The organism is Paenibacillus sp. SYP-B3998 (assembly GCF_010820665.1).
Lineage (GTDB): Bacteria > Bacillota > Bacilli > Paenibacillales > NBRC-103111 > Paenibacillus_E.
This window is the reverse complement of record NZ_JAAIKC010000009.1, coordinates 57672-115342: the sequence shown is the minus strand read 5'-3', so window position 1 is coordinate 115342 and position 57671 is coordinate 57672. Positions and strand designations below refer to the sequence as shown.

The 57671-nt window shown below is 46.3% G+C and carries 57 protein-coding genes and 1 pseudogene (2 of these 58 cut by a window edge); 26 read left to right on the top strand and 32 right to left on the bottom strand.

Going from position 1 to position 57671, the window contains the following annotated elements; translation table 11 throughout:
• Positions 1-453, top strand: partial view of a methyl-accepting chemotaxis protein gene (locus GK047_RS20710; protein ID WP_346010367.1) — the 3' end only. 606 nt of this gene lie to the left of the window's left edge; only the last 453 of its 1059 coding nucleotides appear in the window; its start codon lies off the left edge, out of view; it ends in the stop codon at positions 451-453.
• 75 nt (positions 454-528) lie between these two features.
• Here the strand turns inward: GK047_RS20710 and GK047_RS20705 are convergent, their stop codons facing one another.
• Positions 529-2328: a M3 family oligoendopeptidase gene (locus tag GK047_RS20705; protein ID WP_163951542.1), complete on the bottom strand. Its 1800-nt coding sequence runs from the start codon at positions 2326-2328 to the stop codon at positions 529-531.
• Between the two features lie 157 nt (positions 2329-2485).
• Between GK047_RS20705 and GK047_RS20700 the strand changes: the two genes are divergently transcribed.
• Genes GK047_RS20700 through GK047_RS20690 form a run of 3 tightly spaced genes read left to right on the top strand, consistent with a single transcriptional unit; the run spans position 2486 to position 4027 of the window.
• Positions 2486-2650, top strand: a complete 165-nt coding sequence (locus GK047_RS20700) for a YycC family protein (RefSeq protein WP_163951204.1) — start codon at positions 2486-2488, stop codon at positions 2648-2650.
• 3 nt (positions 2651-2653) lie between these two features.
• On the top strand, positions 2654-2890 hold the full coding sequence (locus tag GK047_RS29800) for a hypothetical protein (RefSeq protein WP_163951202.1): 237 nt from the start codon (positions 2654-2656) through the stop codon (positions 2888-2890).
• A 36-nt stretch (positions 2891-2926) separates the two neighbouring features.
• Positions 2927-4027: a GGDEF domain-containing protein gene (locus tag GK047_RS20690; protein WP_163951197.1), complete on the top strand. Its 1101-nt coding sequence runs from the start codon at positions 2927-2929 to the stop codon at positions 4025-4027.
• A 59-nt stretch (positions 4028-4086) separates the two neighbouring features.
• Here the strand turns inward: GK047_RS20690 and GK047_RS20685 are convergent, their stop codons facing one another.
• Both GK047_RS20685 and GK047_RS20680 read right to left on the bottom strand, forming a co-directional pair.
• A complete protein-coding gene (locus tag GK047_RS20685) occupies positions 4087-4788 on the bottom strand; it encodes a DUF2225 domain-containing protein (protein ID WP_163951194.1) in 702 nt (233 codons plus the stop codon).
• A 48-nt stretch (positions 4789-4836) separates the two neighbouring features.
• The gene (locus GK047_RS20680; protein WP_163951191.1) at positions 4837-5229 is read right to left on the bottom strand and encodes a globin domain-containing protein; all 393 of its coding nucleotides are present in this window, start codon (positions 5227-5229) and stop codon (positions 4837-4839) included.
• A 281-nt stretch (positions 5230-5510) separates the two neighbouring features.
• Between GK047_RS20680 and ylbJ the strand changes: the two genes are divergently transcribed.
• From ylbJ to GK047_RS20660, 4 genes are all read left to right on the top strand, one after another.
• A complete protein-coding gene (gene ylbJ / locus GK047_RS20675) occupies positions 5511-6749 on the top strand; it encodes a sporulation integral membrane protein YlbJ (protein ID WP_163951188.1) in 1239 nt (412 codons plus the stop codon).
• 1 nt (position 6750) lies between these two features.
• Positions 6751-9351 carry an alpha-glucan family phosphorylase gene (gene glgP, locus GK047_RS20670; RefSeq protein WP_240344070.1) on the top strand — a complete coding sequence of 867 codons (2601 nt, stop codon included), beginning with the start codon at positions 6751-6753 and terminating at the stop codon, positions 9349-9351.
• Positions 9352-9450: 99 nt separating this feature from the next.
• Complete coding sequence (locus tag GK047_RS20665; protein WP_240344069.1) at positions 9451-10158, top strand: flagellar brake protein; 708 nt, start codon at positions 9451-9453, stop codon at positions 10156-10158.
• Between the two features lie 67 nt (positions 10159-10225).
• Entirely contained in the window at positions 10226-11038 is an 813-nt protein-coding gene (locus GK047_RS20660; RefSeq protein ID WP_163951184.1) for an NAD kinase, read from the top strand.
• A gap of 55 nt (positions 11039-11093) precedes the next feature.
• On the opposite strand, the gene GK047_RS20655 is transcribed toward GK047_RS20660, so the two are convergent.
• Positions 11094-11411 carry a YutD family protein gene (locus tag GK047_RS20655; protein ID WP_163951181.1) on the bottom strand — a complete coding sequence of 106 codons (318 nt, stop codon included), beginning with the start codon at positions 11409-11411 and terminating at the stop codon, positions 11094-11096.
• 40 nt (positions 11412-11451) lie between these two features.
• Positions 11452-12333, bottom strand: a complete 882-nt coding sequence (gene lipA / locus GK047_RS20650; protein WP_346010366.1) for a lipoyl synthase — start codon at positions 12331-12333, stop codon at positions 11452-11454.
• A gap of 154 nt (positions 12334-12487) precedes the next feature.
• Between lipA and larE the strand changes: the two genes are divergently transcribed.
• From larE to larC, 3 genes are read left to right on the top strand one after another with little or no spacing between them, the layout of a single operon-like run.
• On the top strand, positions 12488-13336 hold the full coding sequence (gene larE / locus GK047_RS20645; protein WP_163951175.1) for an ATP-dependent sacrificial sulfur transferase LarE: 849 nt from the start codon (positions 12488-12490) through the stop codon (positions 13334-13336).
• Positions 13333-14109: a nickel pincer cofactor biosynthesis protein LarB gene (gene larB / locus GK047_RS20640; RefSeq protein WP_163951172.1), complete on the top strand. Its 777-nt coding sequence runs from the start codon at positions 13333-13335 to the stop codon at positions 14107-14109. The genes larE and larB overlap by 4 nt, the downstream gene beginning before the upstream one ends.
• A gap of 10 nt (positions 14110-14119) precedes the next feature.
• Complete coding sequence (gene larC / locus GK047_RS20635) at positions 14120-15067, top strand: nickel pincer cofactor biosynthesis protein LarC (RefSeq protein WP_163951169.1); 948 nt, start codon at positions 14120-14122, stop codon at positions 15065-15067.
• Positions 15068-15095: 28 nt separating this feature from the next.
• Here the strand turns inward: larC and larC2 are convergent, their stop codons facing one another.
• Positions 15096-15581 (bottom strand): nickel pincer cofactor biosynthesis protein LarC2, encoded by a 486-nt coding sequence (gene larC2, locus GK047_RS20630; protein WP_163951166.1) that lies wholly within the window; start codon positions 15579-15581, stop codon positions 15096-15098.
• Between the two features lie 105 nt (positions 15582-15686).
• Here larC2 and GK047_RS20625 point away from each other — a divergent pair, with 105 nt between their 5' ends.
• A complete protein-coding gene (locus GK047_RS20625) occupies positions 15687-16742 on the top strand; it encodes a M23 family metallopeptidase (RefSeq protein ID WP_481856033.1) in 1056 nt (351 codons plus the stop codon).
• 8 nt (positions 16743-16750) lie between these two features.
• Here GK047_RS20625 and yunB read toward each other — a convergent pair whose 3' ends face one another.
• The 4 genes from yunB to rbsK form a co-directional block, all read right to left on the bottom strand.
• Positions 16751-17545 (bottom strand): sporulation protein YunB, encoded by a 795-nt coding sequence (gene yunB / locus GK047_RS20620; RefSeq protein WP_163951536.1) that lies wholly within the window; start codon positions 17543-17545, stop codon positions 16751-16753.
• A 260-nt stretch (positions 17546-17805) separates the two neighbouring features.
• Positions 17806-18681: an L-serine ammonia-lyase, iron-sulfur-dependent, subunit alpha gene (gene sdaAA, locus GK047_RS20615; protein WP_163951160.1), complete on the bottom strand. Its 876-nt coding sequence runs from the start codon at positions 18679-18681 to the stop codon at positions 17806-17808.
• On the bottom strand, positions 18678-19379 hold the full coding sequence (sdaAB, locus tag GK047_RS20610; RefSeq protein ID WP_163951157.1) for an L-serine ammonia-lyase, iron-sulfur-dependent subunit beta: 702 nt from the start codon (positions 19377-19379) through the stop codon (positions 18678-18680). Before sdaAB ends, sdaAA begins: the two co-directional genes overlap by 4 nt.
• Positions 19380-19657: 278 nt before the next feature.
• Positions 19658-20569 carry a ribokinase gene (rbsK, locus tag GK047_RS20605; RefSeq protein WP_163951153.1) on the bottom strand — a complete coding sequence of 304 codons (912 nt, stop codon included), beginning with the start codon at positions 20567-20569 and terminating at the stop codon, positions 19658-19660.
• 45 nt (positions 20570-20614) lie between these two features.
• On the opposite strand from rbsK, the gene GK047_RS20600 reads away from it, so the two are divergent.
• Complete coding sequence (locus GK047_RS20600) at positions 20615-20872, top strand: hypothetical protein (RefSeq protein WP_163951150.1); 258 nt, start codon at positions 20615-20617, stop codon at positions 20870-20872.
• Here GK047_RS20600 and GK047_RS20595 read toward each other — a convergent pair.
• From GK047_RS20595 to nagA, 5 genes are all read right to left on the bottom strand, one after another.
• Positions 20839-21639 carry a DeoR/GlpR family DNA-binding transcription regulator gene (locus tag GK047_RS20595; protein WP_163951147.1) on the bottom strand — a complete coding sequence of 267 codons (801 nt, stop codon included), beginning with the start codon at positions 21637-21639 and terminating at the stop codon, positions 20839-20841. The two genes, GK047_RS20600 and GK047_RS20595, sit on opposite strands and share 34 nt — an antisense overlap.
• A 299-nt stretch (positions 21640-21938) precedes the next feature.
• A complete protein-coding gene (gene pfkB, locus GK047_RS20585; RefSeq protein ID WP_163951141.1) occupies positions 21939-22868 on the bottom strand; it encodes a 1-phosphofructokinase in 930 nt (309 codons plus the stop codon).
• On the bottom strand, positions 22865-23731 hold the full coding sequence (gene fba / locus GK047_RS20580; RefSeq protein WP_205516897.1) for a class II fructose-1,6-bisphosphate aldolase: 867 nt from the start codon (positions 23729-23731) through the stop codon (positions 22865-22867). The genes pfkB and fba overlap by 4 nt, the downstream gene beginning before the upstream one ends.
• A 171-nt stretch (positions 23732-23902) precedes the next feature.
• Positions 23903-24865 carry an ROK family protein gene (locus GK047_RS20575; protein ID WP_163951138.1) on the bottom strand — a complete coding sequence of 321 codons (963 nt, stop codon included), beginning with the start codon at positions 24863-24865 and terminating at the stop codon, positions 23903-23905.
• A gap of 27 nt (positions 24866-24892) precedes the next feature.
• Entirely contained in the window at positions 24893-26095 is a 1203-nt protein-coding gene (nagA, locus tag GK047_RS20570) for an N-acetylglucosamine-6-phosphate deacetylase (protein WP_163951135.1), read from the bottom strand.
• Positions 26096-26354: 259 nt separating this feature from the next.
• Between nagA and GK047_RS20565 the strand changes: the two genes are divergently transcribed.
• Entirely contained in the window at positions 26355-27398 is a 1044-nt protein-coding gene (locus tag GK047_RS20565) for an SIS domain-containing protein (protein WP_163951132.1), read from the top strand.
• Between the two features lie 275 nt (positions 27399-27673).
• Here the strand turns inward: GK047_RS20565 and GK047_RS20560 are convergent, their stop codons facing one another.
• From GK047_RS20560 to GK047_RS20545, 4 genes are all read right to left on the bottom strand, one after another.
• The gene (locus GK047_RS20560; protein ID WP_163951128.1) at positions 27674-28399 is read right to left on the bottom strand and encodes a DsbA family oxidoreductase; all 726 of its coding nucleotides are present in this window, start codon (positions 28397-28399) and stop codon (positions 27674-27676) included.
• 185 nt (positions 28400-28584) lie between these two features.
• Complete coding sequence (locus GK047_RS20555) at positions 28585-29457, bottom strand: hypothetical protein (RefSeq protein ID WP_163951125.1); 873 nt, start codon at positions 29455-29457, stop codon at positions 28585-28587.
• Between the two features lie 39 nt (positions 29458-29496).
• Positions 29497-30363, bottom strand: coding sequence for a hypothetical protein (locus GK047_RS20550; protein WP_240344068.1), 867 nt, complete (start codon positions 30361-30363; stop codon positions 29497-29499).
• 104 nt (positions 30364-30467) lie between these two features.
• Positions 30468-31367, bottom strand: a complete 900-nt coding sequence (locus GK047_RS20545) for a LysR substrate-binding domain-containing protein (protein ID WP_163951531.1) — start codon at positions 31365-31367, stop codon at positions 30468-30470.
• Between the two features lie 172 nt (positions 31368-31539).
• On the opposite strand from GK047_RS20545, the gene GK047_RS20540 reads away from it, so the two are divergent.
• From GK047_RS20540 to GK047_RS20525, 4 genes are read left to right on the top strand one after another with little or no spacing between them, the layout of a single operon-like run.
• Entirely contained in the window at positions 31540-32538 is a 999-nt protein-coding gene (locus GK047_RS20540) for an ABC transporter ATP-binding protein (protein ID WP_163951122.1), read from the top strand.
• An 18-nt stretch (positions 32539-32556) separates the two neighbouring features.
• Positions 32557-33651: an ABC transporter substrate-binding protein gene (locus tag GK047_RS20535; RefSeq protein ID WP_163951120.1), complete on the top strand. Its 1095-nt coding sequence runs from the start codon at positions 32557-32559 to the stop codon at positions 33649-33651.
• 24 nt (positions 33652-33675) lie between these two features.
• On the top strand, positions 33676-35331 hold the full coding sequence (locus GK047_RS20530; protein ID WP_163951117.1) for an ABC transporter permease: 1656 nt from the start codon (positions 33676-33678) through the stop codon (positions 35329-35331).
• Complete coding sequence (locus GK047_RS20525) at positions 35331-36623, top strand: MBL fold metallo-hydrolase (protein WP_163951114.1); 1293 nt, start codon at positions 35331-35333, stop codon at positions 36621-36623. The genes GK047_RS20530 and GK047_RS20525 overlap by 1 nt, the downstream gene beginning before the upstream one ends.
• Before the next feature lie 133 nt (positions 36624-36756).
• On the opposite strand, the gene GK047_RS20520 is transcribed toward GK047_RS20525, so the two are convergent.
• Entirely contained in the window at positions 36757-38094 is a 1338-nt protein-coding gene (locus tag GK047_RS20520; RefSeq protein ID WP_163951112.1) for an MFS transporter, read from the bottom strand.
• 384 nt (positions 38095-38478) lie between these two features.
• Here GK047_RS20520 and GK047_RS20515 point away from each other — a divergent pair, with 384 nt between their 5' ends.
• The 3 genes from GK047_RS20515 to GK047_RS20505 are packed head-to-tail and all read left to right on the top strand — an operon-like array spanning position 38479 to position 40714.
• On the top strand, positions 38479-38670 hold the full coding sequence (locus GK047_RS20515) for a hypothetical protein (protein ID WP_163951109.1): 192 nt from the start codon (positions 38479-38481) through the stop codon (positions 38668-38670).
• Between the two features lie 7 nt (positions 38671-38677).
• On the top strand, positions 38678-40027 hold the full coding sequence (locus GK047_RS20510) for an arsenic transporter (protein ID WP_163951106.1): 1350 nt from the start codon (positions 38678-38680) through the stop codon (positions 40025-40027).
• A 27-nt stretch (positions 40028-40054) separates the two neighbouring features.
• On the top strand, positions 40055-40714 hold the full coding sequence (locus GK047_RS20505; protein WP_163951102.1) for a hypothetical protein: 660 nt from the start codon (positions 40055-40057) through the stop codon (positions 40712-40714).
• Between the two features lie 86 nt (positions 40715-40800).
• Here the strand turns inward: GK047_RS20505 and GK047_RS20500 are convergent, their stop codons facing one another.
• The 4 genes from GK047_RS20500 to GK047_RS20485 form a co-directional block, all read right to left on the bottom strand.
• On the bottom strand, positions 40801-41724 hold the full coding sequence (locus GK047_RS20500; protein WP_163951100.1) for an NAD(P)/FAD-dependent oxidoreductase: 924 nt from the start codon (positions 41722-41724) through the stop codon (positions 40801-40803).
• Between the two features lie 246 nt (positions 41725-41970).
• Complete coding sequence (locus GK047_RS20495; protein ID WP_163951097.1) at positions 41971-42534, bottom strand: 5' nucleotidase, NT5C type; 564 nt, start codon at positions 42532-42534, stop codon at positions 41971-41973.
• Complete coding sequence (locus GK047_RS20490; RefSeq protein WP_163951095.1) at positions 42497-42772, bottom strand: hypothetical protein; 276 nt, start codon at positions 42770-42772, stop codon at positions 42497-42499. Before GK047_RS20490 ends, GK047_RS20495 begins: the two co-directional genes overlap by 38 nt.
• 51 nt (positions 42773-42823) lie before the next feature.
• Positions 42824-43600: a GTP cyclohydrolase II gene (locus GK047_RS20485; RefSeq protein ID WP_163951093.1), complete on the bottom strand. Its 777-nt coding sequence runs from the start codon at positions 43598-43600 to the stop codon at positions 42824-42826.
• 147 nt (positions 43601-43747) lie between these two features.
• Here GK047_RS20485 and GK047_RS20480 point away from each other — a divergent pair, with 147 nt between their 5' ends.
• Both GK047_RS20480 and GK047_RS20475 read left to right on the top strand, forming a co-directional pair.
• The gene (locus GK047_RS20480; protein ID WP_163951090.1) at positions 43748-44614 is read left to right on the top strand and encodes a VOC family protein; all 867 of its coding nucleotides are present in this window, start codon (positions 43748-43750) and stop codon (positions 44612-44614) included.
• 17 nt (positions 44615-44631) lie between these two features.
• A complete protein-coding gene (locus GK047_RS20475) occupies positions 44632-45342 on the top strand; it encodes an SDR family oxidoreductase (protein WP_163951088.1) in 711 nt (236 codons plus the stop codon).
• A gap of 96 nt (positions 45343-45438) precedes the next feature.
• Here GK047_RS20475 and GK047_RS20470 read toward each other — a convergent pair whose 3' ends face one another.
• Both GK047_RS20470 and GK047_RS20465 read right to left on the bottom strand, forming a co-directional pair.
• A complete protein-coding gene (locus tag GK047_RS20470) occupies positions 45439-47349 on the bottom strand; it encodes a beta-N-acetylhexosaminidase (protein WP_163951086.1) in 1911 nt (636 codons plus the stop codon).
• A gap of 82 nt (positions 47350-47431) precedes the next feature.
• Positions 47432-48217, bottom strand: coding sequence for a stalk domain-containing protein (locus GK047_RS20465; RefSeq protein WP_163951084.1), 786 nt, complete (start codon positions 48215-48217; stop codon positions 47432-47434).
• Between the two features lie 318 nt (positions 48218-48535).
• On the opposite strand from GK047_RS20465, the gene GK047_RS20460 reads away from it, so the two are divergent.
• Positions 48536-48976 (top strand): hypothetical protein, encoded by a 441-nt coding sequence (locus GK047_RS20460; RefSeq protein ID WP_163951081.1) that lies wholly within the window; start codon positions 48536-48538, stop codon positions 48974-48976.
• A gap of 170 nt (positions 48977-49146) precedes the next feature.
• On the opposite strand, the pseudogene GK047_RS20455 reads toward GK047_RS20460, so the two are convergent.
• The 6 genes and pseudogenes from GK047_RS20455 to GK047_RS20430 all read right to left on the bottom strand — a co-directional run bounded on the left by GK047_RS20455 (position 49147) and on the right by GK047_RS20430 (position 55863).
• Positions 49147-50363, bottom strand: a pseudogene (locus GK047_RS20455) (M20 metallopeptidase family protein).
• Positions 50364-50375: 12 nt separating this feature from the next.
• Positions 50376-51704: an LLM class flavin-dependent oxidoreductase gene (locus GK047_RS20450; protein WP_163951079.1), complete on the bottom strand. Its 1329-nt coding sequence runs from the start codon at positions 51702-51704 to the stop codon at positions 50376-50378.
• Between the two features lie 134 nt (positions 51705-51838).
• Positions 51839-52516: a GNAT family N-acetyltransferase gene (locus tag GK047_RS20445; RefSeq protein ID WP_481856027.1), complete on the bottom strand. Its 678-nt coding sequence runs from the start codon at positions 52514-52516 to the stop codon at positions 51839-51841.
• A gap of 3 nt (positions 52517-52519) precedes the next feature.
• Complete coding sequence (locus GK047_RS20440) at positions 52520-53707, bottom strand: M20 peptidase aminoacylase family protein (RefSeq protein ID WP_163951076.1); 1188 nt, start codon at positions 53705-53707, stop codon at positions 52520-52522.
• 36 nt (positions 53708-53743) lie between these two features.
• Positions 53744-54754, bottom strand: a complete 1011-nt coding sequence (locus GK047_RS20435; RefSeq protein ID WP_163951073.1) for an LLM class flavin-dependent oxidoreductase — start codon at positions 54752-54754, stop codon at positions 53744-53746.
• Positions 54755-54972: 218 nt separating this feature from the next.
• Positions 54973-55863 carry a LysR family transcriptional regulator gene (locus GK047_RS20430; RefSeq protein WP_163951071.1) on the bottom strand — a complete coding sequence of 297 codons (891 nt, stop codon included), beginning with the start codon at positions 55861-55863 and terminating at the stop codon, positions 54973-54975.
• A gap of 315 nt (positions 55864-56178) precedes the next feature.
• Here GK047_RS20430 and GK047_RS20425 point away from each other — a divergent pair, with 315 nt between their 5' ends.
• Positions 56179-56976 carry a protein-glutamine gamma-glutamyltransferase gene (locus tag GK047_RS20425; RefSeq protein WP_163951068.1) on the top strand — a complete coding sequence of 266 codons (798 nt, stop codon included), beginning with the start codon at positions 56179-56181 and terminating at the stop codon, positions 56974-56976.
• A 380-nt stretch (positions 56977-57356) separates the two neighbouring features.
• Positions 57357-57671, top strand: the 5' portion of a protein-coding gene (locus GK047_RS29795; protein ID WP_240344066.1) for a hypothetical protein. 273 nt of this gene lie beyond the right edge of the window; 315 of the gene's 588 nt are visible here — the first part of the coding sequence; the start codon lies at positions 57357-57359; its stop codon lies beyond the right edge, outside the window.

Genomic DNA, 57671 nt, shown 5'->3' with positions numbered 1-57671 from the left:
TTTGCTGTAGTTGCTCAAGAGGTGCGCAAGCTTGCTGAAGAATCGACTTCGCTTACGCGTGAGGTATTCGGCTTCGTGAAGAGCATTGAGCAAGGCATCCGGGATGCGATTCATAGCATACAAGTGAATGAAGATGTTGTGAAAAAGCAAACACTCTTAATTGATCAAACCGAAATCGTGTTTGCCGAAATTGTTGGCAGTGTCGGTTTTATTTCCGAGGAAATTACCCGCTTCGCCGAAGAAAGCGAGCAAATGCTTACGAGTTCTGAGCAAATAGCTTCAGCGATGGAAAACATATCAGCAATCACAGAACAATCCGCTGCTGGCACGCAGGAAGTATCGGCATCAATGAACGAGCAGATCGCCACCGTTAAAGGCATCGTTATTCAAGCAGAAGAAATGACACGTGTCGTTACTCAGCTTCAACAAACGATTCAAATATTCAAGTTGTAAATCAATAGAAGGCTACCCCTTATGACAGGGATAGCCTTCTTTATGATTATACCGAGAAACGCCATTCTCGATGTGTTAAACCTTGTCTTCCGTGAGTGCCATGAATTGCTTAACATCTTCTATGGCCATGTCAACTGCACTTTGCCAGAAATCGGGCTGTGTCAGATCAACACCCAGATGCTTCTGTCCCAGTTCTTCGACAGTCATACTGCCAGTGTCGCGCAGCAGGGCCACATATTTATCTTCAAAGGCCGTACCTTCTTGAACCGCTCTTGCATAGATGCCTGCACTGAACAGATATCCGAACGTGTAGGGGAAATTGTAAAAGGGAACATCCGTCGCGTAGAAATGCAATTTTGCCGCCCAGAAATGAGGGTGGTAACTGCTCAGCGCATCTTTGTAAGCTATTTTCTGCGCTTCTACCATCAGCTCATTCAAACGCTCGACACTAACAAGACCTTGTCGACGTTCCTCATAGAAATTCGTTTCAAAGATAAACCGCGCATGAATGTTCATAAAAAACGCGATGGCGCGTTGGATTTTGTCCTCGAGCAAAACAATTCGCTCTTCATCGGAGGTCGCGCTCTTTACGACTGCATCAGCAACGATCATCTCCGCAAAAGTAGATGCCGTTTCTGCGACGTTCATCGCATACTCTTGTGCTAATGCAGGCATATCGTTCATCACATGTTGGTGATAGCCGTGACCAAGCTCATGAGCAAGCGTGGAAACATTGTTAAGCGTACCGCCATAGGTCATAAAAATACGAGTCTCGCCTTTTACCGGGAAGGACGTACAGAATCCTCCAGGTCGTTTGCCCGCTCGATCTTCGGCTTCAATCCATCGATTCTCAAAGGCTTGCGCCGAGAACGCCGCAAGCTTTGGACTAAATCGATCGAACTGATCCACAATGAGGCCAGCGCCCTCATCATAAGAGATTTTTTTCGAAGAATCGCCCAGTGGCGCATCCACATCGACCCAAGAAAGTTTTTCAACGCCCATCAGCTTCGCCTTACGGTTGAGATAATCAACGAAGATTGCTTTGTTCCGATCAATGACATCCCACATGACATTCAGCGTTTGCTCTTGCATACGATTAATGGCAAGCGGTTCTTTATGTATCGTTTTCCAGCCTCTATATTTATAAACTTGAAGACGAAACCCAGCTAAATGATTCAAAGCTTCTGCGCAGTAATCGGCTTTGTCTGCCCATGCTTGTTCCCATTTCCCGAATAGCTCGATACGCTCTTCACGGTTCTCTGTGTGAAGCTTATTGAAAGCTTGACCTGCGGATAATTCCACTGTCTCGCCATCAACTTCAACAGGCATCCGGAATTGGCTTACCGTCGTATTGTACAGATCGCCCCAACCATGGTAGCCATCAACGGCTAAATCATTGATTAAAGCTTCCTGCTCTGGGGATAGCTTCTCTTGAGCCAGCGCACGGCGCTCGCTCAGCGGGAACGCCAAAGCTTGAAAAGGCTCTTTTTCCAACAATACCTTCCATACAGCATCTGGGATACCAGCTAACACTTGATCAAAATTCGTTCGTGAAGATAGAAACTCAGCATATAAACTTTTGACCTGACCGCCAAGAGCTGCCGCTTTCTTATCTTTTTGATTATCAGCAAGTAAACATCCTACGAAAGAATCTGCCTCGCTAATATTTTTTAGAATTTGTTGAAGTAACTCAACTAGCTTCGTTAAGGAAGCAGTATCATCTGCATGTTGGGGTGATTGGGTACGTCCAATTTGTTCTTGAAATAAGGCAATAGAAGTTTGTAACTCCTTTAGAAATGAAGCGAACGCAGGAGATTCACTGCCACCTACGAAAAAAGAGTCCAAATTCCACGTTTGACTAAGAGGTAATTTCAACAAGTTTATCACCTATCCTTTCCTTCTATTATTAAATCATAAACAACCTATGATCGCCAATTATCCTCAATGTCAGCATTGCTTATAGGTAAAAAGTATGATATCAATTAAGTATAGTTCTATGAGGACAATCCGGAACAGGAAGGTGTATTTCATTATGAAACCGTTACAAATTTCTCCAGAGACAGCAATTAAGCTAGCCGAACAGCTCAAAGTGCCGCTAGAACATTTGATGCATATGCCACAACACATTTTACTGCAAAAACTAGCCGAGCTTGCCAAAGCTTCGTCATCTGATGTCAGTAACCCAGAAACGAAGTAACCGTTGATACCTTTCTCAAACACTTGGCCCTATGAGATTATAATGAAGGACGTCTATGTGGCGGAATGTCCCTTTTGCCATAGCTCCAATGTGCTGTTACCACTCAAAATCCGCGAACTGACATCCATTCACGAAGGCATGAAAAAACTGCTAGTGTTTCCTTGCTGTTACAATAAGCTAACACTCGTCGATACAGACCGCGATTATTTATTAGCGGACTGCCCTATACGAAAGAAATAATCGTAGCTTACGGGCTAAGGAGTAGAGAAAGCCCCTATGAATGAATATCTCATTCCTCTAACAAGCGCATGTACGTTAGTCACCCTAAACTACATCGCGATAAAGGTGCGCGGCAAGATGCTCATTGAGTCGTATGAGCACCTTCTCGCGCCTCTGCTTACGGGTTTGGCGAGCATCATTATGATGCTCGAACCACTTCCCCAAACACTTGGCTTGATTGATTTACGATCCTTGCCGATGTTTATGGCAGGCTTGCGTTACGGACTTCCTGTAGCATTACTATCCACTATACTCCCTGCTGGCTACAGTTTTATCCTCCATGAAAACCATGGCATCTTCATTGTTGCCCAAGATCTTATAGCGCCTGCATTACTTAGTTCTTTGTTTCATAATAAAGAATACCGGAATGGTTTCTTGGACATTCCTATTCGTCATGGCCTACAAATATGCACCCTTGTGTTCATCGTGCGATTGGTTACCCACGCCTACCAAGCCCATAGTCTCTCCTTGGAATACGCCGCGGACCAGTTGTTTATGCTTTTTATCATGATGGCTGCGTTCATCCTCATTGTTGCGATGGTCAATGATGAAAATAAGAACTGGCGGCTTCAACGACAACTAGAGCTTCAAGCGAATCAAGATGGATTAACTCACTTGCCTAACTTGCGTAGCTTTATCTCAATAGCCAGCAATGCGATGCGAAAGCGCAAGGTATCTATTATGATGATTGACATCGATAACTTCAAGCTATATAACGATTACTATGGACATTTGGAAGGCGACCAGCTGCTTCGGGATATTGCCAGTGTGCTGAGGCATCACATCAATGAACAGGATTACGTTGCTCGTTATGGTGGCGAAGAATTCGTACTTCTGAGCACAGAGATCGATCCTTTACAACTTGCTGTGTATGCTGAGCGACTTTGCACGTCTGTAGCCGACCGCTTTCTCGATAAGTCTAACCCCAACAATAAACCATCAATTACCATCTCAATAGGAATCTCTATCACACAAACGCCGCAGGCAGAGCTGCAGCATATCATCTCTGAAGCTGACTACGCACTGTATGAATCCAAACATAATGGTAAAAACCGTTTCACTTTTTACAACGGTGCTAACATGGATAATCAAAAATGAACGCTTATTAGTTCTGGGTACAAGCTCGCATCCCAAAATTGATAAGCGTTCATTTTCATTTATGTAGCCTTTTTCATTTCTTCAGGTAATTCCAATCGAGAGGCCAACATATCCTCTCTTGTGACCATCCACTGTTCACGACTTGCTCGTATCATACTCGCATCCATGATCTTACGATCATTAATTATACGAGAAAACCACTTTACCGCTTCCTGATAATTACTCAACCTACGATTCAACTCACCTATAAGATACATTAAGCGGGCGTTATTGATATCCGTTCCTTCGGTCTCATAGACACTCACATAAGCATCAAGCGCAAAATTCAGAAACCGCTTCTCCTGCTCCCAATTGTTGCAATCGCGATACAGCCACGCGATATGATGAAGGAGTCCAGCCACAAGCCTCGGCTTTTCCTCCTTAATCTGCGCACTGAGCAAAGCAAGCTTATAGCTTTGCAGCGCAACTTCCCACGTGCGGTCCTCGCAATAATTACGCATGCTCCAGTTCTTCGCCACTCTAGAACTGAACATTTCCTTCTGCGCAGGCTTCCATTTATCAGAGAAGTTCTCCGTGTGCGCGTATCCACAGAAGGGGCAAATTCGCACGATATAATAATCAGGATTGATATCCTTGTAATATAAGCAGAAGTCGGCGTCCGTTTTAAACGCTTTCTTGAAGCTGGGGCGAACTTTCTTCGTCTTATAAATGCCAGTACAATATGTGCAGGTCACCGATATATCGTATAAAGGTTCAAACATGATGAAACCCCACCTTATGTAAGAAGTAGTTAGTGTAGGTGTATAGAACTAGTCCGTTTCAGGCGTGTTCACAAAGTGATAAGCGGAACCTTTCAATCTTTCTAATAGAAAATCTCGAAGATCCTTAGGTAAGCCTACTTCCTCCATTGCCTCTGCCATGCAACTAAGCCATGCATCTGCGCGCTCCACTGTAATTGGAAACGGCATGTGCCTTGCCCTCATCATGGGATGCCCATAGTGATCGGAATATAAGGAAGGTCCGCCAAAAAATTGGCTTAGGAACAAGCTCTGCTTTTCAATAACAGGTGTAATATCTGAAGGAAACAATGGCGCCAGCAATGGGTTTTTCTGCACTTTCGGATAAAAGGCATCCACAACTCGGCGAACCGCCTCGGCTCCCCCCATTAATTCAAATAACGTAGTGCGAGCACTGTCTGTCATGCTGCATATCCCCTCTAACTGCGTTCACTTTTAGTAGTTTTCTAAATCCTCTTCAGCCGCGTTCATTAATGTTTCTCGAATGACAAACACAAAAGCACATACGAGGAAACCAGCAATCACACCAGTCATAAGAATCACTCCCGCTGCAAGGATATAAGAACTTAACTTAGTTCTATTTTACCATAAAAATAAATAGTGAACAGTACCAAAGACCAAGTTTTTCGGGACGGCATGTATGTCCACCCCTTTTCATATAGTGAAAGAAGGAGGTGTCCCCTGCTATGCCGAAACGAAACTTTACCACGGCTTTATTAAACGTTTTCGTTATTGTTGCGATCTTCATTTGTTTGTTTCTTTTCCCTGATGACGGTTTGAACGCTGCCTTGCGCGGTGTTTCTATTTGGTGGGATGTTTTGTTTCCCGCGTTATTCCCTTTTTTCGTTATCTCTGAAGTGCTGCTCGGCTTCGGGATCGTTCATTTCTTCGGAACGCTGCTCGATCCGATGATGCGCCCCGTTTTTCGCATCCCAGGCATCGGAGGCTTCGTCATGGCGATGGGATTTGCCGCTGGTTACCCCGTTGGCGCCAGATTAACTTCCCAGCTCTGGGATCAGAAGCTGGTGAATAGAGAAGAAGGTGAACGACTGGTCGCGTTCACTACAAGCTCCGATCCGATTTTCCTAATTGGAGCGGTCTCAATCGGTTTTTTCCATGATGCGTCGCTAGCCATTATCCTCGCTATTGCCCATTACGGCGGCTCTGTGCTCATTGGGTTAATCATGCGGTTCCACGGCAGGAAGAGCATCCCTACCCTGCATACGGCCCCCAGCAAGGGCTTGATCTGGAAGCGAGCCTTCCATGCGATGCACACAGCTAGGTTGAGCGATGGCCGAGCGATAGGCGCGCTGCTTAGCCAATCGATTCTTCAGTCCCTCAGCTTGATTTTCGTTGTTGGGGGATTGGTTGTTTTCTTTTCCGTTGTATTGGAAGTGTTAACCGCGGCGAAAGCCATGAATCTGATGTATGTCCTCATCCAGTCCATTCTGCAAGTAACAGGTCTCCCCAACGAACTATCGCAGGCAGTCATGAATGGATTGTTCGAAGTAACACTTGGTGTGAAGGCTGCCGGCTCATCTGCTGCCTCACTTGTTCTTTCCAACAAAGTTGCCATCGCTGCTTTTATCCTGTCTTGGGGCGGTCTTTCCGTACATGCTCAAGTCGTAAGCCTCTTAAGCCAGACGAATCTGCGATACTTCCCTTTTGTAACGGCACGTTTTGTACACGCTCTTCTCTCCGCTGCTATTGTGCTCGTATTTTGGCACCCTATGCAGCAATTGCGAGGACAAATGACCGTATTTCTGCCGGAATACAACGCCGCATCTCCCCTGTCAAGCTTTATACAACTCCTGCTACCTGTCAGTGGGATGATTATTCTGACCTCGGTTTCTGTCATTATGCTTCTCTTTTTCGCATACTCCTTTCTTAAACTTATGTATGAAAAGGCTGGTGGAACAAGATAATATGGGTATTCACGAAAATCCAGACAAAGGAAGAGGACACCAAGATATGCAAGCTGCCTTAACGAAAGAAACGAGACCCTTGCCGCAAGCGATCGAGCGTCTGACGGATCTTGCCCACAATCTATGGTTCAGCTGGAACCCAGATGCGTTGAAGCTGTTTGCTCGTATCGATGCATCGTTATGGGAACAATCCGGTCATAACCCTGTGCGATTGCTTCATGACTTAGATGACTCACAGGTAGAAACCCTCGGTAATGATGAATCGTTTCTAACTGCTTATGGTAAAGTAATTTCTCAATTTGACTCGTATATGAGTGAAAGCACATGGTTTCAAAAAAAACACGCTGATCGTAGTTACGTTCAAATTGCCTACTTTTCAGCGGAGTTTGGCTTCCATGAATCTTTGCCTATTTATTCAGGAGGACTCGGCATCCTTGCTGGTGATCACTGTAAATCAGCAAGCGATTTGGGTATTCCTTTAGTAGGCGTAGGTCTTTTATATAAAAAGGGATACTTCACACAGAAAATTGATGCTTCAGGAGGGCAACAAGCTGAATTATTTCAATATGACTTTGCAAAATTACCTATTCAGCCTGTTTGGAAAGATAATCACCCCCTCATTGTATCTATTGATATGCCTGGTCGAACAATTTCTTTACAAGTGTGGAGCGTTCAAGTAGGAAGAACTACCGTCTATTTGTTGGATGCTGACCATGCCGCTAACAATGAAACCGACCGCGAGCTCACTGCTCAGCTATATGGTGGAAATCATGATACACGAATTGCGCAAGAAATCGTGCTCGGTATCGGCGGTGTAAAAGCGCTTCGGGCCATCGGCTATTATCCGAATGTGTATCATATCAATGAAGGCCACGCTGCCTTCCTCACCTTGGAGCGGTTAAAAGAGCTGCTGCATCTTGGCCTTCCTTTCCATGCCGCTATCGAAACGATTCGATCTGCGACAGTGTTTACGACACATACACCTGTACCCGCAGGTCACGATACATTCTCAATCCGTACGCTTGAGCATTATTTAGGTCCATTGCTTCAGGATTTATCTCGCTATAAACAGCAAATTGTTGAGCTCGGTTTAGATCATCATACGGGCCAATTCAATATGACCCACCTTGCCATGCATACAGCAGGACTTCGCAATGGCGTTAGTAAGCTGCATGGGCAAGTTTCTCGTGAGATGTTTCGCGAATTCCATGGCAACATCGATGCTAGCGAGGTACCCATTGACTCGATTACGAATGGCGTACATTTGGACACATGGATAGCGCCCGAATGGAAAGCACTTCTCGATCGCTTTCTCCCTGGATCTTGGCGAGAAGAACAAGCAAATAAGCATCAGTGGCAAGCGGTCGATGTGATTCCTGACGAATCGATTTGGAAGGTTCATATGCAGTTGAAGGAGAAGATGATCGTCTTTGCAAGACGCAACCTGCTTGAGCAGCGCAGACGCAACGGAGAGCCCGAGGCGCGTTTAGAAGAAATCAGGCACTATCTCGATCCCAAAGCGCTGACGATTGGATTCGCTAGAAGATTTGCTACTTATAAGCGAGCTAATTTAATTTTTAACGATGTGTATCGACTTAAAAAGCTCATTAATGATACCGAACGACCCGTGCAATTTATTTTTGCTGGGAAGGCTCATCCCGCTGATCAGCCAGGGCAAGAGCTTATTCGTGAAATCTACCGCGTTTCGCAAAAGAAAGAGTTTCTCGGGAAGATCGTCATTTTAGAAAATTACGACATGAATATGGCTCGCTACTTAGTCCAAGGAGTTGATGTGTGGCTGAATAATCCGCGCAGACCTTTGGAAGCAAGTGGAACTAGCGGCCAAAAGGCCGCGTTGAATGGTATTCTGAATTTCAGTGTGCTGGATGGTTGGTGGGAGGAAGCCTACAATGGGAGCAATGGATGGGCAATCGGATCAGCGGCCGCTGCTGATTGGAATGCTCAGGAAAAAGAGAATACAGAAGCCATTTATCGTATTCTGGAGCAAGAAATCATTCCCCTTTACTACAATCAGGGCTCGCTTCCTCACCAATGGATTAATCGAATGAAGCGTTCAATGGAGTCACTAAGTCCTGTCTATAATACACATCGCATGGTTCAAGACTATACCGAGCTGACTTACCTGCCGACCGCCGATCGAGCTCGTCGTTTCGCGCAAAATGGATACGATGTCGCTACCAAGGTGGCCGATTACAAAAGGTTTATCAGCAGTAATTGGTATCATGTAAAAATAACTGGCATTGATGATCGTTCCGCCAAAACCTCAACCCAACTCCCTGCTGTTCAGGATCAGCAAACTACAAAAGAAATTACAGCAGACATTTTATTCGGTCCTATTTGGCCCTTAGATACAATCGTTGAAACTGTTTACTATTTAGAAAATAGCGGCTCCTGGCAACAAGTTATTGTTCCTATGGACCCCACCGGTGAGCTTATCGATCAAACACAGAAATATACAGCCACGATTCCATCACACCTCGTGCATGGCCCCCACTTCTCCGTACGCGTTCGACCCATTAGTTCAAACTTTGCTCATACCTTCGAACTTCCTCTGGTTACAAGCACTTTAACATGGCAGTAAGGAGCAACTTCTATGACAAAGCCCCGTTTGGGGCTTTTCTTATTTTCTTTTATTGATTATTATGAAAGAAGAAGTCACGTTCTGTTTCACGGTTTATGAATGCAAATCTATCCAATTGGTGATGCTATGGATTGGAATAAAGCGCTAAAACTAGAGTTAATCGCACCAAAGGCCAACTGCCGACTTATTATCGTCGGTGAATCGAAGGATGGACAACCCTTCTGCTATGAAGACCATTTTACAATAGACAAAATCTCCGATTCCTCATTTACGGTCACCTTGGAACTACCAGGCATGTACCCTTTTGAGAAGCTTGAGCACGTGTCTTTTATTGAATTTTCGTTTAAAGACCGGGGCATTTTATATTTTTCCTACGTCGAACTTATTCAACTCGAAATAAAGAAAACGCACTGCTTACTCACGCTCACAATACCAGAAGAGATGCAAAGTTATCAAAGTCGACAATTCAACCGTGCTAAGGTGTCCGTTCGTACACCCATCACGCTACAAATCGTTGGTATTCGTGGGCTATCTTCACACAAAGGGGTTGCATTCTCTGGGCAACTGCTCGATATCAGCGCAGGAGGTCTTTCTTTCATTACAACAAGCAGACTCATTTATCCGTTATTTTTGGAATTAAGCTTCATCCTGCCACACTATCCGCTGCCAATTACCGTCTATGGTAAAATTGTCCGGGTTACCAATTTTAGTAACGAATCCTACAAGGCTGCAGTCGAATTCAGGCATACCCCCGAAACGATCTTGCAGGAAATTGAGAAATACTGTTCAACCGAAACCGTCACCTAATATTTAATTTAGAGTCAATGCTTACGATGCCAGTTTTGCTAAAGCAAAACTCTTAGGAGGAAAAACATTGAAATACAATGTGATTGAACGAGGGGATGAAGTCTCCAAGCAGTTAACGGAGAGGTTCCACACTCTCGCAGCCGCACATGGCATGCCTAGGGACGAAGAAAATCCCGATATCGTCCTTTCGATTGGCGGAGACGGTACGATGCTTCAAGCATTTCATAAATATGTACAGCAGTTAGATCGTATCGCTTTTGTCGGTATCCATACTGGGCACTTGGGCTTTTTTGCCGATTGGAAGCCTAACGAGCTGGACGATCTAGCCGCATTGATGTTTAGTGTTCCAACCCCCGAAGAGCTACGTGCAGTACAGTATCCGCTAGTTGAAATTGAAATCACAACCGAGACAGGTGTCGAAACGCATCTTGCGCTCAATGAGTTCACACTGCGCGGTGTTGAGGTATCCCTTGTAGCGCAACTCGACATAAACGATGAAATGTTCGAAATGTTCCGGGGTGACGGCATCTGCATTTCTTCACCTGCTGGCAGCACAGCTTACAACAAAAGCCTCGGCGGCGCGATGGTGCATCCGTCCCTCGAAGCGATTCAGATTGCAGAAATTGCATCGATCAATAATCGTGTATACCGGACATTGGGATCTTCGATCATTTTACCTAAGCATCATCACTGCGACATTTACCCGAAAGCGCATCAGAACATGCTCCTTTCGCTTGATCATCTGTATATGCAGCGTAATGATGTCGTCTCTATCCGCTGCCGTGTAGCTTCCAATACGAAGGTGAAATTTGCGCGGTTTCGCTCATTCCCATTCTGGAATCGGGTCCGAGAAGCGTTCGTCGGTTATGAATTAAAATAAAAAAAATACTCCCTATTCGCTATTTTAGCGGATAAGGGCGTATTTTTTTAGCTTGCTATGGAACGGACACGCCGCTAGTTTCTGCAGGCGCTGGCTGCTTAGCATTTACTTTTTCAATAATGAAATACGCACAACCGAAATTACAATATTCGTTCATATAATCCTGAAAAGCAGCAATGGAGCTGTCCTTCGTGGCTTTGGGATGATTTTCTTTGAAGAATCCCCTGAGCCTCAACTGGCTATAGCCCCAGTCTCCCACGATATAATCGTAGCGCTCCAACACTTCGCTAAAGCGATCCCGGAACACTTCAAAGTTCCAGCCATTTTTGTGATCAGTCACTAATTCGTAGGTTTTATTTGCGATATGGATCATGTTGTTAGGAAGCTCTCCTTTCTAAGATCCGTCTAAAGTGTTAAGCGTTCGTTGCAGAGGCAGATTGCACCTGCTCATGAGCATGATACGAGCTTCTTACCATTGGGCCTGATTCCACATGCTTGAAGCCTCGCTTCATGCCCTCTTCTTTAAGTACGGCAAACTGCTCTGGCGTGTAATACTTCTTCACGGCTAAGTGCGTTGGCGATGGCTGAAGATACTGACCGATCGTCATAATATCACAATGAATCCCTCGCAAGTCATCCATCGTTTGCAGTAGTTCGTCCCACTCCTCTCCAACGCCAATCATGACGCTGGATTTGGTCGGAATGTTCGGAGCGATTCGCTTGGAACGCTCAAGCAATTCAAGTGAGCGACGATATTTCGCCTTAGATCTCACTCGATCGGACATCCGCTCAACCGTTTCAATATTGTGATTTAGAATGTCCGGCTTCGCCTCCAGAACAGTGACCAGCGAGGCCTCTCGACCAAGAAAGTCAGGAATCAGAACTTCGACGGTGCACATTGGCATTTTACGACGAATTGCTTTGATGGTTTCCGCGAATATCATTGCGCCTCCGTCTTCCAGATCATCGCGGGCAACAGATGTTACGACACAGTGCCTAAGCCCCATTTGAAGGGCAGCATCTGCAACGCGCTCCGGTTCTTGAAGGTCTAGTTCATTCGGGAGTCCCGTTTTGACCGCGCAAAAACGGCAAGCTCTTGTACAAATATCACCCAATATCATAAAAGTTGCCGTGCGATTCGCCCAGCATTCATGTATATTCGGACATTTGGCTTCTTCACAAACCGTATGCAGCGTCTTGGAACGCATCATGGACTTTATTTCTTTGAAATTCTCACCTGTGGTGAGTTTGATTTTGAGCCAATCCGGTTTTCTCTCAAGTGGCTTAGTAGGCACTATAAATCCCGCCTTTATATAGTTTCTCATTGTAGTTATTATAACATGAATGCTTGACAAAACAATCCACTTTGCCTTTCAGTTGTGATACACTTGAACCTAGATGTACCAAAGCAGCTCAGCATATATATAGGCTGTATGGGAGGGAATACAAATGAGCATACAAGAAACTACACGCGACAAGGACAAACGGTTAGGAGAAATCCTTAGAGGAATGGGCCGTGTACTTGTTGCTTTCTCCGGAGGCGTAGACAGTACATTCGTCTTAAAACGCGCGCAGCAGGAGCTTGGCGATCAAGTTTTAGCAGTGACTGCGGCGTCTGAAACCTTCCCTTCACGGGAGTTCGATGCAGCCATTGAGCTTGCTGAACAAATTGGCGTTCCCCTGTTTAAGACTGAGGTCAAAGAGTTGGAGAATGCAAACTTCGTCGCTAACAATCCTGACCGCTGTTATCATTGCAAAACGGGACTTTATTCACATTTGCAGCAGATAGCCAATGAATTAGGCTACCCTTATATTTTAGATGGTTCCAATATGGACGATCTTGGCGATTATCGCCCAGGCCTCCAAGCCAAGAACGAGCAAGGCGTTCGCAGCACCCTGCAAGAGGCCAGTCTGACGAAAGATGAGATCCGACAACTTTCCAAAGAGCTTGGGCTTCGAACATGGAACAAACCTTCATTTGCTTGTTTGTCATCTCGTATTCCTTATGGCACCCAAATAGAGAAATGGAAAATTGATCAATTAGACGAAGGCGAATATTTCTTGTCTCAACTCGGTCTATACCAAGTACGCGTTCGTCACCATGATAAAATTGCCCGCATCGAGGTTATGCCTGATGAAATTCATAAAGTTGTCGAACACCGCGATGCAATCTATGCAAAGTTCAGCAAGCTCGGCTTTGCCTATGTAACGTTAGATTTGCAAGGCTACAGAACCGGCAGTATGAACGAAGTTTTGTCCAAAGAAACCAAAGAAAAAGTGAAAGAAGCATCCTTATGATGGATTTGGAAAAGATATTAAAGCTCGTCCAGACGGGTGACCTGGACGTAGAAGAAGCGAAGCAGCAAATCATCAAGGATGGCATCGGCGCAGGGCCGGGTAACCTTGATCTTGGATTTGCACAGCTAGACATCGAGCGTGAAAAGAGAACGGGCTTCCCCGAGGTTATCTTCGGGGAAGGAAAGACGCCCGAGCAGCTCGAGGTCATTTTCCGGAGGCTCATGGAGCATACCGACCGCGTGCTAGCCACGCGGATCGACGCGGCCAAAGCCGCCCATGTTGTTGCTACCGTGGGAGGGATCACCTACCACGAAACCGCGCGGGCGCTCACTTGGTTCAAGCGCCCGATGCTTAGAGTCCACGACGGCTACATCGCCGTCGTCTGCGCCGGCACCTCCGACCTTCCTGTAGCGGAGGAGGCTGCCCTTACAGCCGAATGCCTCGGCAGCCATGTCGAACGCGTGTTCGATGTTGGCGTAGCTGGCATTCACCGACTGTTCCGCCGGCTGGATCTCATTCGCGGTGCAAACGCGATTGTCATCGTTGCCGGCATGGAAGGCGCGCTCGCCAGCGTCGTCGGCGGACTGGTTTCCAAGCCGATCGTTGCCGTGCCGACTAGCGTCGGTTATGGCGCAAACCTGGCAGGTATTGCGCCGCTCTTGTCGATGCTCAACGCTTGCTCACCAGGTATTTCCGTTGTCAACATCGACAACGGCTTTGGGGCTGGATATTACGCAGGATTAATCAATAAAAATATGTCAAAACGAACGTGAGGTTCCCAGAATGCGAATTTTGTACTTGGATTGCTTCTCCGGCATCAGCGGAGATATGACACTTGGTGCCTTGGTCGATGCTGGAGCAGATCGTGCTTACATAGAAGATGAGCTTACCAAAATCAAGCTTGAGCCCTACCTGTTAGAGTGGAAACGAGTCGTTAAACGCGGGATTTCCGCTCTGAAGCTTGATGTACTACTTGATCCGCAGCACCCTCCGAAGCATCATCGGCACTACTCGGAAATTGTGAAAGTTATCGAATCCGCTGGGTTCAATGAACGTGTTACTGCCCTTAGCTTAGCGATCTTTCAAAAAATAGGCATCGCTGAAGCAAAAATCCATGGAATCCCTGTTGAAAAGGTGCATTTCCATGAGGTTGGAGCCATTGACTCCATCGTTGATATTGTTGGTGTGGCCCTCGCCATCGATTCCCTCCAAATTGAGCGTATTTATGCTTCACCTGTACCACTAGGCTCGGGTACCATTCACATCGATCACGGCATTTACCCAGTACCCGCTCCTGCTACGCTAGAGATGATGCGGGGTGTGCCCATTGCATCAACGAACTATAGTCTGGAACTAACCACTCCAACGGGAGCAGGCATTATTTCTGGTATTGTTGACGAATTCTCCAAGAGCTTTCCACCGATGATCGTTGATACGATAGGCTATGGTGCAGGAACAAGAGATTTGCCTAACCAGCCCAATGTACTGCGCGTCGTCGTCGGCAAAGTCGATCCGTACATCGGCAAATGGCAAGTCACCCATGAACATCTTTCACATGAACATGGGCATCCGCATGCTCACGAAGATCATCACCATCATCATGAGCATGAACATCCTCATACGCACAACCATACACACGAACATGACCGTAATCATGTGAACCGGCATCCACACAGTGAGCATACGCACGATCATGTGGACCATTCGAGCACCGATCCAGTCCCTCAATAGGGCTAATCAAAACGCCTCTTCCTGCAAGTCAGGAGGAGGCGTTTTTTTGACTTTCTATAAATTGTTTTCTCACTTCGTCATACACCTGTTTCAGCGGCACTTGATACTGCTTAGCAACCTGCTCGCACTCTTTGAATTCAGGAGCATACTGCACTAGCTTTTCTTGATGGTAGCCTACCTTCACCTGTAGAGGTCCCCACCGCGTATGCACTTGCTGAAACTCTCTGGCTAACCGATGACAGGACGCATGCAGATAACGGATGCCGAGCGTCGTCGTCTCACTGAAAATAACTTCCTCCACCTTAGTGAGAAGCTCGGCTTCTACCAATACATTGAGCATAATGCCCGGCCTGCCTCTTTTCATAATAATCGGCACAATATAGACATCATTTGCTCCATAATCGAAAAGCTTGTCCATAATGTAAGAAACCCACTCTGGATTCATATCATCCAAATTAGCTTGAATTAATAGCATTTCATGATCGATGTGCTCTTCCCTATGATCAAAACTCACGTTCCCCACCTCAAAAGGAATCATAGCAAAAACGAGCTGTAAACGAAAGATAGGGGATAAATATCACTTGAACGGTACATGCTAAGCACTAACATTTCAGGAAGGATGATAGCGATGAATAGCAGATCCTTTTGGCCGCGGGTTCTTGTTCTTAGTTTCCTCCTAGTCGCAGCAGAGCTGGAGATTCATACCGTCAGCGCTGCCTCTCAAGCCGTATCCTCTGAACAAGGGCTCGCGCCTGCCCAAAAAGATAAAAACCAATCCGCTGAGCGCAAAGATCTATTTGAGAAAACAAGCACGCTATCAGGTATTCCATGGGCCTACCTAGCGGCAGTCGACCAGTACGAACGAACCATGAATATAGCTAAAAAAAGAACGATCCAACCAACTTTGGTTAGCATTTATTTCAGCCCGTCAGATTGGACAGGCATCCTAAATCCTAATCAACAAGATACGAATCCAAAAAGTATTGCCTTCTTCCGCGGATACGGTAAAGATGGCTCAGGTGATGGTATTGTTGATCGCAACAATGATTTGGACGTACTTGCATCTATGGCTTTTCTTATGAGCAAAGGAGGCCTTCGTGAAGAAAATATACAAATAAGCTTATGGAATTATTATCAAAATTCAAGGAGCGTCGAGCGCATTAAGCAATTTGCCACTATTTTCGCTTCGCTAAATACCTTGGATTTGGCCGAGCACGCCTTCCCATTGCCTATTCAGGCTGACTACTCCTATCGAAGCACTTGGGGGGATAGCCGCGGCTGGGGAGGACACCGAATCCATGAAGGTACAGATTTATTCGCCAGATATGGAGTCCCCGTCCGCAGCACTTGCTTCGGCATTATTGAAGTTAAAGGCTGGAATCCTTATGGTGGTTGGCGAATCGGGATTCGCGATATCAATAATGTGTACCATTACTACGCGCATTTATCCGGGTTTCAAAAAGGAATCAAAGAAGGCGATATTGTAAAGCCCGGCCAAACTATTGGGAGGGTAGGCAGCTCTGGTTATGGTAAACCTGGTACATCCGGAAAGTTCCCTCCACATCTGCATTTTGGCCTTTACCGCGATAATGGCCTCACAGAATGGAGCTTCGATCCTTATCCTTCCCTGCGTAAATGGGAGCGCGAAGATCGTGTCAAAGGAACAAGCAAATAAGCCGCCCCTTATTGGGTCGGCTCTTCTTGTTTGTTTTCCTTTGATTTTGGCACCACGTTGTCAATATTGGGAACAGTCGCACCCCCATTCGGTAAACTTGGAAGTGATAAGTTGGGGGGGACACTATCCTTATTGCTTCCAACTGGATTCCCCTTACTATCAAAATAATAAGTAGGAACATCACCAACAACAAGCGAGTAAGAAATTGGAATTTCGGTTTCTACGATTTCCGTATCCGAGTCAAACGGGATTATCACCGAAACCTCTGCAATAATACGCACATACACCTCAAATAAAACCATATTAATCCCAGCGTTCTGGGAACGTGTATTAAGATCCACTTTCACATTACCAACCGGGAGCAGCTTAATGGGAACATCTGGACCAAACGATGCCAAAATAGCACTATTCATCGCCTGCCCTATAGGAATATGTTCATTAATGCTTTGCAAATTATTAAGTTCACCCTGGACGGTTTTAATGGTATCGGAGGTAATCCGCATGTGCTCCGCATAATTAAGCATGAACCCGGTAATTTTCCCGTTTTTGTCCGTTTTCCAATCAATAAGCTTTTCAGCATTCGTATTACCTGCAATATGATTCGCGATCGCACTATTGATTGCTTGTGTAGCAATCTGCTTAATACGAATTTTAGCCAAATTCATGAGTGGTGGACGTAAATTACGTTCCACGAACATAAACGACTGTACAACGAACAAGACTAAGATGAGAAGGCCGATGAGTAGAACCCTTTTGCGGCTTGTTTTCCCCGTAGGTCGGCTTCTCCACCGTCGTCTTCGCAGCATCCCTTTTCCCCCTGTCTGCTTGTCATTACTACAACCTTATGCATACAAAGGGTAAAAAAGAAGACGCTACCGGAACCTCGGCTCCATACATACAATTTCCACATCTACGAGCCTATACATACTACCCCCTAGTCTCAGATTATTGTACTCACCCATAGCGAATGTCTCCTTCCTTCAACAAAAAACCACCTTTTTTGGAAGGTGGCGAGTTGTATCAATTTTTGTGTCGTAGATTCAACGTTGTTTTATCTTCTTAATTATTTATTTTTCAGTTCGCTCATAATTTTGCGCCCCGTCGGTGTTTGGGCAAGACCGCCACCTGCTGTTTCGCGGTGTTTGTCGGGCATGGATGAACCGACTTCGAGCATGACTTGAACGACCTCGTCAGAAGGAATAACGCTGCGAACCCCAGCTAATGCCATATCTGCTGCGGCTAGAGCGGTCACCGCTCCGAATCCATTACGGACGATACAAGGTATTTCTACGAGGCCGCCAACAGGATCGCAGATGAGGCCTAGCGAGTTTTTGAGTGCAAGACCGACTGCATGAATGGCTTGTTCCGCTGTACCGCCACGCAGCTCCACAAGAGCACCGGCAGCCATTCCAATAGCAGAACCAACCTCTGCCTGACAGCCTCCTTCTGCTCCAGAGATAAAAGAATTATTGGCAATGACATAACCAATAGCACCAGCTGCAAATAGCCCGTAGACCATATGCTCATCGTCCCAACCGAAACGTTGCTGACAACTAACGAATACGCCGGGTATGATGCCGCATGATCCAGCAGTTGGCGTCGCTATAATGCGCCCCATGGACGCATTGACTTCAGAAACGGCAAGCGCATAAGCCATGACCTCGCTTGCTGCACCACCCAGATTAGACTCAGCTTGGTCTCTGAAGGTCATGACACGCTGCGCATCTAGTCCAGTCAGCCCACTGCGGGATGTTGTGTTTTCATGCAAGCCCCGTTCAACAGCACTCTTCATAATCGTATAATAATCAGCCATCTGAGCGAACTCTTGTTCCGATGGACGACCTGATTCTGCACTTTGTTCTTCGAGCATTACTCGTCCTATGCTCATATTTCGTTGTTCGCAAAGAACTTTAAGCTCTTGCAAGGTTGTAAAATTCATTCCGTCTCCTCCTCTAAGCTACTATTTCTGCTCAAGTCAATGACATCCACGGATTGAATTGCCGGAAATTGCTCTAGCTCCAAGATTAATTCGGAGGTAACAGGTACATCCAACTCCATCACCGTCAATGCATCACCGCTACGGCTTTTACGATCTACGGACATATGTCCGATATTCGTTTGTCGTTGTTTGAGCAACTGTGTGACATCCGCTACAACGCCCGGCCAATCATGATGCTTTATAACAATGGAAGGGTATAATCCCGATAATTTCACACTAAATCCATTGATTTCAATAATCTCGATGTTACCTCCGCCAATCGAAGTTCCGACAATCGATAATTGTTTGGATAATGCAGAGGAGGATAGCACGATCTTAGCTGTATTCGGATGGCTAAATAATCCTTTTCCTTGTTCAAATGAGACTTGCATGCCAGATTCATTCGCGATATCTATGGCCCGGGTAATTCTTGGGTCGTCAGTCGGCCAATCTAATAAGCCGCCTACGATCGCCAAATCGGTTCCATGCCCCTTATAAGTCGCTGCAAAAGACCCATAAAATAGGACATGCGCGAGCTCAGGCTGCGAACCGAACAACTGGCGAGCCGCTTTGCCTATGCGAACTGCACCTGCTGTATGAGAACTAGAAGGCCCGACCATCGCCGGACCGATAATTGAAAATACGTCTTTAAACCTCATAGAGGAAGCCTCCATACCTGTATATAAATCCTAACCTATACTATTTCGCTACAGGCTGTCTCTGCTCCTCCTCATATAGACGTAAAAAGCCCAACTTCCTCAGGACATCTGACATTCCGATGATCCCGATCCAAATGCTCTAGACAATCCCACTTTAACTTTCAATATTCATTTGGGATCACCTGTCCGTGTAAGTTTTTCCAATGCATCCATACATTTATTCATGACACTTGCGAGTATTTCAGCAGAGCGGACATTTGCAAAGGATTCCTACCTTCTTAGGGTTCCATCTTAAGTTCTTCTAAAGTCGGCATCCCATCTTGCGCGCCGAATCGGGTGACGGATAGAGAAGCAGATTTGACAGCGAATTGAACAGATTCATTCAATTCTTTCCCGCTTGCAAGCGCAACGCTGAATGCGGCGTTAAACGCATCGCCAGCTCCAGTCGTATCCACTACGCTGACTTTAGGAGCAGGCACCGTATGAAGGCTCCCCTCATATAGGAACGATCCGCCGTGTTTCCCTCTTGTTATTAGCAGTTGCGGACCGAACTCATCCTGCCAATCCCTCATTCCTAACCGTAGATCCTCGTCGTTTGCGTAAGAAGCACCGCTTAGCAGCTCAAATTCTGTTTCATTGGGTGTGAGGTAATCGACTAAATGAAGCAGTCCCTTTGACAATTTTTGAGCTGGAGCCGGATTCAATACGGTACGAACGCTACATTTACGTGCAATTTCTAGTGCTTTCGCAACCGATTCTATAGGAATCTCCAATTGTACTAGCAGCACGTCTGCCGTTAAAATAAGCGATTCATAAGCACTGACGAACTCTGGTGTACAGTTTCCATTCGCACCCGCAACGATAACGATGCAATTATCCTCTGACGTATGAAAAATAGTAGCGGTGCCTGTCGGAACATTATCCATGCGAGAAATACAGCTTGGTTCAATACCATGATCCTTCATCTGACGAAGAATCTTATCGCCAAATTCATCTTGTCCTACGGCTCCGATCATCGTAACCTTAGCGCCTAGTTTGGCACAGCCTATAGCTTGATTGGCTCCCTTACCTCCTGGAATTGTATGTATGTCTGTTCCACTGACCGTTTCGCCCAATTTGGGCATGCGCGGCATGGAGACGACAAGATCCATATTTAAGCTTCCGACCACAACGATATGCGGTTGTTTCACGTATTCTTCCTCCCTTTTCGTTCACATTTTTCATGATGATGCAAAATGTTCGTTTTGGCAATATGCAAGAAAGAACCTCGCGCCCACTGTTCGGTGGATATCGAGGTTCTTCTTATGATAATTGCCAGTGTGCCAATGATTGTAGGCTCCGTCGAACCCGCATCAACAGCTGAGGAGGTTGGTTTGGAGACGCAAGTCTCTTGTAGGTATGCTGACGAATTTAGGCTCGATGAATCCAATCGAGCGATTGGCGTATACCTCAACCTTGATCATTGCCTGACAGCATCATCTATCGTCGTGTGAATAGCAACTTGCTGTTCCTTACAGGCTTGCTCAAACCAGTTCTCCGGCTGCTTGTTCGTGATGACTCCCGTTGCTTGATGCAAAGGAATAATCGTAAACAACGCGCTTTTCTCCAGCTTGCTTTGGTCGAATACCGCGTATACTTGACTGGAGCGTTCGATCAGCAGCTGAGCGATGCGAGCTTCCAATTCGGAATGCATCGTGAATCCGTGATCCAGCGAAACGCCGTCCACGCCAAGAAACATTTTGGTAACGTTAATTTTATCAATCACGCTTTCGGCAAGCGGACCGCTAAGCTCATAGCTCTTAGCACGCATGACGCCGCCAATGACTACAACTTGGACGCCATCTGCATCTGCCAGCTCAGAAGCGATGTTCACAGCGTTAGTGACAATCGTTATATTGCGATGTTTTTTCAATGCTCTAGCAATGAAAAATGTTGTGGTCCCCCCGGTCAGACAGACGATGTCCCCTTCCTCAACCAGCTTCGCAGCCACTTCGGCGATTCGTTCTTTGCCTTGCCGCTGGAAAAAGCGTTTGTCCGCAAAGGGAAGCTCGGAGGTTGATTGCATGAGCGCTCCTTCATAGATCGCTCCACCAATGGTACGAATAATTTGTCCAGATTTCTCTAGTAAATCCAAATCGCGTCTTGCAGTAGCTTCCGAGCAGCCGATAACTTCGATAATTTCTTGAATCGATATTTTTCCATGCAATTTAATAAGCTCCAGAGCCTTCGATCTGCGCAGCTCGCTCTTTGAATATTCCATAACTCTCTCCTTTGACGAATCGGAGTCCGTCATCCATGCTAATCCTAATTTTGGAGGATGAAGGGCTGGATTGCAAGCGGACTCGAGTGAACTGCAATTCTATTGTGCCAGCATCGATAATTTCCTTCGCCAAGGTCACAAGTGGAGAGGGACGTAAAGGGAAACTAGCCACAACCGTGCTGCCACGCTTTCTCTAGGCTTCCGCTAACAAAGCTAGATCCTGATCGTTAGTCGCCACGAGCTTCTCCAAAAACAGAGGCAGGTTCGTATTCCCCTCTCCCCTTCACCAAACGTATCCCCTACAGAGCAATGACTTTCACTTGCTTTACGTATTCTTGGAAAAGTTGATAGTCAATATGACCAGCTTTATCAGACATCGCATTCGCAGCTGCAGCCGCTGAAGCGATTCGCAGTTTCTCAGCAGGATCAGCTCCGCGTTCTTCCGCGAAAGCCATGCCTGCAACGAACGAGTCGCCGCAGCCAACCGTATTCACAGCCTGAATCTTTGGAGGAATAATTTGATACCCTTCCCCATCGATGAAGGCTATGGCTCCGCGACTGCCAAGTGTGACGCACACTTGGGCTATGCCTTCGCTTGCGAGCTTCTCGGCTGCTGCTGGCCATTCGGCTTCATCCAAGCGGTCACGTCCTAGCCATTGAGCCAACTCTTGTTCATTCGGCTTCACAAAATGAGGCTTAGCTTGCAGCCCACTGCTCAGCGCAGCTCCGCTTGTATCCAAGAAAGCGCGCGCGTTCGTGGATTGAATGATGCCGATCAGCTCGGCGTACAATTGAGCAGGCGCACCCGGAGGTAAGCTGCCGGACAGTACGACAACGCTTGATTGCAGAGCCAACCTGTGCAAGGTTTCTTTGATCTCAATGATTTGAGCTGCGTTAATATCGGGTCCCTGCTCAAGCAGCTCTGTCGAGGTCCCGTTGGACTCATCAATGATATTCAGACAAACGCGCGATTCTCCTGGCACACGAACGAAAGAAGTCTGAATGCCCCGTTCCATCAGACTTCCCTCAATAAAAGAACCGCTGCTCCCGGCAGCAAATCCAGATGCCGTTACGTCACCGCCAAGCAGTCGGATGACCTTGGCTACGTTATTGCCTTTACCACCCGGTTCGGCGATTTGCCGGGTGACGCGCTGAACGTCACCCAAGCCAAACTGCTTTACATAGTACGTTTTATCGATGGCCGCATTAAGCGTAACCGTTGTGATCATCGAATATCGCCGGCTTTGCCGATACAGCCGCAAAGCTGCATTTTCTCAATGGCAAGTCGCTTCACAGCTTCTTTCGCAGGAACCATGTATTTCCGAGGGTCATTTTCCTCAGGAAGAGCAGCGAACACCTCTTTAATGGCATCCGAGAACGCGATGCGCAATTCTGTAGCAATGTTCATTTTAGCCATCCCAAGAGCAACCGCTCTTTTCACCTGTTCAGCCGGAATACCTGACCCGCCATGCAGAACCAAAGGAGCTTCAACGCGATCGGCAATTTGACCAATTCGTGCGAAGTCGATGTTTGGCTCTCCTTTGTAAATACCATGAGCCGTACCGATAGCCGGGGCTAAGGTAAACACACCTGTGCGCTCAATAAACAGGCTGCATTCATCTGGATCGGCTAATAGCGCATCGCGTTCGTCCACGACGATGTCGTCCTCAACGCCGCCAACCTTGCCAAGCTCTGCTTCCACATTCACGCCTGCGGCAGCTGCCACTTCCATCACTTTGCGCGTGCGTTCAACGTTCTCTTCAAAAGGATACATGGAAGCATCGATCATAACCGATGTGTAGCCTGCACGGATACACTGAACGATCGTCGGGAAGTCTGTACAATGATCCAAATGCAGTGCAATCGGCAGTCCCGTGCGATTAGCAGCAACCGTAGCTGCAGCCGCGATGTAGTCAGGGCCTAAATGTTTAACCGTCCCTACCGTCGATTGAATAATAAGCGGGGATTGCGTTTCGACCGCAGCTTCAACGACCGCTTGAAGCATTTCCAGTGTGTGTACGTTAAAAGCACCAACGGCATATTTGTTTTTTCTAGCAATTCGAAGCATTTCAGTGGATGAAATAAGTGGCATAATAAGTTCCCCCTAAGCGTTTTTCGCCAGAAAATTGGCATCGTAATCGTAACTTTGGATCTCTTCCATAAAATCGATCCCTACAAGCGTTACTGCGTATTTCGAAGATTATCAGCACCGTAAGTTGTGCTGAACTGATATCGTTTTATGAAACAAAGGAACGAGCAGCACTCATCTTTGTTTATGGCGATGCAGCGCCCATAGCGCGCTTCCAATAATGCCCGCATCGTCATTGAGCTCTGCGGTCTTGATTACAAAATGATCGCGGTAATCTTCGAGCAGTCTCACATTCAATTCTTGCTTCATCGGTTCAAAGATCAGTTCGCCCGCTAAGGCGCCTCCTCCACCGATAACAATGGCATCCGGCGAGAGGATCGTCACGACCCAGGCAAGCGCGCGTCCAAGCGTGCGTCCAGTCTGTTCAAGCACATCTCGCGACAGGCTATCGCCAGCCAGACAAGCACGCGATACATCACTTGCGCGAATGTTCTTCACGTCGGGAAACCACTCGCGGAGCATACTTTCCTCGCCTTGCTCTATTCGCGTCTGGGCTTGTCGCGCGATCCCTGTCGCAGATACGAACGTTTCGAGACAGCCAATTCTTCCACAGCTGCACGCGAAGTTTACATGGTCTATCGGTACATGCCCAATTTCCCCCGCCATGAAGCGATTTCCATAGTACATCTCCCCATGCTGCACGAAAGCTGCAGCCAAACCTGTACCGATCGTTATCCCATATACGTAATCGTGCCCGCGCCCAGCGCCTGCAATCGCTTCGCCGTATACATACATGCGCACATCATTATCGATAAAGACAGGCTTCCCGGTCATTGCGACAAGCTCCGCAACGACAGGAACTTGATGCCATTGCAAATTTACCGCTCGACGGCTAATCCCTGCCTCGGGATCAACGAGACCAGGAATGCCAAGACCAACTACCTGCACATCTTTAGAAGCGATTCCCGCTTCTTCTCTTAGCTCTTCAAGCGTCATCGCGATTCCCTCTAGAATAGCGCGAGAGCCTTTTTCAGGAGCCGTCGGATATTTCCGTTTAACAAGAACGTTACCGCGTTCATCCAACAAGCCGCAAACAATATTCGTGCCGCCAACATCAACACCTGCTGCATATTTCAAGGATATCCCCTCCTCCTCTACTGCCAATTATGCCTCCCGGTCATAGACCCTGCGGCCGCGCACAAAAGTTTGGCACACTTGAAAGTGCTCATTCACAATAATTAGATCTGCATCCTTACCTAGCTCAATCGTTCCTTTAGTGTTTTGTAAACCGATTTGCGTGGCAGGATGAAGCGTGAGTGCGGGAATTATTTCTGCAATATCCATCCCTGTGAACGCGACGGTGTTGGCCAAAGCTTCGATCATCGTCAGCGAGCTTCCGGCCAGACCGCCTTCTGTCCCATCTTCTTGCTTCAAATAAACCTTGCCCTTGTTCATAATAACGGGCAGCTTGCCGAGCACATATTCGCCATCCGGACATCCAGCCGCGCACATACTATCGGTGATCAGAAGAACCTTTCCTTCCGGTTTTACAGTGAAAGCCCACTTGATCAAACTCGGATGAACATGATAGCCATCGCAAATCATTTCAACCGCTAATTGATCCAACATCAGGGAACCGCCAACAGCTCCCGGTTCTCTATGGTGCAGAGGTCTCATCCCATTGAAAAGATGCGTAACCTGAGTAGCTCCCCACTCCACCGCTCGCTGCATCGTTTCGAAATCGGCGTCCGTGTGACCTAAGGAAATGACGACTCCTTTTTGAACGGCATGACGGATAACTTCCTCGGCATGATTCAATTCCGGAGCAATCGTCATCAACTTGATCGTTCCCTGCGAAGCTGACCAAAACGCTTCAAATTCTTCAATAGAAGGTTCCCGAAGATCCGCTGGATTCTGAGCCCCACATCTAACCTTATTCAGAAATGGACCTTCAAGATGAACACCAAGCAGGTTGGCGCCGTCGGGCTCGCGTTCCACCTTCATCGATTGTGCAGCGCAGTCTAGCGCACGAATGATCTCTTCATTGGTTGCGGTAAGCGTTGTTGCTAATAATGAAGTTGTTCCATTCGAAGCATGAAATCGGCACATACCTTGAAGGTGGTCAACACTTCCCAGCATGGCATCATAGCCCCCGCCGCCGTGAACGTGAATATCAATGAACCCTGGCAGTAAAAGCTGCCCGCAAGCATCCATTCGATCCTGCGCTTCTGCAAACTCGTCTAAGATAGTCTCATAAGAAGCAATTTTAGCAATAAGGCCATTCTGGATGAGTAAGCTGCCGTTCTCAATCCAGCCTGTAGGCGTTAGAATGCGTGCGTTATAAATGAGTGTCGCTTTATGCTGCATCAACATCTCCCCTTTTATATGTAAGCAATTTAAATTGATTTTTTATTTCATATTCATGATTATAATAATCTTATCAAATGATTTTTTCAATCTTTTTTTGATTCATTTCGTTTAATCTATGAAATTGTAGCAATGAAATATCAATTAAAGATTGTAAAAATCATTAATTGATTGCAAAAATCATTTTATGATTGAAATAATAAATTATTTGATTTAAAATGACACTACAGACACATCCCTATCTAGGAGGTAATTATTCATGAGCTTAACTTATCGTGAAATTAAACAGCAATATACAGCATTACAACACACCTACGACTACTTGCAGGCTAAGAGACAAGAAATCGTTGCTTTTGCCAAAGCGCAATCCGTCACTTCCATCACATTCGTAGGCTGCGGCTCCAGCTATTGCTTAAGCGAATCCGCTGCGTTTTCCTTCCGTTTACGTGCGGGACTACCTTCAAGCGCACTCGCAGGCGGCGATCTGATGCTAAATCCAGAGCGCTATCGCTCTTTGCTTGCAAACACCTTGCTAGTAGCACCATCGCGTTCGGGCAGTACAAGCGAAGTTGTCGAAGCGGTGCGCCTGATCCAAACCGACAAACATATTCCTGTGTTGACACTCTCCTGTGTGATGGATTCTCCGCTTTCCCGACAAGCTGATTTTTCCCTTGAATTGCCTTGGGCATTCGACCATAGCGTTTGCCAGACTCGAACTGTGAGCAATCTCTATGTAGCTAACCTCATGCTGGCTGCCTTCCTTGGCAACGACGAAGAATTGATCGCTGATATCCAAAAGGCCATCAGCCAAGGCGAAGCTTTCATGACACGCGTTGAAAGCGGCATCCGTAAAGCGGCCGATTTCGCATGGACGAACGCCGTAGTTCTAGCCGACGGCGAACTGCAAGGCCTAGCATCCGAAGGGGCCATTGCTTTAACTGAAATTGCCAAAGTACAGGCGCATTCATTCCATCTGCTGGACGTTCGCCACGGTCCCATGGTAACCGTTGGAGCGGACACGCTCGTCATCGCGGCAATCTCTGGTGATGGCACAGCGCATCAGCGTAATCTAATGCGCGACATCAAAGGCAGAGGCGCAACCATCATCGCCTTCGCTGATCGGGCTGAGGCCGTTCCAGCCGAGTACGTTGATCTCGCTGTCATCTCAGACAATGAATTAGATATTGCCGCCCAAGGCATCCCTTTTATATTCATTCCCCAAATCGTCGCTTTGACCAGCGCAGAGCGTCAAGGTATTAATCCGGACCAACCGGATGGCTTGGTGGCTTGGGTTAAGCTGTAAAGTTAGCAGTACGTATATATTTAACTTGAGAAACCTCTTGGTTCGCACATGTTTAGAGTGTGCAAACCAGAGGTTTTTGTGTTTTCATTACAGGCCGTTAACCGCTGACTTGGCCCTACTGCCTCATGCGCCATTTCACTGTATACACAATCCAATCATGCTACTGTACTTTCCAGCACGTAAAATACGAGATCCATGAAATTAAAAAAAGGTAGCCCGACTGCCTGTTAGCAGCTGGACTACCTTTCTGTTCTTCCTTACTTATCTGAGTAGAATCAGGCTTTTTCTACGCCATTGACACCACACACACCATCGGTACACATCTCGTCTGCTGAACCAGAAGATGGAGTCAAGTCGATGAGCGGATGTGCTTCATACCAGGCCTTCTCCAAAGTATCCAAAAATACGGCCGGAGACTGGGCACCAGAGATCGCATATTTACGGTTAATCACATAGAAAGGCACGCCCTGAACGCCAAGTCTCGCCCCTTCCTCCTGATCGGCCTGCACCTCTTTCACGAACTGCTCACTCGCCAGCATCGCAATAATCGCCTCTGAATCAAGACCTGCCTGAGCCCCGATCGCCGCTAATGTCGCAGCTTGGCCGACATGTTTGGAATCTGTGAAATAGGCCTTAAACAACAGCTCTGTCACTTCTGTGCTTTTCCCGTATTGTGCAGCGTAGTGAATAAGTCGATGAGCATCTAATGTATTCGTCAGGATCATCGTATCAAACTGATAATCCAGTCCCAAGGCTTTCGCTTGCACGGTCAATTGATCGTTCATACGGATAGCCTCCTCACGGCTCATTCCGTACTTATTGGCAAGCATGTCATGCACATCATGTGCTACATCTTTCGGTGAACTTGCATCCAATTGAAAGCTTTTATAAACGATTTGAACCTGATCTCTTTGAGCAAATTGCTCCAGCGCTTCTTCAAAACGACGTTTACCTATATAACAAAACGGACACATGATGTCCGACCAAATTTCTACTTGCATATGAATGCCTCCTCGGTTAATTTAGAAAATTTATATAAAAATTGCCGTGATCGAGTCAACTGCAATTCGTATAAGCACATTATAGGTTAACAACAGCAACTAGGCAAGTCCCCGCCGAATAACAAAAAGATTGCTGCTCATCCAACTTTAAAGTCAGATAACAGCAATCTTTTATTTCACTACGTTCAGGGAGCGTAACGGTCCATAATGAGACTCGTCTTCAAAACGTCAGATTCAACAAGCCAGCCTTTGCTGCGCAGCAGATCGATCAATTCCGTGCGAACACTAGTCGCTTCGCTTAAGCTATCGGATTTGAAAGACGCTTCAACAATATCTTCCGTACCGGTTTTGCTTGCATTCAGAATCGTCCATACCTCGATGTCTAACTCCAATTCCTCGAAAGTTCCCTTGTATCTTTTGAAATCAATTGGACCATAAATAACCGCATTGTTCAGTTGGGTTTTTCCCCAACCTGAACTCGTCCAGTTGGCTAATTTACTCGGCGCGTTACTCACAGACAAGCTACGGGATGCACTTAGATTCGGTAATTTCAGACCACTCCCGCTGGAGCCGGAAACCGTTAACTCTTTCTCATATTGAACGCTCAAGGTTTGTTTGCTGAAGGTCCAATCAACTTGAAATTCAAAACCGGAAGCCGAGCTGTCTAGACCATCGTTTGCCGCGGTCGTTAAAGCGGCGTCAATGTTGCCATTTGCAATGGGATAACGCTTCTTGAACTGCAGTTGATGTGTGCTTTGATCGCTTCTTTTGCGAATGCGATCACTCCAACCTTGAGCGTCCAACGTGCGTGAAGCTGTATCCATATACTGAACGCGATAGCTTTTGGAAGATGAGCCAGTGTCGAACTGACTGCGAACCGCGCTAACCAAGTTATGACTGGAGTCTGCTACCTTGCTTGGAGCCAAATTTAATTTAACTTCATAACTCGGTTTCCCATTCTTGGCAAGCGCCTGCTGGGGGGAGAACACCGCAGTCAAGAGCACTGCCGCCGCCACCGTCATCAAGCTTAACTTCATTCGCTTATTTCTTATCAACATACCTTCATCTCCTAGTCAATTTAGATTGTTAGCTTGGTATTAGTAACGGTCCATAATCAGTTGTGTCTTCAAAGAATCTTGTGCTAAGAACCAGCCTTTACCCTGCAAATAAGTGATTAACTCATCATGCTTAGTAGATGCTGTAGCTTCGCTATCTGTCTTGAATGAAGCTTCAACGATATATTCAGTTCCAGTACCCGCTGCATTTTTAATCGGCCATACTTCAATATATACTCGCAGGCCGTTCCATGTACCAACGGAGCGCTTAGCAAGTACGGGACCATATACGCGAGAGGAAGAAATTTTACTGGCGCCCCATCCGCTGGACACCCAATTATTAAATTTATCTGGCGCGTTATTAATGAGCAGACTGCGGGAATCACTTAAAGATGGCAGATCCATTCCACTGTAACCCGATTTAGTGCCGCTTTTGGAACGGGTAATGCTCAGGGTTTTCTTCTGATAGCCCCACTCCACTTGCGCTTCGTAATTCGTATCGCCAGAATCGAATCCCTCTTGATTCGCTTGCGTCAATGCCGCATTGATATCGCTGCCTGTAATTGCATAGCGCTTCTTGTAGCTAAGCTCGAAGTTACTCTCTCCTTCGGTTTTACGAATCCGCGGACTCCAGCCGTTGTTGTAGATATCCTTTGCGTTCGTGTCTAGAAACTCCACATTCATCTTCGTTACAGAATCGGGCATTCCGAAGGCAGTTTTGACGCTGCCAGCCAGTTTAAAATCAGAACCGAGCACAACACTTGGATCGAGCAGCAGCTTCACCTCGTAGTTTGGCACCATGTTGCTTGCAGCCGCTGCGGGCTTGGGCGCTCCAGACAATCCCACTAATAGACTGGAACCTACAATCACTGCGAGAACGGCCGTGCACACGTTTTTCTTGCGCATCATTCATCTCCTTTTTTTCCGTCTGGAAAGTTTTTCATTACAAACTAGACACTAAAGGAGAAATGTCATGGGATTGTTTTCTTCATATGTGGTTTTTGTAAATAAAATTAAAACATTCGGACAGAATCACGTAAATGATCAAAGAAGCTATCGAAGAAAGAGGAGCGAAGTCGGTCCTCGTTATAGGTGAAGTAGATGTACCTCTTGAATGGGTTCAGCGGAATCGGACGATACGTCAGCTCACCGCGTTGAACCTCTTTAGCAATGGCAAGCTTCGAAATAAAGGAAACGCCATCTCCAGCCATAACCGCTTGCTTAATCGCCTCAAGAGAGTCCATTTCCATAACCGGTCTCAGCTCAATACCCTGACTTTTGGCCCATTTCAACGTCATAGAGCGCGTTGTGGATTCTTGGCCGTGTAGAATAAAAGGGACATCATTCAACTGATCCGGATACAACGTTTCCAAACGGGACAACCGATGAGCAGGGGCAAAAAAGATAACAAGCTCATCCTCGCATAACGTTTCCCCAATAAGCGGCGCCCACTGAAACGGCTCAGAGGACATGATGCCAATATCGATTTCGTGATTCAACAGCATGTCCTGAATAACGGGGGAAGTCCGTACAGTTAACGAAATTGAGATCTTTGGATATCGCTTCGAGAATTGGCTCAGAATGGCAGGAAGCACATAAGTGCCTGGCACGTAGCTTGCTCCTATTTTGAGTAAACCGCTGCCCCGCTCATCGAATTCTTTCACAACTCTTTCTGCTTCCTGAGCAAGTGCATTAATCTTCACAGCATAGTGGTGGAGGGATTGTCCCGCTTCGGTCAGATGTACTTTTCCTGCTTTTGCATAAAACAACTGCACCCCCATGTCCTTCTCCATACTTTTCATGTGAAAGGATACCGTCGGCTGTTTCAAGTCCAAGTGATCGGCTACGGCGGTTATTCGTTTGTGCTTGTCCAGCAATTCAATGATTTGAAGCTTGGTTAAATTCCAGTTCATCATGGGCGGCCCCTCTTCACAGGTTCTTGTCGCCCTCATTATAGAAAAAATCTATGAAGAATAATAGATTACCAATAAAAATTTAACAAAAGATTTACATCCCCATGACACTCTATTAATTGTGCATCGCTAGACTAAATCTTGAGTTCCTAAACACGGAAGGTAGCCTAAGATGACTTTACAACTTCGCGAAATTAACAAATCATTCAGCTCCACACCAGCGCTGGAAGCCATTGATCTCTCCCTGACGAAGGGGAAGTTTACTACCCTGCTCGGTCCATCGGGCTGTGGTAAAACAACCCTTCTCCGTATCATCGCTGGACTTGAAACGCCGGATCAAGGAGAAATTCACTTCGGGGATATCTGCTTATATTCCAAAGTGCGCCGGGTCAACCGTCCCGTGCATCAGCGCAATTTCGGCATGGTCTTCCAAGACTTCGCGCTTTGGCCGCACTTGAATGTGCTGGAAAATGTCGCCTTCGGTCTAAAAGCTAAAGGGGATACTGCGGATTGGCGCAAAAGATCCATGGAAGCCATTGAATTGGTTCGCTTGAACGGGATGGAAAAACGCTACCCGCACCAGTTATCTGGCGGTCAACAGCAACGCGTAGCGCTCGCCCGCGCCGTAGCGGTTCGTCCGCAGCTTGTCCTTTTCGATGAACCCATGAGCGCTTTGGATGCCCTGCTGCGCGACGAGATGCGTCTCGAAATTCTAAACCTTGTTCGCAGCATCGGTTTCACCGCTGTCTACGTGACCCACGATCAGACGGAAGCGATGTCGATGTCCGACGAAATCGTCGTGATGAATAAGGGGCGCATTTTACAAAAGGATGCTCCTGAAGCGATTTACCGAACGCCTAATCATGCTTTTACCGCTCGTTTTATTGGTAAAACGAACTGGCTGGAGCCAGAAAAACGGCTCATTCGTCCAGAGCATGTGCGATTGACGCCACTTTCTACGGAAGTTGATTCACCCTTAGAGCCTGCAAATGAGCTCTTCTACGATGGTGTTGTTCAATCCGTCAGCTATACCGGTGAACGTTACGAAATCGGTGTGGACTTGGGTGGTTTAGGGGTATGGATGGCCTATCATTCCGCACGAAGATCGATTGGAGAACACGTACGCTTGTACGTTTCCCAAGTACATATTCATCACATTGAACGCAAATAAGAGAGGAAGATTGCCACTATGTCTATCAAAATGAAGAAATCTTTGAAAACAAGTACATTAGCTTTAATGTCCGTTTTAATTGGTGTTGGCTTGAGCGCTTGCGGGACTGGGACAGCAACAAAGCAATCAAGTGCAAGCGCCACCCCTTCGGCTGCCACTCCAGCAGCTACGACAGCCGCCTCAGCTGACCCTAAGAAACTAAGCGGCAAGCTTGTTGTCTACAGCGCTGGCCCGAATGATTTGGCTGTGAAAATTCAAAAAGGCTTCCAAGCTAAAACCGGCGTAGAAGTCGAAATGTTCCAAGGAACGACGGGTAAAATTTTGGCGCGAATGGAAGCGGAGAAAGCGAACCCAGTCGTTGACGTTGTGGTCCTTGCTTCCCTGCCAGCTGCGATTGGGATGACCAAAAGTGGCCTTACTCTCCCTTATAAAGAAGCAAAAGGCGCCGACAAGCTGCTTCCTGCTTATTCCGACAAAGAAGGCAACTATTTTAGCTACAGCCTATCAGCTCTAGGCATTGCTTATAACACGAAGCTCGTCACCACCCCTCCCAAAGAATGGAACGACCTGACAAAGCCTGAATGGAAAGATAAAGTAAATATTCCCGATCCTGCTCAATCTGGTTCAGCACTAGATTTCATGACGGGCTATGTCAACAAAAACGGGGATGCCGGTTGGGATTTATTCAACAAGGTGAAAGCTAACGGCGCAATCATCGCCGGCGCTAACCAAGAAGCGCTAGATCCCGTGATCTCTGGTGCAAAAAGCATCGTCATGGCAAGCGTAGACTACATGACTTATGCATCCAAAGCTAAGGGAGAGCCCATTGATCTAATTTACCCAGCTGGCGGAACCGTCATTTCTCCACGACCGGCTATGATTATGAAGGCAAGCAAAAATACGGACAATGCCAAAGCTTTCATAGATTACCTTATTTCCGATGAAGCGCAAAAATTAGTCACAGATGCCTACGTATTATCTGGTCGCAGTGACATTCAAGTACAAGGTAGACCTAGCGCAAAAGACATTCCTGCTCTGCAAGTGGATTGGGGCTGGATGAACGACAATCAAACCACGGTTTCACAGAAATTCACGCAACTGTTTAAAAAGTAAGCACTGGATGAGGATGACAGCCCGATGATCATAAAACGTACGGGGACGGTTTTAGCCTTGCTGCTTCTGGCAATGCTAATCGTCCTCCCTCTTTTATATGTATGTATGACCAGCATATGGCCGCACGGCTCGCTCGATTTGCTCGCGCCAATTCGCACCGTGCTGGAGAAAGATTTAACTTCCTTATTCACCCATTCCTTGATGCTTGGTGTATGGGTTGTGGTCGGCAGTACGCTGCTGTCGCTTCCTTTAGCTTGGATCATGGCCAAAACCCCGCTGCGCAAGCATCGGTGGCTGGACATCGTGCTTCTGATCCCATTTATGACGCCTCCCTACATCGGATCGATGGGTTGGATTTTATTTATGCAGCCTCGAGGCTACCTTGAGCAGCTTTGGCCTGCAGGTCAGTGGATCAGCAGTCACTTCTTCAGCCTCTTCGGCATGGTGACGATTATGAGTCTACATTTATTTCCGTTCCTGTACTTAATCTTGCGAAATGCCATTGAACAAATTGGCGGAAACAAAGAAGAAGCAGCAGCCATCCATGGAGCAAGCTTCTTCTACTCGGTGCGGCGCGTTATGCTGCCGCTCATTTTCTCTAGCTACGTGATGGGCGCACTGCTCATCTTCGTGAAGACATTGGCCGAATTCGGCACGCCAGCGACGTTCGGTCGCCGCATCGGCTATTTCGTCCTTACGACGGAAATTCAGGCTTCGATTTCTAGTTGGCCGATTGATTTCGGCAAGGCAACCTCTTTAGCTTCCTTGCTTCTCATGGTCTGTCTAGTGCTTTGGTACGTTCAATCCGTCGTCGTACGGCGGCATTCCTATAACTTAGTCAGCGGTAAAGGCTCGCGCGAGAAAATATATGCCCATCGCAGTTGGCAGCAAGCCATCGCATGGGGGTATATCCTTATTCTACTTGGCGCTGCCATTGGTATTCCTTACTTCTCCATCGTTTCTGCTTCGCTGATGAAGCTCCGTGGAAACGGTCTGGCTTGGACCAACCTTACACTCCAGCATTACGGAGAGCTGCTGGCTTGGGGATCCCCAAGTATGAAAGCGCTGCTGAACAGTATGGGACTTGCCCTGCTCGCCGCCTGCTTAGCAGCGGCACTTGGCACTTGGTTTGCACTTACGATCGGCCGCTCTCGCCGTCTGCCTCAACGCGTGACGGATATGCTGAGCTTGCTGCCGAATACGGTTCCCGATATGGTCATGGTCGTTGGACTCATCATGCTGTGGAACGCACCTTGGATGCCAATTCCACTCTATAATACGTATGGTATGGTCGTTCTCACCTACGTTATCTTCTTCCTTCCTTACACCGTACAATACGTGAAGGGACGGAATGGTCAACTCGACGAATCCCTGCGTCAGGCTGGGCAGGTTTTTGGCGGCAAGCCCTGGTATGTACTCCGGCGAATCATGCTGCCGCTGCTGCTGCCTGGTATTCTGGCCGGTTGGATGATGACGTTCACAATCTCGCTTCGGGAACTGGTGGCTTCACTTATGGTGCTGCCACCCTCGATGCAAACGTCGGCCACCTATATTTTTGCCCAGTTCGAGCAAGGACAAATCTCTCTAGGCATGGCGATGGCCGTCGTTTCCGTCGGCTTAACAACGCTGCTTCTGCTTCTCGTGAACAGCATGAATTCGAATAGAAAGTGGAATGCGTAATGATGCAATTGAAAGTCTGGGGCGGCGCCGGTGAACACGGTCGCTCCTGCTATTGGATAAAAAAGGGGAAGACCAGCATCCTTCTGGACTGTGGTGTTAAACGCGTTGGCTGCGGTGAATATCCCCTGCTTGAATCGTCTGAAATTAGCAATTTGGATGCTGTGTTCCTTTCTCATGCCCATGAAGATCACTCGATTGCCCTTCCATTGCTGTACAAGTATGGCTACACAGGGAAGGTATGGACAACACAAATAACCGCAGAACAACTGCCTATTTACTATCGTTCTTGGAGCAACTACGTCCAGCAGCAAAGCGGCGAGCTACCTTATGAAGAGAAGCATATCTCGCAAGTAACGTACGCCTTCTTGGAGGAAACAGTCCGACCTCTTAGGTGGATGGATCTCTCCCCCACGATTCGCCTGTGTTGGGGCAGAAGCGGTCACATGCTTGGATCGGTCTGGCTGCTGCTCGAAATCGAGGGCAAGCGATTATTTTACTCGGGCGACTATAGCGAGGAATCGCTCCTGCTCGGAACAGATTCCTTGCAGGATTTACCCGGCGGCATCGGAGGGCTCCATGGCGCCATTATTGATGGCGCTTACGGGGTAGACGCCGAGCCGCAAGCCGAAAAGCTCGCTAAGCTGTACTCGTCAGCAGAGAACGTGCTGACCAGCGGCGGACATCTCTTACTGCCAGTACCCGTTAGCGGCAGAGGGCAAGAGCTTATGCTGCTCATGCGCCAGCAATTCCCGACTGTGCCGATCCGAGTCGAGCAAGAGCTGCTGGGCGCAATGGAACTCATGTGCCAGCAACCGGAATGGCTGCAGCCAAAGGCAGAACGCTTCATCGCTGAAGCGCTGAGCAACGGAAGCTTCGAGGTTATCCGGGATGAGGTTGAGCGCGAGCGCCTGCTCACAGAAGAGCAGCCAAGTATTTTCTTCACCAGCGATGGCATGATGCAATCTCCAAAGGCTAGGTGGTACTATGAAAAACTACGAAGCAAACCAGCTAACGGCATCCTCATTACCGGTCACGTCGCCAAAGGCAGCTCGGCTCATCAACTCCTTGCTCAGTCCGAGGAAGTGCGAGGCTGCCAGATGATGGCCGTTCGTTACAAAATCCATCAAGGACTGCCAGATGTGCAGACGATGCTTCAATATTTGCCAAGCAGCTGTCCTAAGCTGCTTGTACATGCCCCAAAAATAGAGACTGACTTACTGATTCAACAGTTGTTGACGGAAGGCTACTCTGACCTGCTCTCCTTACAACCTGGAGATCGTGTCTTCTTATAAAGCCATGAGTGTACCGCTACTACAAAGTTGGGTAGCTCAGCCGATTAAATTCATGTCTTCATCGTTATTAACTACAAAGGAGCTGTCTTCCCATCAATTGTTGATGAGTGAAAACAGCTCCTTTTTGAGTGTATTAAGCTTGTCCTTTTTCTAGATCAGGGGCCTGTTCTTCCTTTAACTTGTACCACAATAACACACCTAGAGAACACAAGCTTACCAAAAATAAAACTCCGTAAACGTCGCGATAAGCATGAACAAGTGAAGCATTCTTCTCCAGCGCAAGAAGAATACCGCAAGCGGCAACGGAGATTGAACCTCCGAAAAACTGAATCAGCTGCATAAGTCCCATCCCTGAGCCTACGAATGATTTGGGAAGAATGCGTGATGTCTCGTTGTTTAAGGACGCGATTGTCGCTGAAAAAGCAGGTGAGAAGCATAGATATCCACAAAGGATGATTGCGGGTGAGACGCCAAGAATGAAATAAAAAGCAGCCATGACGACCGTCAAAATCCCATGACCAATAAACAGAAAACGCAAGTTCCCGTACCGATCAATCCACCGTCCCACATAACGCGTTAGAAAAGCAGACAGAATAGCACCGGGCGCTATTGTCAAACCAATTGTCAAAGCGGATTGGTGGAACAAATTCGCCAGTGCAAGCGGCATAAGAAATAAATTTCCAAGATTCATGACCAAGATACAGAATCCAATCGCCAAAAGCTTGCGATAGGCGGATTTCGTCAAGAGATCGGGATTAATAAATGGTTCTTTCTTATGCTTCATATGCCAAGCATGCGCTAATATAGATAGCACAGAAATGCAAAACCATACCAAGGACCTCTGCGTCACGGCTAGAAGTAATGTCCCCGCGTTGACAATGGTCAAGAACGCGCCAAGGCCATCGAACCGAAAGGGCACCGCGTTTTCTTTGGGTAACAGGTTGAGTAACACGGGGAGAATGACGAGGACAAGACAAGTTATGGCGAACAAGCCATTCCAGCCAAAATACTCACTAATGAGTCCACCCACAATCGGACCGAGTCCGAAAGCCATCGCACTTCCCGCAGAAATCATAGCGATGGCGGATCCCCTTCTTTCGATAGGAATATACCGACTTGCCAGAACTAGACCAAGCCCCGCCATGACACCTGCTCCTGCGGACTGAAGAATGCGCGCTATAAGCAAAGCGTTGAAATCCCGAGCAAATAATCCGAACACAGACGAAAGACCAAGGACAAGAAGCCCGATAGTAAGCAATCTACGCAGGGACACAACGTCTGTGAGCCTGCTATAAATAACAGTGGCTAAAGCATAACCAATGGAATAGCTAGAAATAACCCACGATCCCATATCCGCGGAAATGCTTAGCTCTCGGATGATACTAGGGATCGAAACATTGAACATCGTCGTGTTCATTACAACGATAAAAAGACCGATCGTCCAGACCGGCATGACAACCTTGTCGTTCATTCGCATTACCATCCTGTCTTGGCTCGAGATGAGTTCATTGTTAGATTCCCTTATTATACAAAATTGCGCGCAAATATTCGTGTTCATTCGCCACGCTGAAACAGCAACCACTGATAGCAAAGCTTTGTTTACGTTCATGCTAGAGCCTACGTTTGGCATTTAATTACAATTCATGCTCGTATTGTCTGCAATTTTTTGTTGGCTTATGCTCTAATCTATGTAAGAAGACAAAAGCCCTCCGACCCATGTGGTCTGAGGGCTTTCAAGTATTTATTTACTAGATAGCTTCATAAAAAGGCGAATCCATCGGAGCAAATAAAATAACCACTTCATATAATTATAGTATGAATATCTATTCATGATAAATGCTAGGGAGGGATTAGTATGGTTGTATTATTCATTATCATTTTATCTGGATTTCTTTTGCACCTGTTATTACAACCACCTGTTGACACGAATGAAGAAGACTCGAAAACAACTGATATTTTTGCAGAGCTTCATTTAAACAGCGTGAGCGTTCCCGCTCAACCTCAACCTCAACAAGCACTCACTACGAATTTGACGAAAGAGGAGTGAGTGCAGAATGCTAGGGTCCGGTATGGTGTCTCTTACAGTTATTGCATTTTTGCTTACAATGATTTTGGTTCTTTGGCGTCCAAATGGTTTAAATGAGGCCATACCAGCTACCATTGGGGCTGCATTGGTGCTTTTAAGCGGAAGTGTTTCCATATTCGATTTAGCAAAGATTGGAGCAACAATAAGCAGTGCCGCAATAACCATACTGGCAACAATCGTTATGGCTATAATTTTAGAAAGCTTCGGTTTTTTCTCTTGGGCGGCTGAAGGACTAGCCGCTAGAGCTAAAGGTTCCGGCATACGCCTTTTTTGGTATGTCAATTTAATATGCTTTCTCATGACCCTATTTTTCAACAATGATGGGAGTATTTTAATTACAACACCTACGCTGCTCATTCTACTAGAACGTCTAGGTTTAAAAAATCACGAAAAAATTCCCTATCTTCTTTCCGGCGCATTAATAGCCACTGCATCCAGCGCTCCTATCGGCGTAAGCAATATCGTTAATCTCATCGCACTGAAAATTGTTGGAATGGATCTCTACATGCACACACTCATGATGTTCGTTCCCGCTACGCTCGGATTACTATTTCTCTTACTTTTATTATTTCTATGTTTCTACCGACAATTGCCGCGTAGACTTCCCAAAAAATTAAATATAAAAATGAGCCTGGGTAAACATCCCCTTTCTACAGACCTCCCCCCTCACTCATCGATAAAAAATCGCAATAAATTTATGCGAAATGTCCTTCTTTTTGTATTCTCGGTTCGTGTCAGCCTTTTTATCGCTTCCTATATCGGTATTCCGATAGAAATCGTAGCTGTTCTTGGCTCCACTCTTTTACTTGGATGGCGATGGATCGTTTTGAAAGTTTCGCCGTCCGATATGCTCAAAAAAACCCCTTGGCATATCCTTGTTTTTGCTTTTGGCATGTATGTAATCATTTACGGTTTAAATAATATTGGACTGACACACTGGCTAGTAGCTGTCTTTCAGCCTATTGTCTCCGGGGATTTGGTCAATGCCAGTTTATTAATGGGGTCTCTCCTCTCATTCATGTCTACTTTCTTTAACAATCACCCTGCTTTAATGGTCGGGACGTTGACGCTAACGAATATGGGACTTGACCCATTAACATTAAAAATCGCTTACTTGGCAAGCGTAATTGGAAGTGACGTGGGCGCCTTGCTTCTACCTATGGGAACCTTGGCTTCGTTAATTTGGATGCATATTCTCAAACAGAACAAGGTAAAAATTAGCTGGAAAGATTACACAAAAGTTACTTTGATCGCTATTCCCCCAACCGTCGTTTTTACATTGGTCTTGTTGGCTTATTGGGTCAAATGGATTTACTAAATCGTAAGAGAGAAGGTGAAAACGAACATGGATTTTTTAAAACCATATCTTGATAAGCAAATTGCGATTGATATACCAGGAGATAGTAGACATACGGGAATTTTGGTCGATGTCGGGTCGGATTTCCTTGTCATTTGGGAAGACTCGAAATATCTATACGTTCCCACTCCTCACGTCCGCCATCTTGCGCTTCATTCGAAGCTAGAATCAGGTACCTCCAGTCTCCAACCACCTTCAAATAATTATCATGCTTCCATCTCATACGCATCGACTTTAGCTCATGCAAAAGGATTATTTTGCGACATTTATTTAGCGGAGCATCATACGATATCCGGCTATATAACAAATATACAAACGGACTATTTCATCTTTTTCTCTCTAAACAAAACCATGCTGATTCCTTTCTCTCGCTTGAAATGGATAAGTCCCTATGATAATCATGCAAACCCTTATTCTTTGGATCATGTACAGCTTGCGCCTCAGAGAGGCGAAGCGACTTGGGCCCCAACTTTTGGCGCTCAGCTGCATGCGCAAGAAGGCAACCTGATTTCAATGAATGAAGGATTGAATACGCACCAAATCGGGCTGCTGCTTGCCTTTGAAAACAATATGCTAGAGTTAGTTACAGCAAATGAAACGAAGCATTACTATCACCTTCAACATGTCATTAATATTTGTCTAGTTTAAGTTGATATAAAGAAAAGAAAGAGGTTATCTGTGGATAACTTCTTTCTTTTTTGATTGTTACGCACATAGATTAGGAAGCAATAGGATCAGGTAGACGTTAGGAATCGCTGACAGTCAATCGCGGCCATACAGCCGGAACCGATTGCATTCAAGATTTGCCGATATCGGCGATCCTGAACATCGCCGCAAGCGAATATGCCAGGAATGTCGGTTTCCGTTGTGCCAGGCTTCACCTTTAAATAACCATGCTTGTCTATGGGCAGTTGATTTGCAAGAAATTCCGTGTTTGGCTTGCTTCCTACTGCAACAAAGACTCCCTCAGCTGCAAGGTTTTCTTCTTGGCCTGTTACCGTATTGGTCACCTTCAATCCCTTAATTCCCTTCTCGCCGGCCAAGACCTCAATCGGTGTCCGATTCATTAACCAGTTGATCTTGGTAATCTCTCGGGCTCTATTCATTAGTGCTAGGGAAGCCCTCGGTTGATCGCTCCGATTAACAATAGAGATTTCTGACGCATAATGAGATAAATAGATTGCCTCCTCCATAGCTGAATCCCCTCCACCAACAACGATAACCTTTTTATTACGGAAAAAGAATCCGCTGCATGGAGCGCAGGTGCTTACCCCAAGCCCCAAATGATCCTTCTCGCCAGGTATGCCGAGCAGCTTTGCAGTTGTGCCAGAAGCAATAATGAGTGTGTTTGTTTGCAGCTCTCCCCAGCCTTCTAGCCAAACCTTAAAAGGGCGCTTGGCGACATCAATCCTGGTGACATCACCGATTTTCACCACGGCCCCGAACTCCTCGGCTTGTTTAAACATATTATCGAGCAGCTCCGGTCCCTGAATGCCGTGGAGAAACCCTGGGAAATATTCAATTTCCATTGTCGTCGTTACGTGATAACTTGGGCTTTGCCCTTTGATTACTAGTGGCTTTAGCCCTGCCCTAGCTAAATAAACGGCCGCTGTGAATCCAGCAAATCCAGCCCCGATGATAATGCTTTTGTGCGTCATATTAGCCTCCTGCAAGATCAGACTCCGGCTATTCACATTTTTTTTATTATGACTCTTTAAACGAAGCGCTATACCTTCCATTAATATTCAGATTCGTTTGAAACACACTAGCAGGGGTCTCCTCTCTTCGGCCCAAGTGTGGTCGCCCATTTTGGACGGTCCTGCATAAACAACAAAAAGAATAACAAAAACCGCTCAACCTGTGCAGGTTCATGAGCGGTTTTGTTATTTGAAATACGTACTTACTTATAAGTTAATCGCTTCTTTAAGCTCTTCCCATGAAGTAATCCGTGGAATATCCAAATGCTGGTTATACGATCGGTCTCTTACGTAGACGTTCAGCGCCAAATCTGACAACGTTTCCAGAACCGCAGGCTTATCATCAAAGTAATAATCCAATTGGAGTTCTTGTATGATATGCACCTTGTCTTTATCATCCATACCGCAATAAAAATGGCCTTTTGCCACTGGAAATCCATGCTCGATCAGCCAGTTTAACGTGCGTTCACAATGTCCCGGAGGCCTTGCGGTAATATAGAAAACCTCATGACCATTATTAACCAGATCATGCAGCGTTTCCAATGCATTCGGAAACAGGGGACATGCTGTATAGTAGATCTCATCACGATGGCTGGCCCACATCTTGCCGCCTTCTTCTTTGGATAAACCAAAGGCTTCATGAATTTCAAGCGTAGTTAATGCGTTGAATATGTCTAGTCCGACATTTTGACTAAGTTTCTTGTTGTAAATATGAAAGGCGTGTTCTCTTAAATTAATGAGCGTATCGTCGATATCGAAACCAAATTTCATTATGTATGCCCTCTTTCATCGATCCATTACTTGATATCGGATAGCCAACAAATCTGGAATCTACTCCGACTGGACGCATGCTAACATCCCCAAGGATAATGGCATCTTTCATTTTATCCACACCTATCCCTTCAACGAAGGCGGTACCTGTCCTTCTGTGATAAGAGCAAGGTTCCAGTGTAACATAAATCGTGCCTCCATGGGTCTTCTCTCCCTCTATTCGAATCGCATAAATCACGGTAGGAGGTTCCCCTTCTCTCCGATGAACGCCAATCCCAATGATCCGATTTCATTCACAATCACAACTCCGACTAACGGATTCGGATCGGTTTGCCCCTTCATGGCCTGAGCGAGCAATTTTAGTTTGCAAGTACTTTTCATTATACTCAGAAACATCTCCCCACAATTCTACACGATTGGCCACATTTAATCCTGCTTGCTTCAGCGCTTGTACTTTTTTGGGATTGTTAGTCATCAGAGTGACTGGCTTTGTGCGCAACTCTTTTAATACGTGAATGGCATCACTGTAGTTTCGTGAATCGTCAACGAATCCAAGCTTCAAGTTGGCATCAACCGTGTCGAAACCATTCTCTTGCAATATGTACGCCAACGCTTTACTGAATAAACCTATGCCTCTTCCTTCGTGATTAGCTAAATAAAATAGGGCTCCCGCTCCATGCTCCGCAATCTCTTTCATCGATGTTTTCAGTTGATAACCACAATCACATCGTTTAGAACCAAAGATATCTCCCGTGTGGCAAATGGAATGCATGCGGATTAACGCATCCTCAGCATGCTTGAAATCTCCATGAACCAAGACGCTGGACTGTTGAAATTCAGCCAGATTAGCGGAAGATAATTTATCTATGATGCGTTCAAAATCCTCCGTGATCTCGGTGCAATTCAACCAACAGTACCACTGAAACTGCACCGTATCCTCGAATAGATGAACAGGCAATTTAATAGGACCGACGAGATAGATAGCCCCCTCTCCGGTTTGAATCAGCTTTATCTTATCTTTGAAAATAGGCATCACACTGGGGTCTATCTGCTTCGCTGCTGACATTTGCGCACTCCCTTAAGTTCCTTGTTGGTGGTCATTTTCCCTTATATATAGATTGCTCATTAATCGTAAAATAAATATAAGATTTGACGTAACTAAATAACTAATATAAACTAAGTTACAAATAGTAAGTAAAAGGAGCGAGAATCCATGTCCCCCACTTTACATCCCGACATCCGACTCGGTATCATCAAACTGAAGGTTTCCAATCTCAAACGATCCATGCAATTTTATAAAGATATCGTTGGCCTCAAAATATTACAAGCTACCCCTACCCAAGCAGAGCTAACCGTTGATGGAAAGCATCCCTTTCTCATCCTTGAAGAACTTTCAGATGCCCAGATTAACCCTCGAAGATCAGTTGCAGGCCTTTATCACTTTGCCATATTGCTGCCGACTCGCAGAGACCTAGGCGCTTCCTTACGCAATCTGATACAATCAGGCATACACATCGGACAGGCCGACCACTTGGTCAGCGAAGCCTTATATATCGCAGATCCTGATAATAACGGAATCGAGATTTACTGTGATCGCCCAAGGGCAACATGGCGCCGCGATACGGAGGGCAACTATATCATGGCGTCGGACCCTATCGATTGGGAGGGATTGCTCCAAGAAGCGGAAGGGTTCGATTGGTCTGGTTTACCGATCGGCACAACAATGGGCCACATTCATTTTCATGTGAAAGATTTACAGAAGTCCAAACAATTTTACTGTGATATTCTAGGCTTTGAAGTCGTTTCCGATGCCTCAGCTACGATGAGCGCGATGTTCATTTCAGCTGGAGGCTATCACCATCATATCGGGATGAATATATGGGCTGGTCAAGACGCCCCTGCGGCATCAGCAAACGCTGCGGGACTCGACTATTTCACCATCGTATTCCCAACTGCAGACGAACGGCTGCATGCCGCCGAACGCTTGCAGCGTGCAGGATTTACAGTCAGCGAAGGCGATGGCGGCTTATTCGTAACCGATCCCTCCAATATTCGTTTACGTATGACCGTCGCCAAGTAATGGAGAGGATGTTGAAGATGAACAAGAAAATCGCTTTAATTACCGGAGCCAATAGAGGATTAGGACTAGAAATCGCTCGACAACTTGGGCATGGTGGCGTTACCGTGCTTCTAGCAGCGCGCACCTTAGCCAAAGCTGAGAAAGCAGCCGCGATACTCCGAGAGGAACAGATCAATTGCCACGGCCTAGAGTTGGACGTTACAAACAGTGAACATATTGCTGCGATAACAAAAGTAATAGAAAAAGAATATGGACAGTTAGATATTCTCATTAATAATGCCGGCATATTTCTAGACCATTTAGGCTCCAGCTTGGACGTTATGCGTCAGACCTTTGAAGTGAATGTTTTCGGAGCCCACACGCTTACCGAGGCCCTTCTGCCTCTGCTGAAGGCTAGCCCTGCTGGCCGCATCGTTAATCAATCAAGCATCATGGGATCGGTGACCACAATTCTTGCCGACTCACAGTTAGGGGACTCGTCCCGACCAGCCTATTCAAGTTCCAAAGCCGCCCTTAACATGCTGACAGCCCTGTTGTCTGTTCAGTTGAAAGAAACGAATGTGAAAGTCAATGCGACCCACCCAGGGTGGGTCAAAACGGATCTTGGCGGCGAAAACGCCCCTATGGACATTGAAGATGGAGCCAAGACAGCCGTTCGCTTAGCCACGCTCCCGGACGATGGGCCGACAGGCGGCTATTTCCATAACGATGAAGCTTTGCCTTGGTGATTCGTCTCTATAAATAAAAAAATCCCTGGATCCCAGGGATTTTTTTATTTATAGAGACGATTTCATCGGCCGAACTGCATATAACTGGCCAGCCCCTTAAAAAGGGTTCAACACATGGAAAAAGACATTTGGCGACGCCATTCGGTAATAATAGCTGCACCAGCCTGCTCCCTTGTTGTTAAATCGGTTGACAGTACTATACAACAAACGTTCCTGCTCCAGCTCTTCGATCTGATCAATCCGGCCCTCCACATAATCGAGAAGTCGTAGCGAAGCCGTATCCAATCGGTTGACGACACCGCCGTAACGAATGTCGATCACTTCCCAGCCAAATGGCTTGTACATACTCAGCCACTGGGTGCGATGAACCGCGCGCAGCTCTTTCACCGCCTCGGCGATCACAGGAAGCTCATCTGTCGCAATGCGTCTGAGCGTCGCCAAATCCTTGACATCGTAAGCCCTCTTCAATGCGATGCCGATCTCGCTTTTCAGCTTCAACACGCCGCATAGCTTCTCAGGCACATCAAACAAATAATCGAGCTTGGCGTCTTTTACGCGGCGGCTGCGGATTCCTTGCTCCACCTGCGCATAATGAGCCGACATCTCCAAGCCTTCAATTTGCTTATCGAACAAACCGAGCAGCACATCCTGATACAATAGAAACTTCGAAGGATTGCTTTGTTTCCGGTTGTCAGGCTCAGCACCAGGCGTCTCGTCCAAATATTTGAGCTGTAGAAAAGCGTCAGCCTCAATGCCTGTGCAGAACTTAACCCGCTCTGCTAGTCGATCCCAAGTCGGCTTTTCTTCGGAGTATGCATGCTCTGCATAAAGCTGTAAGCCTAGCAGCGCGATAAACGGGTTACTTTCCATGCCGTCGTCGCCCCACATTGTTGCGTACACCTCGCGAATGCCTTCCTTCTTGCACACTTGAAGCGCAATATCCGAAGCGTTCAACGACAAACCGTAGTTCACTCCAAACGTGTTAAATACCCACACCGCTCCGGCAAAAACCAAATTACAGCCAAGCGGCCGATGCTTGGCAATTAGATTTTCATACTCTTCCCGCTCCGTATGGACGTAATCCCAGTACACCATATCCACATCTTTAGGGATGCGGCGCGCCATCTCCTCCGGAATTTGAGTATGTTCATCGTAATACTCGTCCCCGCCCGTAGAAGCAAGCTTTAAAAACATATCGCTCCACATCATCGGCTTCAAGCCGCGCCCCCTAGCGATGTCCAGCACTTTCTCCAGATGCGTTGTCATAATTTCAAAGCGGCTCACATATCCATTTTGATCCAAATATTTCCCGCGGCCAAGCTCTTCTGCTTCATCCATGCCAATATGGATTTTGCGACTGCGAAAAGGAGCACTGGCGGCCTCGATCATTTTCTCAACCAACTGATCGGTCTTCTCTCCCCCAACCAATAGTGCCCCTTTTGTATCCTTATAATGCTTGACAGGCTCCCATTTTAGAAACTCCTCTAAATGCGCAAGGGTCTGAATACTTGGAAAAGCCTCAATGCCGAATTGATCCGCATAGTCGTCAATCTCTTTCAGTTCCGCTTGCGAATACCGACCGCGCATATATCCGAAATAAGGTTCCCCACTGATCTCATATGTATCTTCCAAATATAGCATGACGGTATTCAGACCCATCAAAGCCATCTTATTCAGTAATAACTTGAATCCACCAAGTGTCAATACCGCGTTGCGGGACAAATCAAACATAGGTCCGATGGTATCAAACTGCTGTTTTTCCCGAATTTGGAACGCTTCTCCGCTGCATCCATGCTGCACAAGCAGGCCAAGTCCGCGGAAAAATTGATGCCTTTGTCCATAACGAATGTAGGCTTTTCCTTGTTCCAGTCCTACTTCCAATTCGCCTGTCGACTCTTCGACGAAGACGGGTAGACCATCCTCATCTTCAGTGATCTGAAGCTCTTGCAACAATGCCCGAATACCGGGCATTAAAACGTTTAAATTCCCATGAAACCGCAACTTCATTTATGTACTTCCTCCTAGAGTAGAGAATCTTTTCACTACCCTGAAGCTTACACCATCTGGGCCTTATTTTCTAGTTATACGTTTAATCAATTATGCCTCTAGCTTTTGCGTCTAGTTTATTTAGTAAAATTCCTTTTTTAGAATTCACTGCCCGAATAATCCCTTTATCTGTATACAAAAAAACAGGCTCTAATTTGATTACATCCTTTAATGGGGAGGTATCAAGCTTGGTTAAAGCCCCTTTTAGATCCGTTAGCGGCATCCATTCGTCCTCGATGGGGAATTCCAGGTTTTTTATTTTAGATTTATTAACATAAATATTATTTTTATAAACTAAAACAGAAATTTTCCCGTTTGATTTGGCATAGTGTTTAGGCACATCTCCGTCTTTGTATTGCTCTTCAAATGAAAAAGGAAACCCTACGCCATAACTACCTAACGTTAGGCTTGTGGAGAAGCTGTCACTAGCTAATGAAGCTTTCATATCGTTTTCCTTATAAAAAGTAATAAGAGATTGAACTTCAACCCACTCGGATAAATCTGGGACTTGGGTTAATACTTCATAACGCTGCTTCGTGTCATTACGTTTGTCGTCAAAATTAATTGTTCTTGTTGTTTCGTCATACTGCAGTTGATAACCAAATAGCGTAGCCACTTCCCGCACAGGTAAGTAGGAGGTACCTTCCACGACCAAAGGATCATTTGTAAGAACCTTCTCTTCCCCCTTCACCTTGAATACGAACTTCGCAATGGTTGCTTGTACAGATTCTGTAGATGATGCTGCTACCGTTGCCGTTGCCGTTGCCGTTGCCGTTGCCGTTGTACCGATCAGCATGCCAATTGAAAGCGCAAGAACGATCTTTCGCAAGTTTACCAACTCCTCTTTTCTTCCAATAATAACATAAATAGATAAATGATATATTTGTCAATCTAACTCCAACAAAACAACCCCAACCTTCTCAAGTTGAATATCTTTAACTATACCAAATGAGAGACATTTACAATCAATATATTTTCACATTCATCAATATTATATGGTAAAATATGCTATGCATATAAGTAAAATCGTCGCATTGTATTGGCAGGCCCCCTCCTGTTCAATGGTTAAAGCGGAGGATTTAAGGAGTAGATAATCATCCATAAGAAAAAGTTACTGATTATCTCATTAACTACACTTACTATTATCTTGATCTATACTGGTTATTGGGGTTTCCAAAACATTGTCCAAAATAGTCAGCTTAAGGCCTGGCGTCAAAATTGGGAATTTGAAGCACCAATAGCTGAAATAAATCTTACCATTTTTAATAATGGAGGTCGGGATCCAGATCTCTATTTAATATCAGAATACAGTGAAAAAGGACTTCAAGCACTTACAGAGTTAACGATTTGGAATAAAGTTGACACCAATTATGACTACTTATCAACTTCTATCTCAGCATACAAGCAGTTAATACAAGAGCTTCATGTTGAAGATAGCAGTAAGTACAAAAAGTTGTTTTCGGAAAACCCTATTGAGTTTACCAAGGACTCCCTGTATTTTACGAAAAGCAAGGCTGATGGCAGCTATATAATCGCTGTCCTTCATATAACTCAAAAGAGGCTGTACACCTTAGAAGTTTTTTACTAGTTCTTTTATCTTTTATATAAAAGCAGACCTGTTTACACTGAAAAAGTCCGTTTTTAAAACAATTAAAATAACATACAAAAACGAGCCTTAGAATCTCTTCTATGGCTCGTTTCGCTTTTAGGGAGACTTCTTGTCCCCCCTAATTTCTTATTTTTCAAAACATTACTTTGTCAATGCTCTCCCAAAGCCTCTTTCACCAGCTGCACATGGATCTTCGCTCCGTAAAGCAGAACCCTTTCATCCACATCGAATTGGGGATGATGAAGCGAGTGAACAAGACCTCTGTCGGAATTGCCCACGCCGATAAAGGCGAATGCGCCAGGCGTTTGTTTGACGTATAAGGCAAAATCTTCGCCCCTAAGCTTGGCGTTTCTAGCAGCAACGTCTGCTCCTCGCCTAATACTTCCTTACCTGCTTGGAGTACGAGTTGGACAGCCGTCCTATCATTCTTAAGCGCCGTACCCATCCGAAAGCTGAATGAGCAAGACCCTCCATAGCAATCCGCGATGGCGCACGCTCGTTTTTCTATCATCTGTCTGATTTTATCCACAACAGCATGATCGAACGTCCGATAGGAGCCCGTTATTTCACTCTGCTCCGCAATTGCATTCGTGACCGTTCCTGCCTGCAGGGTACCGAAGGAGAGTACGGCAGGTTCAAGCGGGTCGATTTCAGTCGACATCGCGACCTTCATCTCTGTTGCGAACTGCGCTGCCATTAAGAGTGCATCCACAGCCAAATGAGGCGTGCTATGATGCCCCGATACGCCCTGAAAAGCCACCTTAAAATGCGTCGATGCCGCCATCGCATATTTGGGATGTACGCCTATTGTGCCTATTGGCAGCTCAGGCCACACGTGAAGAGCAAAGCATAGATCCACCCCATCCAAAATGCCTGCTTCCACCAGATCAGCGCCGCCGCTAAGCAATCGTCCGTCGAGCGGACTCGCTTTGGCGCCTTCCTCCGCAGGCTGAAAGACGAACTTGACCGTGCCTTCAAGCTCATCCTTAAACATACTAAGCGCCTTGGCTGCACCAAGGAGCATCGTGGTGTGGGCATCATGACCACACGCATGCATGGCGCCTTCTTTTAACGACTTATAAGAAGCGTTCGTCTCCTCCTGTATGGGTAGAGCGTCCATATCCGCACGCAATACAATCGTCTTCCCAGCCTTCAGACCGCGAAGCGTTCCGACAACGCCCATCCCAAAATGCTTGCCTACATGGCGTTGAACGTCCAAGCCCCACCGTTTTAATAGATCAGCAACTTTCCCCGAGGTTCGGATCACGTCGAATAGGATCTCAGGATGCCTATGAAAGTCTCTACGAATCTTCACTAGTTCATCTTCTAACGTGTCGATATAGGCATTAATCGATGCCGTATCCATGCACCTCTCACCTCAACTGTTGGCTTCCACCTTCGTATAGCGATTTACAGGAATCGGCAGCCCTAAGTTGCCTCTGAGTGTGTCCGCTTCGTACTCGGTGCGGTAGATACCGCGTTCTTGTAAAATCGGCACGACCAGATCAACGAAGTCATCCAGTCCCTTTGGAATGGCAGCAGCGATAATGAAGCCGTCAGCGCCGCCTTCCTCGAACCAAATCTGAATGCGATCCGCGACATGTTCAGGCGTGCCTGTGAATTCAGAACGCGGCGTTGCCACGCTTAATGCAACTTGACGCAGGGTCTGGTTTTTCTCTTTGGCATTTTGTTTAATTTTATCCGTGCCACTGCGGAAGCTGTTGCTGCCGATATCGCCTAAATCCGGAAACGGTTCATCCAGCGGAAATTGCGAGAAATCAAAATGTTCAAAGAAACGGCCTAAGAAATCAAGCGCCTTATCAATTGTAACCAAACTAGCGACCTCTTGATATTTACGCTCTGCTTCTTCTTCTGTTCGCCCAATAATCGGGCTAATACCTGGCAAAATGACGACCTCATCTGGGGAGCGACCGTATGCAGCAGCTCTGCTTTTAATATCCTTATAATAAGCTTGGGCTTCTTCAAGCGTTTCATGTCCTGCAAATATGGCATCAGCCACCTTCGCTGCGAATGCGCGACCATCCTCTGAGGCTCCCGCTTGGAAAATGACCGGCTGTCCTTGCTTGGATCGAGCGATATTCAACGGGCCTTGCACGGAGAAAAATTCTCCTTTGTGATTCAACGTGTGCAATTTACTTGGATCAAAGAACACACCGCTCTCTTTATCGCGCGTAAACGCATCATCTTCCCAAGAATCCCATAGCCCCCGCGCTACTTGGAGGTATTCGTCCGCAATGCGGTAACGTTCGGGGTGTGACGGATGCTGGTCTTTGCTATAATTTTTGGCTGAACCTTCTAATGGCGAAGTCACAATGTTCCACCCTGCGCGCCCATCGCTGATCAGATCGATCGAGGCAAACTGTCTGGATACCGTGAACGGTTCGCTATAAGAAGTAGATAGTGTGCCAACTAATCCAATATTGGAAGTCACGGCTCCCAGCGCAGACAAGATCGTAATGGGTTCGAAACGATTCAAAAAGTGAGGGATCGATTTCTCTGTAATATAGAGACCATCTGCAATGAACACCAGGTCAAATTTACCCGATTCCGCTTTCTGCGCCTGCTGTTTATAAAAGCCAAAGTTCACGCTAGCGTCCGTAATCGCATCGGGGTGCCTCCAACCAGACACATTACCACCAACACCATGAATGATTGCTCCCAATTTCAATTGTTTTTGTTTTGGCATGTTTGTTCCTCCTTAGAATTCTTCACAGAAAGCCTGCAGCGCAAGCAGCTACTTCCTATTTTTGTTAGATATTTTTTTGGAAATCGATCCCGACCGCTTTCCAAGCCTGCTTTTGTTGCTTGTGCTGTGTAGCTCTAACTCGAAAGAATAGCGGTTTCTTTTAAATTAAGGCGGTAGCTCTTTACAAGCGTCTCACCCTTCTGTATATCCTTATCAAAGGCACGTTCAAAGCCTAAGTATTCATAAAGCTTAACGGCAGAAGCCATCATGTCGGAGGTATGCAAATGGAGCGTAGCCGCACCCAATTCAAGCGCCCGCCTCGCGCTTTCTTTAATAAGCTCCGTAGCGATTCCTCTTCCTCTAACTTTTGGAGAAACGGCGATTAGCCGAATAATCGGCGAGTGAATCTCAAGCTCTGGAAGTCCATAGGCGACTTCTGATGATAGGAATAACAGCGAGCTGCCTACGATCTCACCCTCGAATTCAACGATAATACGTGCTTTAGGACCTTCCCCATCCACAGAGGCAAGAATCGATGCTTTATAGGCGTCCCAGCCGCCAGCCGGAAACACAGCTTCATACTGTCCGTAGGCCTCAAGGAGCAGCGTTTGAATCGCTTCCCGATCTCTTTCGTTTGCTTCACGAATCCGAATTTCGCTGACACTCATTGGTATTACACCTCTTTTTTCTTTTACATATCGGTTTACCCGGTTTTCAAATTGTAAATGACCGCGCAGCGTATCGGATTCATAAATCCGTACGATAAATTCCGCGTTCCTGAAGAAGCGGTACAACAAGCCCAACAACTTCATGACTCATTCCGCAGCCTTCTTTGTGATGTTGGCTCCAAGCTGCTGCAAGGCATGCTCAGCTAAACCAGCAAAATACTTCGCACTAATCGGAAGAGCGCGCTCATCTGAATCGAAGGCTGGATGGTGCCATTCTTGCGGCCCATCTGTGCCCATAAACACGAATACGCCAGGCACACTCTTTTGATAAAAAGCAAAATCTTCTCCCGCTGGCGAAGGCTTTGGCGTGATCACAGTCAAACCTGCTTGATTCGCTGCCTGTGTAGCCACCTCCGCTAATTCTCCATCGTTCGAAACGGATGGCGGCCCCTTGATCCAACGCACAGTTGCTTTCGTCCCGAATGCAGCAGCAACTCCATCCACAACTTGCCCGAATCGAGCGATGACCTGCGATCTAACGCCCTCTTCAAAGGTCCGCAGAGTACCGTCCAAAATCGCTTTATCCGGAATGACATTCCAAGCGGTTCCACTGTGAATGCGTGTGACACTAATCACTGCGCTTTGCAGTGAACTTATATTTCGGCTAACAATGGACTGCAGCGCCGTAATAATGTGCGCCCCTGTGACAATAGGATCAATTCCCGCTTCGGGAACAGCAGCATGTGTACCAAGCCCCTCAATTTCTATGACAAACCCATCCGCTGCAGCCATTAACGGGCCAGACTTAATCCCAATCGTCCCGACAGGAAGATCTGGTTTATTATGCATACCAAAAATAGCACGCACGCCTTCAAGCGCTCCGCTTCTTATCACCTGCTCGGCCCCCTGCGCTTTCTCCTCTGCTGGCTGAAAAATAAAGCGAATCGTGCCTTTCAGCACGTTCTCCTGCTGCTTTAGCAAGAAGGCAGCTCCAAGTATCGCTGCTGTATGGAAATCATGACCACATGCATGCATTTTCCCAGGGGAGAGGGAAGCATAGGGTAACCCCGTCTCCTCTTGAATCGGCAGTGCGTCGATGTCGGCACGCAGAGCGATAATCGGCCCTTCGTTCTTTCCGCCTACCTCAGCAATGATTCCCGTCTTCAGCGGAAAATCAGCAATTCGAATGTCAGCTTCCTGTAGCCATGCACGAATGGATGCTGTAGTTTGAATTTCTTCGTGGGATAACTCCGGATGTTGGTGTAAATGGCGACGGATCGCAACCAGCTTGTGATCAAAATCAGTCAATAATGGTGCCAATACTTCATTGCTCATGGATTCATCCCCCCTAAGACTTTTGCTTTATTTCCCTTATACGAGCAATTCAGAAAAAGCTTCCTTGAGGAGCTCAAATGACCGAATGCGCTTCGCGAAATCTTTGACGGATGTGGCTACGATGAATTCATCGACAGCGTATTTCCCCTGTATATCTAAAAGTTGTTGACGTACGGTCTCTTTCGTACCTTTTGTAATCTCCGCTTCCTTCACTTCAACTGTGAACTTAGCCTGCGTTTGGCGCCCGTATTCTTCTGCTTGCTCGATGGTTCCAACGGTTAATGTTTTTCCATTTTCCAAATGAATCTTCACATTCTTGTATTCGCCCGCCAGTTCTTTTGCTTCTTCATCGCTATCCGCTACGATCAAAGAGAGCGCAAGTATTAACTTCGGCTGTGTTCCTTTGTCAACATTGAATCCTGCGCGATATGCTTCGAAAGCTGCCTGAGCGACGGCGTGATCGCCGTTAATAAATAGGGCAAATACATACGGCAGCCCCGATTCTGCAGCCAATTCGGCGCTAGCTACACTTGTTCCAAGTATATAAATATCCGCTGGCTGACTAGGGATCGGCGAGACACGTAGGCCTTTAAGCGGGTGTTCGTCATCCAAACGATTATGAATGAATTGCTGAAGCTCATTCAGCTTATCGGATAAGGAGGGAGCTTCCGTAAGTCCCTGCTGGAGTGCTTTCGTTGAACGAGGAAGGCCACCGGGTGCTCTTCCAATACCAAGATCGACCCTGCCCGGAGCGAGAGAAGCCAGTACATTGAAATTCTCGGCCACCTTGTATGGACTATAGTGCTGTAGCATGATGCCGCCAGAGCCGATACGAATGCGCTCCGTTTTAGCTAACAAATGAGAAATCAGCACTTCTGGCGAAGAACCCGCCACTTGTTCCGAATCATGGTGCTCAGACACCCAGAAACGATGATAATCCAATTCTTCTGCTTTTTGCGCGAGCTCAATCGTGTGACGAAACGCATCGGTTGAATTTTCACCCGGAAAAATGACACTTTGATCCAAAATACTAAGTTTGATTCCCATTTGCTCGGGCACCCCATCCTATTTTCTAGTTATATGTTGCAGCTCCATTCTGGCGTAATCCTCTTCAAAAACGGTCTCGTCCGTTTCATCTGATCATGATTTATTATGTTTATAATTCCTACCTGTTTTGTATGAATTATAGATATGGATTTAATTTATCATCAAGTATACGAACTGGATAATAGAGTTTTTCTATATGCATATTCAATGTTTGAATATCAAGCTTTGGCTGGCTGCGATAAAATTTTACAATTTTCCAGTATACTATTGAAAAATAAGGTACTCCCGCCATGAAGTGAAATTACATTCGTTTGTAAGGAAATGCCCGATGTTTCAGGGAAATCGATAGGAAACAGCTTCTTCTCCCTTACTTCTTGACTCACACATAGACTAGGCAAGAAGGCGATACCCACTCGCTGCATGACCAACTTCTTGGCCGTTTCCAAATTATCTATCAGAAATTCAATATTTGGCGGCCGTTTCAAGCTTGCAAATATCCGGTGAATGCGCATCCAATCCAGAGAACCACATTCAAAAAATACTAAATGCTGATCCCCAATGTCTTCAATAGATCGTTTATCGTTATTTATAAATGGGTGACCTTCATGCACATATAAACGAATTGGATCTTCATAAAACTTAGCCGAAAGAATGTTAGGATGGCTAATATGACGAACAAAACCTACGTCCAACTCTCTGTTCAACACCCGATTTAAAATATCATCGGTTACCGCAGTTGTTAATTTAAAATTAACATCTGGATATTTGAGCTTCATTTTCGGAATAATTTCCGGAATCATGTAGTTAGATACTGACACCGTGGAACCAATTCGCAGTTCGTTAGGCAGCGTTCTTTTTTGCTTCAATTGTATTTTACCTTTCTGGAACGTCTGCAAAAGCTGCTGTCCATATGGCAAAAACTTTTTCCCCTCTTCCGTCAAATGAATTTGCTTACCAATTCGATCGAAGAGTCTACAATCTAATTCACGTTCGAGGGATTGTATTCTGGCTGTTACCGAAGGTTGAGATAGAAATAATATTTCGGCCGCCTTGTTAAAACTACCATAATGGATCACATAAACGAACGCCTCAATATTCTCAATGTTCATTGTGCTAGCCTCCAACTACCTAGATAAAAAATATTATAATTATTCCGATATATTAACTAGGTATTAAAAGATTGTTATTACTATAATTCATCTCAAATCCACTGTCAACAACTTCCTTTAAAATGGATAATTATAGGTAATTTCCGTTTGACCTTTAACATTTGTGGCTCCTCTTGCTATGAAATCAAGCTTCCTCTACACGAGTAGCCGTCATTAGATACGTAAGCCCCTCATATTGATAATAAAAGGATGATTAATAATTCCCATAAAGTAGAGAAAATCACCCTGACTGATTTTAAAAATGAGGAGAAGTCCATGATTGTAATCGCGCGTAACCGTGCAGCGGCCTTCGATGAAGGAGCCTTGTCCGGCTTTGAACTAACGATTTATCAAAAAAAGAAAAATAGCTCTGTTGAATACGAATACGATTCCGATAATACGCTATTGTTTGAACTGCAGATGCGAACCCACATCATGGAGTCCTCCCTGGCATTGAGTCAGAGCGGCGTCTATTTTGCTGGGTTCAAAGATTCCCAGTGCAACGAGGCGTATTGGCACCATACACATCAAGGTAGATTTCAGCTGAAAGCAGGCGTTTCTGCGCAAGATGCGATAAGGGATATTTTTAGAAACGGAAACTTATATGCCTTTGAATGTTCAACAGCTATCGTCGTTATCCTATACAAAGCCATATTAGAGTCCATTGATCCCAAACAATTCGATAGATTGTTTTCCGATCTTTTATTATTTGATAAAACCTACAACAAAAACCTGCATCTGAACGACCGGACAAATATAGAAGAAGCTGTGACGGGCGATGTGCTTTATTTTGACAACCCTGAGTTTTCCCCCCTAACCCCTTGGTGGAGAGGGCAAAATGCCATCAAAATAGAGAATGGTCTATACTACGGACACGGACATGGCACCGGAATCGTGTCTGCTGAAGAAATCATTGCCGTTCTCAACTTATTTAGAAAACCCGATAGTACGCAATCGGCGTTCCTAACGCAAACATTCGTTCATCCAAACTTCTCCTTCTTTTCACGTTTTCAATCAAACATTCAGGAAAAACCAATGATTGCGAAAATAGGGGCTTGGACATTTGTCGGGTAAACCGTGTTTTCTAAGCCTGCTTCAAATCAAGCAGCCACAGATGTCTCGGTGGTTGGCTTTCTGACTTCGGAAGATACGCCCAATTTTTATATAGACATGTGCCCTTCTTTCTCAGCCTTGCATAGGATGGTGTATGCCTATATCTGAAAGGGGAACGAACATGAGACAGGAAATTTCATTGAGTGAAGATAACCTCGGTGTGCAAGTAATTCCAACCAGAACAGAGGGTAACCTCGCTATCCAGCAAAGTCCAACATGGACGCCGAGTAACCTCCCTGTTCAACAAAGTCCAGCATGGACGGAGGATAACCTCCCTCTCCATCAAAATCCATCGCAAATATCTATGGGAGAGCATGTGTCTATGCATCACCAACAACACCATGCTTACCACCCACACCATCATCTTGTCCACCATCCACACCATCATCATGCTTACCATCCACACCACCATCTTGCCTACCATCCACACCATCATCATGCTTACCATCCACACCATCATCATGCTTACCATCCACACCACCACCATGTTAGCCATCCGCATCATCACCATGCTAGCGATCCACACCATCATCACGCTAGTCATCCGCATCACCACCATGCTAGCCATCCACACCATCACCATGCTATGCATCCACACCATCACCATGCTATACATCCACATCATCACCATGCTATGCATCCACATCATCACCATG

Coding starts and splice junctions, on each gene's coding strand:
- GK047_RS20700 (WP_163951204.1), top strand. CDS start 2,486: ATGAAACCGTTACAAATTTCTCCAGAGACAGCAATTAAGCTAGCCGAA.
- GK047_RS20690 (WP_163951197.1), top strand. CDS start 2,927: ATGAATGAATATCTCATTCCTCTAACAAGCGCATGTACGTTAGTCACC.
- GK047_RS20685 (WP_163951194.1), bottom strand. CDS start 4,788: ATGTTTGAACCTTTATACGATATATCGGTGACCTGCACATATTGTACT.
- GK047_RS20680 (WP_163951191.1), bottom strand. CDS start 5,229: ATGACAGACAGTGCTCGCACTACGTTATTTGAATTAATGGGGGGAGCC.
- ylbJ (WP_163951188.1), top strand. CDS start 5,511: ATGCCGAAACGAAACTTTACCACGGCTTTATTAAACGTTTTCGTTATT.
- glgP (WP_240344070.1), top strand. CDS start 6,751: ATGGGTATTCACGAAAATCCAGACAAAGGAAGAGGACACCAAGATATG.
- GK047_RS20665 (WP_240344069.1), top strand. CDS start 9,451: ATGCAAATCTATCCAATTGGTGATGCTATGGATTGGAATAAAGCGCTA.
- GK047_RS20655 (WP_163951181.1), bottom strand. CDS start 11,411: ATGATCCATATCGCAAATAAAACCTACGAATTAGTGACTGATCACAAA.
- larE (WP_163951175.1), top strand. CDS start 12,488: ATGAGCATACAAGAAACTACACGCGACAAGGACAAACGGTTAGGAGAA.
- larB (WP_163951172.1), top strand. CDS start 13,333: ATGATGGATTTGGAAAAGATATTAAAGCTCGTCCAGACGGGTGACCTG.
- larC (WP_163951169.1), top strand. CDS start 14,120: ATGCGAATTTTGTACTTGGATTGCTTCTCCGGCATCAGCGGAGATATG.
- GK047_RS20625 (WP_481856033.1), top strand. CDS start 15,687: ATGATAGCGATGAATAGCAGATCCTTTTGGCCGCGGGTTCTTGTTCTT.
- sdaAA (WP_163951160.1), bottom strand. CDS start 18,681: ATGAATTTTACAACCTTGCAAGAGCTTAAAGTTCTTTGCGAACAACGA.
- sdaAB (WP_163951157.1), bottom strand. CDS start 19,379: ATGAGGTTTAAAGACGTATTTTCAATTATCGGTCCGGCGATGGTCGGG.
- GK047_RS20600 (WP_163951150.1), top strand. CDS start 20,615: ATGTTCGTTTTGGCAATATGCAAGAAAGAACCTCGCGCCCACTGTTCG.
- GK047_RS20595 (WP_163951147.1), bottom strand. CDS start 21,639: ATGGAATATTCAAAGAGCGAGCTGCGCAGATCGAAGGCTCTGGAGCTT.
- pfkB (WP_163951141.1), bottom strand. CDS start 22,868: ATGATCACAACGGTTACGCTTAATGCGGCCATCGATAAAACGTACTAT.
- fba (WP_205516897.1), bottom strand. CDS start 23,731: ATGCCACTTATTTCATCCACTGAAATGCTTCGAATTGCTAGAAAAAAC.
- nagA (WP_163951135.1), bottom strand. CDS start 26,095: ATGCAGCATAAAGCGACACTCATTTATAACGCACGCATTCTAACGCCT.
- GK047_RS20565 (WP_163951132.1), top strand. CDS start 26,355: ATGAGCTTAACTTATCGTGAAATTAAACAGCAATATACAGCATTACAA.
- GK047_RS20560 (WP_163951128.1), bottom strand. CDS start 28,399: ATGCAAGTAGAAATTTGGTCGGACATCATGTGTCCGTTTTGTTATATA.
- GK047_RS20555 (WP_163951125.1), bottom strand. CDS start 29,457: ATGTTGATAAGAAATAAGCGAATGAAGTTAAGCTTGATGACGGTGGCG.
- GK047_RS20550 (WP_240344068.1), bottom strand. CDS start 30,363: ATGATGCGCAAGAAAAACGTGTGCACGGCCGTTCTCGCAGTGATTGTA.
- GK047_RS20545 (WP_163951531.1), bottom strand. CDS start 31,367: ATGAACTGGAATTTAACCAAGCTTCAAATCATTGAATTGCTGGACAAG.
- GK047_RS20540 (WP_163951122.1), top strand. CDS start 31,540: ATGACTTTACAACTTCGCGAAATTAACAAATCATTCAGCTCCACACCA.
- GK047_RS20535 (WP_163951120.1), top strand. CDS start 32,557: ATGTCTATCAAAATGAAGAAATCTTTGAAAACAAGTACATTAGCTTTA.
- GK047_RS20530 (WP_163951117.1), top strand. CDS start 33,676: ATGATCATAAAACGTACGGGGACGGTTTTAGCCTTGCTGCTTCTGGCA.
- GK047_RS20525 (WP_163951114.1), top strand. CDS start 35,331: ATGATGCAATTGAAAGTCTGGGGCGGCGCCGGTGAACACGGTCGCTCC.
- GK047_RS20520 (WP_163951112.1), bottom strand. CDS start 38,094: ATGAACGACAAGGTTGTCATGCCGGTCTGGACGATCGGTCTTTTTATC.
- GK047_RS20515 (WP_163951109.1), top strand. CDS start 38,479: ATGGTTGTATTATTCATTATCATTTTATCTGGATTTCTTTTGCACCTG.
- GK047_RS20510 (WP_163951106.1), top strand. CDS start 38,678: ATGCTAGGGTCCGGTATGGTGTCTCTTACAGTTATTGCATTTTTGCTT.
- GK047_RS20505 (WP_163951102.1), top strand. CDS start 40,055: ATGGATTTTTTAAAACCATATCTTGATAAGCAAATTGCGATTGATATA.
- GK047_RS20500 (WP_163951100.1), bottom strand. CDS start 41,724: ATGACGCACAAAAGCATTATCATCGGGGCTGGATTTGCTGGATTCACA.
- GK047_RS20495 (WP_163951097.1), bottom strand. CDS start 42,534: ATGAAATTTGGTTTCGATATCGACGATACGCTCATTAATTTAAGAGAA.
- GK047_RS20485 (WP_163951093.1), bottom strand. CDS start 43,600: ATGTCAGCAGCGAAGCAGATAGACCCCAGTGTGATGCCTATTTTCAAA.
- GK047_RS20480 (WP_163951090.1), top strand. CDS start 43,748: ATGTCCCCCACTTTACATCCCGACATCCGACTCGGTATCATCAAACTG.
- GK047_RS20475 (WP_163951088.1), top strand. CDS start 44,632: ATGAACAAGAAAATCGCTTTAATTACCGGAGCCAATAGAGGATTAGGA.
- GK047_RS20470 (WP_163951086.1), bottom strand. CDS start 47,349: ATGAAGTTGCGGTTTCATGGGAATTTAAACGTTTTAATGCCCGGTATT.
- GK047_RS20450 (WP_163951079.1), bottom strand. CDS start 51,704: ATGCCAAAACAAAAACAATTGAAATTGGGAGCAATCATTCATGGTGTT.
- GK047_RS20445 (WP_481856027.1), bottom strand. CDS start 52,516: ATGAAGTTGTTGGGCTTGTTGTACCGCTTCTTCAGGAACGCGGAATTT.
- GK047_RS20440 (WP_163951076.1), bottom strand. CDS start 53,707: ATGAGCAATGAAGTATTGGCACCATTATTGACTGATTTTGATCACAAG.
- GK047_RS20435 (WP_163951073.1), bottom strand. CDS start 54,754: ATGGGAATCAAACTTAGTATTTTGGATCAAAGTGTCATTTTTCCGGGT.
- GK047_RS20430 (WP_163951071.1), bottom strand. CDS start 55,863: ATGAACATTGAGAATATTGAGGCGTTCGTTTATGTGATCCATTATGGT.
- GK047_RS20425 (WP_163951068.1), top strand. CDS start 56,179: ATGATTGTAATCGCGCGTAACCGTGCAGCGGCCTTCGATGAAGGAGCC.